Below are 57,671 nucleotides of genomic sequence, written 5' to 3' on the forward strand. Positions count from 1 at the left end.
GCACCGCCCGCGCCCGAACTGCCTGCGCCGTGACCGCCAGCGCCTGCACCCGAACCGCCTGCACCCGCACCGCCTGCACCGGAACCGCCTGCGCCGGAACCACCTGCGCCCGAACCGCCTGCACCCGCACCGCCTGCGCCGGAACCACCTGCGCCGGAACCACCTGCGCCTGAACCACCTGCACCCGCACCGCCTGCGCCTGAACCGCCTGCACCCGCACCGCCTGCGCCCGAACCGCCTGCGCCCGAACCGCCTGCGCCCGAACTGCCCGCGCCGGAACTGCCCGCGCCCGAACCGCCTGCGCCATGACCGCCAGCGCCTGCACCCGAACCGCCTGTGCCCGAACCGCCCGCGCCGGAACCGCCTGCGCCCGAACCGCCTGCACCGGAACCGCCTGCACCCGCACCGCCTGCCCCTGAACCGCCTGCGCCCGAACTGCCAGCGCCTGCACCCGAACCGCCCGCACCGGGACCACCGGCACCCACACCGCCTGCCCCTGAACCGCCTGCGCCCGAACCGCCCGCACCCGAACTGCCCGCACCCGAACTGCCCGCGCCCGAACCGCTTCCGGCGTGACCGCCTGCAAGCTGACCTTCAGCCAGCCGCAGTGGAGCAGAATTCGGAGGAGGTGCACTGCGGTGATCGAACGAAGCGGAAGACATGGGCGGGGCAAGCTGAGTACTGCCAATTGCAGTTCCCCGGGCGGGAGGTGATGATGATTTCGCAACATGACCGGACGAAGGCGCTTGTTGCGTTGCCGATGTGGGTCCGGTGATCCCGGGAGCATGCCGCGCGATTGCTCTCACGTGCGGCGCCGGATGGCGGCGATTCTGTGTGGCGGCATGGTTTGCTTGATCGGCCCCCCGTGTACCCGACTGCGGCGCAACAAAATACGGAGCACGTCCAGCGCGGTTATCGGACTGAGCGGAAGACTCAGGCGGGGCGAGCTCAGCACTGGCAACCGCGGTTCCGCGAGCGGGAGGCGGCGATAGTAGCGCGACATGACCGGACCAGGACGTGACTTGCGTTGACGACGTGGGTCCGATGATTCCCAGCGCCTGGTCATAGTCGAACCGATCGTCATACGCGACGATACCCAAAATCCCGACTGCCAACGCACTTGCAGACGCAACCCAAAGCGCGCGGTGTCTGTCTCTCGCAGGCGGTGCGGCCTTGATGTCTGCATCGGGGCTCCCTGCACCGGAATGCGCAAATTCGGCCTGTCTGAACATCGCAACACGCTTCGGATCATTTCGTCTGATCCTTCCATTCACTGCTTTCATGTGACGTCCCCTTGCGGAGCGCTCATCGAAATGAGCCGCGGGATCCCGAAACAAGTGTGTGAAGCCGCCGGAACCCCCAGGCGAGTGACGCACCGGCCGGCGGACCGTTTCGTTTCACCGTTCTGCGTGTTCGCCCCCGGTTCCCCCACGGCAATGCGAGCGATGTTCCAGGTTTTCTATCCTGAGCCCTTGAGCTATGAAAGCGCTCGTGAGAGACACTGTCCGAACCGATGGACGAGCAGCATTCGCTGTGCCTGTCGGTCGAACGCAATCGGATGTGGGATCGTCCACGTAGTTATGGGGCATACGCTGTCGAACTACCTGCGCCAAGGAGGCGGAGTCGACTTGGGGAAAGTGAAAAAGGAGCGTCTATCTGTGAATCTCGTCAAAGCCTTGACGCGGAAATAAGGCAAATCCGGGAATGGCTTATGACTTACCAGCGCGATAGCGAATAACTTCTTTTCAATATCGACTGACTGATTTGGCGGCGCGTCGTACTCGAACAGCGGACAAGGCCCGACGTCCGAGCCGTAGCAGTATCATGGATGAGTACATCTGCAAATGTTCGTCGGCCGGCAGGCGCTATTCATGGCCGCCGCCAATATGCGGTGACGGATCCAATGGCGTGACCCAAAGGCGCCTTGCGGTCACCGCTCGCAGGGGAGACGTCATGACTACGACAATTAAATCAGCGCTGACGGTTGGCTTGCTGTCCGTGATCTGCCTGGCCGTTACGGGCAGTGCCGAGGCGGACGACCGCCTTTTGAAGCTGCTGCAGCTCCAAACCTTGAACCGCATGGCGTCAGATGCCGCGCCCACGAAAAAGAACCATTCGAGCGACGACGGCACGCGTCAGAACAATGGGGCAGACCGCCGATATTCCCAACCGCAGCCGTCCAGTCGCGGCGCTCCCGGCAGCACACCCGCGCGACAGCCATAACGACTTTGCCGGCGTTCTTGGCACGCCGGGTGCCGGTTGCCCTCGGCGTGCGTCCACGGGTAGCAAGCGTCGCGGGACCGGTGCTCTTGTCGATGCATTCATCTGAGCCATGGACGCCCATGGCGGTGAACGTCCGCCTACCGTATAGTGCCGCCCCCGTTTAACTCTGCCAGTACGGCCGCCGCCATACTTCACAACGACGTGTCCACGCCTAACGCTTCGGCAGCTTTGCGCAGATAACCGCCTGTCGCGAGCAACAGGCTGCGCGAGTACTCGTTCTCGACCTTTTGCGCGCGAACCCTTTCTATGTCGAGCTCTTCAACGATCTCTCCATTGCGCATGATCGCCACGCGTGAGCACAGAAACCCGACCACCGCGAGATTGTGACTGACGAGAATCATCGTCAGATTCCGCTCGCGATGCAGGCGCTTCAGGAGGTTAAGTATTTCGGCTTGCACGGAGACGTCGAGCGCGGACGTGGGTTCATCGAGCAGCAAGACGCGCGGCTCGACGATCAACGCACGCGCGATCGCAACCCGTTGTCGTTGTCCGCCCGAAAGTTGATGCGGATAGCGAAAGCGAAATGACGGATTAAGGCCCACTTCACGCAGCGCATTCACAATGCGTGCTTCATGTTCGCCGATCCCGTTGATACGCAGCGGTTCGCGCAGCGTCTGGTCGACGGTGAAGCGCGGATGCAGCGAACCATACGGGTCCTGAAAGACCATCTGCACATCGCGCCGGCGTGTGTCGCGATCCGATCCGGCGATATGCAGGAACCCTTCGGCAACAGGCGTGAGTCCGCTCAGCGCGCGAAGAATAGTCGACTTGCCGGAGCCCGATTCGCCTACCAGGCCGAATACCTCGCCTGCCGCGACATGAAAGCTCGCGCCGCGTACTGCATCGACGAGTCCCGCGGCCGTCCTGAAGCGCACGGTCAGTGCATCGACGCGGATCATAACGGCGCTCCTTGCTGTTCGCCCAGGTCGTTGAGCCACGCGGAGTCGCGCGAGAGCACAGGCAATTCGGCGGGCGGATCCACAAGCGGCGGATTCGCGGCAAGCAGCCCGCGGGTGTAGGGGTGTTGGGCGTTGACCAGATCGCGCGCCGCGCAGGTTTCGATGACGCGACCGGCGTACATCACCACCACGCGGTCGCAGAACGACATGACGAGCGGCAAGTCGTGACTGATGAAAATGAGGCCTGTCTGATGCTTTTCGATCAGTTCATCGAGCACGGCCAGCACTTGCATGGAGACCAGCACATCGAGCGCGCTCGTCGGTTCGTCTGCGATCAGGAGGCGGGGACCTGTCGAGACCATCATCGCGATCATCACGCGTTGCCCCATGCCGCCTGACAACTCATGCGGATATGAGCGGGCGACGCGTTCAGGGTTGCGAATATGCACGGACTCCAGCGCCGCGACGACCTTTGCCCGCATCGCACGACGGTTAAGCCTCGGCTCATGCAGCGCGAACGCTTCGCGCATCTGCTGCTCGACGGTCATGACCGGGTTGAGCGAATACTTCGGGTCCTGGAGGACCATCCCCATCTGGGAGCCGCAGAAGCGGCGGCGCCTGTCGGCCCGCATGGTCAGCATGTCATGTCCATCGAAGCGCAGCGCTTTGGCCGTGCAATGCGCGGCGGGCGGCAACAAGCCCAGCAGCGCGCGGCCCGTGAGCGATTTGCCCGAGCCCGATTCGCCGACGATGCCGAGTCGCTCGCCCTTCTTCAACGTGAGCGACAGACCGCGTACCGCTTCGTTCAGCGTGCCGTCATGCGCGCGAAAGGCGACGCGCAGATCGTCGATTTCGCACAGAGGATGGTCCGCTTCGTTCGTGCGCATGTCAGTCTCCATGACGAGGATCGAACACATCGCGCAACCCGTCACCGAGCAGGTTGAATGCGAGGCTCACGAGCAGAATCGCGAAGCCCGGCAGCGTGGCCACCCACCATGAATCGAGCAGCACGTTGCGGCCGGAAGCGACCATGAAGCCCCATTCGGGACTCGGCGGTTGCGCACCGAGTCCAAGAAAGCCGAGACCCGCGACGGTCAGAATGATGCCCGCCATGTCGAGCGTGGCTCGCACGATCACGGACGACATGCATAGCGGCATCACATAGCGCAGCAGGATGCGCAGGTTCGACGCGCCTTGCAGACGTGCAACCTGAATGAAATCGGCCTGCACGAGCCTCAACGTTTCGGCGCGCGCGAGACGTGCATACGCCGGCCAAGCCGTGATGGAGATGGCGATTACGGCATTGATCACACCCGGTCCCAGGGCGGCCGCGAAGGCGAGCGCGAGCACGATTTTCGGAAACGCTAGGGCAATATCGGTGACACGCATCAGTACGTTATCGACCCAACCGCCGAAGAAGCCCGCTGTCGTGCCTATCATGAGGCCGATTGGCACCACCACGACGACCACGAGTATCGCTATCGACAAAGTGAGGCGCGAGCCATAGATGATGCGCGAGAGAATATCGCGCCCAAGCTGGTCGGTGCCGAGCCAGTGCGATGCCGAGCCCGGCGGCAGCAGCCGGTCCGACAGCACCTGGCGCAAGGGATCATGCGGCGCGATCCACGGTCCGATGAACGCGACGATCACGAGCACCATCAGGATCGCAAAACCGAATACCGAGAGCGGATTGCCCGCGAAACGCCGCCAGCGCCGATAGGCGAGGCCCAACGCGGCCTGTTTGCGCGACGCCGGCGTGTCGGTAAGCAGCCATTGCTTCCACGTGAGGCGCGCGGCTTTCATCGGCCAGTCCTGCGTCGAATGTTCAAGAGGTTGGCGCACGTGGAAAGTCTCCGTTGCATCAGCGGGCGCGCGGATCGAACACGCGATAGAGCGCGTCGGTGAGCAGATTCAACGCGATGAAAGTGGCGCCTATCACAAGCGTGCTGCCAAGCACGGCGTTCATGTCCGCATTGAGCAGCGCACCCGTCAGATACGATCCGATGCCCGGCCACGCGAATACGATCTCAGTCAGCACCGAACCTTCCAGCAGGAAGCTATACGAAAGCGCGATGACCGTAAGCAACGGCACCGCGATGTTGCCGAAGGCGTGTACCCACACGACGCGCCGCTCGGGCACGCCCTTCGCGCGCGCCGTTGTGATGTACTCCTGGTTTAACTGGTCGAGCATGAACGAGCGCGTCATTCGGCTCAGATACGCAACGGAGTAATAGCCGAGTATCGCGGCAGGCAACGCGACGTGCGAGATGGCATTGAAGAACACATCCCATTCGCCGGCCATCAGCGAATCGACGAGCAGGCTGCCCGTGCGCGGTTCCACCATGCCGTCGAACACGGGGTCCAACCTTCCGGGACCTGAAACCCAATGCAGCTTCGCATAGAACAGCAATAGTCCCATCAGGCCGAGCCAGAACACAGGCACGGAACTGCCGACCAGGCCCACGAAGCGCGCAACGTGGTCGATCCAGCGGTTATGACGCGTCGCGGCCACCACTCCGAGCGGCACGCCGACCAATACGCCGGCGATGGTCGCGAGGGTGGCGAGTTCAAGCGTCGCGGGAAACACACGCCGGATATCGTCGAGTACCGGATTGGCTGTCAGCAGCGACATCCCCAGATTGCCGTGCAAAACCGCATTCACGTAGATCAGGAATTGGTCGGCAAGCGGCTTGTCGAGACCGAGCTGGATGCGCGCCGCCGCATAGGCGCTGGCCGACGCGCGATCGCCAAGTATCGCGAGCACGGGGTCGATCGGCACCTTGCGGCCGATCACGAACGTTACTGCAAGGAGGCCCGTGAATGTGACGGCGAGCGTCAGTGCCCAGCGCAGCACACGCAGCGTCCAGCGCACGCTTGCGCGGCGCGCGGATGCAGCGCGAATGCGGTCGATCGGAGTCAACGTTGTCGACATGATTCGGACGCCGTCGGGCGATTACTGCTTTTTCACATGCAGGTACGAAACCAGGTCGTTGATCGGCCCGACTTCAAGGCCGGATACGCCTGGCCGCATCGCTACCTGCGATACCTGCTGGAACATGATGACGAACGGCGAGCGCGCGAGCATGTCCTTCTGCATCGCCTGGTAAAGCTGTGCGCGCTTTGCGGTGGACGACTCGGCCAGTGCGGCGTTGGTCTCTTTCGTCAGATCGGGAATGTCCCACGAATTACGCCATGCAAGCATCTTGTACGAGGACTTGTCGGAGTTGTCCGGATTCCACGCGAAGCCCTGCGCATTGCTGTGCGGATCGATATAGTCGGCAGACCATTCGCCAATGTAGATGTCATGCTGGCGCGCACGATACTTCGCGAGCGTCTGCTTGTTATCGCCGGGAATTATCTCGACCTTGATTCCACCTTGAGCCAGATTGGCTTGTACCGCCTGTGCAATGTCGTTGTACGGGTAGGCGCTACGGACGTCCATCGTTACATTGAAGCCGTTCGGCAAGCCTGCTTTGGCGAGCAGCGCCTTTGCCTTCGCGACGTCCTGATGATACGGGTTGCTGTTGAGTGCGCCGAGAAAGCCTTCCGGCAGAAACGTCTGGTGAACCTTGTAAGTCGTCTTCACGACGTTCGTCTGTATGCCGTTGTAATCGATCAGCCACTTCATCGCTTCCTGCACTTCGGGCTTCGCGAGATTCGGGTTCTTCACGTTCAGACCGAGATACAGCAATGTGGCTTGCGGCACGGCCATTACGTGCGCTTTGTTCGACTTCGTCAACGCAGCGAGATCGTCGGGGCTCAGATTGCGCGCTACATCCGCGTCGCCATTTTCGAGCAGCAGCCGCTGGCTCGACGCTTCGGGAACGTGACGAAGCACAATGCGCTTCATCGCGAGCGGCATGCGGTAATCGTCGTATCTCTGCAGAATGATGCTGTCGTTCGCCGTCCATTTGACCAGCTTGTACGCGCCCGACCCCGCCTCGTTCGTGCGCAGCCATTCGTTGCCGAAGTCATTACCTTTCTGATGCGACATCAGCAGTTTTTTGTCGAGCACGGATGCAGGCCACGCGCCCAGAACATTCAGCACGAAGGTGGGCGCGTATTTCTGATCGGTTGTGATGCTGACCGTTGAATCGTCGATCTTTTTGACTTTCTGTAGCGCGTTCTCTTTGGTGAGCCCGATGCCTTGCAGCACGGCGGCCGCGCCCTTGTCCAGAAGCACGCAGCGCTGGATCGACCATGCGACGTCATCGGCCGTCAGCGCATTGCCGGAGTGAAACTTGAGACCGGAGCGGACCTTGAAGGTGAACGTGAGTCCGTCGGGGCTCACGCTCCAGGATTGCGCGGCGTCGCCGTTGAATTTCGACGGGTCTTTCAGGTCGACGCGCACGAGCCGGTCATAAGTGTTCGCGACGTACTCTTCCGGCACCAGTTCGTAGACTTCGCCGGGATCGAGCGTCGAGAACTCGTCGAGCGTCGTGGCGATGACAAGCATGTCTTTGGGCGTCGCCGCGAGCGCGTTGCCTGTCATCGTGATGGAAAATGTCAGCGCGGATGCGACCGCGACTGCTGCTAGCGCATTGCGCAAAACCAGATTCATACTCGCTCCGCATGTAAAGGAAGAGAACCTGCAAACGCACAGCCAGGAACCTATCAAGTCACATCAATTTCAACGGACCACTTTCGCTGTTGTCGATCACAGGCAGCGCGCGCGAGCCAGGCAGTTCGTAGTGCCACCATTCGCTCGCAATGTGCGTAAAGCCGGCCGCGTGCATGATGCCGAGCAACAGCAGGCGATTGCGCTGCACATGTTGCGGCAGGCCGTGGTGGAAGTGCTCGGAAGCGTTCACCATCTCGTCAAAACCGGTGCCCATGTCTAGCGGTTCACCGTCGCCGTCTATCAGCGTCAGGTCGACGGCCGTGCCCCGGCTATGGTTCGAGCCGCGGCCCAGTTCGGCTATATAAGTCGGGTCGGGCAGAAAGTCCCACAGCACCTTTTGTGCTTGTGGCGGACGGTAGGCGTCGAAAATGCGCAACGTCATGCCGATACTGTCCGCGAGTTCGACGGCTTTGCGCAAGGCAGCTTCGGCTGGCTGGAGCAGCAGGCAATGCGCTTCGCGGTAGATCGCCTTGCCTGTGAAGTTGTGCGGCGTCGCATACACGAGGTCGATATCCACGCGATGTGTGTCGCGAGTAATGTGTATGAGGTGAGGGGTATCGGTCATAGCGGTCAGAATTCGAATTGATCGAGTTCACGCTGCAGTTCGCGGTTGCGTGCAACGCGCTCGTCGATGGCCGGGCCGAGGCGCTCGACGATCGAGGTCAGCAACAGATTGAACAGACACGTGAGCGGCGCAAGTGAGTCCCAGAACTGGCCGACGTCCGTCTTCGCTTGCAACAGATCACAGTTGAAGTCGCGCGCCCAAGGGCAATAGAGATCGGTGACGAGAGCGAACGCAATATTGCGCTGCGCCGCTGCTTCGCAATAACGGCGTGCGATACGCGAATAGGCGCGCGTGTCCGTCACGATCAGATAGGGCGAAGCAAATTCGGAGTTCAGTGAATCCACATACGAGCCCGACATGCCGTCGGAATAGAACACGCGTGGCCGCAGATATTCGAGGTAGCTGAAGAACGCATTGGAGATGCCGCGTGTCGATTGAATGCCGACTATATAAACGGCCTCTGCATTCGCAATGCGTTCCGCGACCCGTGCAAATGCTTCGCTCTCCGCGAGCTGATAGACATAGCGCACAGCATCGACTTCCAGATCCATAGACCGTGCGAGTGCCGCGCCTTGGCGGCTCATGTCTTGCGAGTCTTGCAGATGGCGCTCGCTGCGATACGCTTCGAGGCGGTCAGTAATGAACCAGGGACGCGTTTGCGCACCGCGTAGTTCGCGCTTCAGATCATCCAGATTGCGATAGCCGACGCTGCGCAGAAAGCGTCCAACGGAAATGCCGCTCGTTCCTGTTTGCTGCGCGATCTGATCGGCCGTTTCAAGACCGAGCCGATCGAGATTCGCCAGCATGTAACTGGCAATGCGCTTGGCCGTCGGCGTGAGCGTCGTAAAGCTCTCTTTGACCGTGTGGGCGAACGCAGTTGGCATCGAATCTTGTTCGTTAGTTATCTGTCATGGAAGCGTGCTCTGGTAGCTATATGACAAGGACAATAAAGTGGGCGCTACCTTAATTTTTCAATCGGAGAGTGCGGGTTGATAGTCGTCGGTTGGCTCTTCTCGTCGCGAGCCGCGAAAGTCGACGCGTGGCCATGGGCAGTCACGCAGCATGCGGACACCGGCATGCCCTGATTCGATAAGAAGTTTGCGCACGTCAAGCAAGGTGGTCGTGCTTAACCCGGCGAAAACCGTTAGTTAGGTTGCCGAAGTGGTGCTATTCGCGGAGGCGGAAATGGCATGTTGGGCGCGGTGCGGAAAATGCCGCCGGTCCACCACGTGGCGGAGGGCACTCATGTTTTTCTGTGGCCGCAGTCGAAGCACGACGCAAGCAGTCAATGCCCGTTCCGGGGCCGATTCCACCAATGCCTGCGTGCCCCGGCGCGACGAAGCCGTTCGCGCAGATCGGCGCGGCGTTCTTGCGTGACCATAAAAAGGACCACCAGCACGAGTATCGAGCCGGCAACTGCTAGCTGCACGAGGAGATCCATCATGACGCGTCTCCAGTACATTACACGGCGCGATTTGCGCGCCGTCTTCGCATGCTCAGGTAAATAGCGGCACGGCTTCGATCAGCGCGAAGCCGACAAGCGCCCCGACAGTGGCGCCGATAAGTCGCGGGTGCAGCCTTTGCAGTTGCAACGTATCGAGCAGGGTACCGATCAGAATGATGCCCAGCAGCGCAAAAGCGAGCAGCAGGAAGCCGATTTCGAAATCGTTGCCAATGATCATTTGATCCTCCCGTACGAAGCGCGACCGCAGCAAAGGGCTTGTTCTAACCATCGCTCATGTGGACAGTATATATCACATTGTGACGTATATAGGCGTTGCCTGGTGCATGGGATGCAGCGGTCGCCGCCGGGCTCCTCGGGTGTGTCGCGTCACGCACGCTTTCAATGCATGAAACATCCGCTTAAGAAGACCCGGCGAAACGGCACACAAAGCCAGATCAGCTCCCACCCACGCGCCGTCTCCAGGCAGCGAATATTATGGTATTCCATAATATTGAAACGCTTGATTTCGACCACCGTGTGGAATACCGTAATACCACGCGCCGCTCATCGGCGGTCGACATCGCGCGGCGGCATAGTAAAACGCCCCCGCAGCAGGACCGACTCACCGCTTTCCGCACATAGGTCGATCATGAAATTCTCGCTGTTTGTTCATATGGAACGCTACGACGGTGGCACATCCCACCGTCAACTGTTCGACGAGCTGACCGAACTCGTCCAGCTCGCCGAGAACGGCGGTTTCGAAACCGCCTGGATCGGCGAGCATCATGCGATGGAATTCACGATCGCACCGAACCCGTTCGTCAACCTGTCCTATCTGGCGGCACGCACCGAGCGTATCCGCCTCGGCACCGGCACCGTCATCGCGCCGTTCTGGCATCCGATCCGGCTGGCGGGCGAAGCCGGCATGGTCGATGTCGCCAGCAACGGGCGGCTTGATCTGGGCATCGCACGCGGCGCCTATTCGTTCGAATACGAGCGCCTGCTGCCGGGACTCGACGCCTTCGGCGCGGGCGCCCGCATGCGCGAACTCGTGCCGGCGCTTCGCGAACTGTTCAAGGGTGACTACGCGCATCAGGGCGAGTTCTGGTCGTGGCCATCCACGACGCCGGTTCCGCGTCCCGTCCAACAACCGCATCCGCCGATGTGGCTCGCCGCGCGCGATCCGAACTCTCACGAATTCGCGGTGCGCAACGGCTGCAACGTCCAGGTAACGTCGCTCGCCGCAGGAGACTCTGAAGTCGTCAGCCTGATGGAGCGCTTCAACGCCGCGTGCAAGGCGAATCCGGATATTCCGCGTCCGCAGATCATGATGCTGATGCACACCTTTGTCGGTGCGGATGCCGCTGAGGTCGACACCGCGGTCCAGGACCTGTCGCGTTTCTATTGCTACTTCAGCAAGTGGTTCAAGAACGAGCGTCCGGTGAAGCAGGGTTTCATCGAGCCGCTGACGGATGCCGACATTGCTTCGTTCCCGCAATACGCACCCGAGCAGATTCGCAAGAACCTCGTGATCGGGGAACCGGGCGCGGTGATCGACCGCCTGCGTCAGTATGAAGAACTCGGCTTCGACCAGTACAGCTTCTGGCTCGACAGCAATATGAGCTATGAGCGCAAGCGCCGTTCGCTCGAACTGTTCATTTCGAACGTGATGCCCGCTTTCGCCGAGCGCGCCTGAGCCGCCATTGAACCGACGTTCTGCACGCCAGGAGCAGAAGCAATGTTGAAGTCGTTCCAGCTTTACATCGACGGTGAGTTCTGCAACGCGGAGAACACCTTCGACAGCGTCAACCCCGCGACCGGCAAGGCCTGGGCGACGATGCCCGCAGCGGGCGCCGGCGACGTCGATCGCGCGGTCAAGGCCGCCGACCGCGCGTTGTTCGCGCCGCAATGGGCGGATCTCACCGCGAGCCAGCGCGGCAAGTTGCTCTACAGGCTCGCCGAGCTCGTCGCCGCCAACGCGCAGGAACTCGCGGAACTCGAAACGGCGGACACGGGAAAGATCATTCGCGAGACGCGTGCGCAGATCGGCTACGTTGCCGAGTACTACCGTTATTACGCGGGCGTCGCGGACAAGATTCAGGGCGCGTGCCTGTCCGTCGACAAGCCCGACATGGATGTGTTTCTGCGACGCGAGCCGGTTGGCGTCGTGGCGGGCGTCGTGCCGTGGAATTCACAACTGTTTCTGTCGGCGGTGAAGGTTGGGCCGGCGCTCGCGGCGGGCTGCACGATCGTGCTGAAGGCATCGGAAGAGGGTCCTGCGCCGCTGCTCGCTTTCGCCAGGCTCGTGCATGAAGCGGGTTTTCCGGCGGGGGTCGTCAATATCGTCACGGGTTTTGGCGCGGACTGCGGGCGCGCGCTGACGAGCCATCCGCTGGTGTCGAAGATCGCCTTCACAGGCGGGCCCGAAACCGCGCGCCACATCGTGCGCAACTCGGCGGAGAACCTCGCGGCGACGTCACTAGAACTCGGCGGCAAATCGCCGGTGCTGGTTTTTGACGACGCCAATGTGGACAGCGTCAGCAATGCGGTGATCGCCGGCATTTTCGCGGCCACGGGGCAGAGTTGCGTCGCGGGTTCGCGGCTGCTGGTGCAGCGCGGCATCCGCGACCGGCTGCTCGCGCGGCTCATCGAAAAGGCGGAAGCGATCAACATCGGCGATCCGCAAGACGTCGCGACCGAAATGGGTCCACTCGCCACAAGCCGGCAGCGCGATCACATCGAAGCGGTACTTGCCGCGAGTCTCAAGGCGGGCGCCACGTTGCTGACGGGCGGCGGCCGTCCAGAAGGGCACGGCGAAGGCTTCTTTTTCGAACCGACTATCGTCGATTGTCCCGCGTCGACGGTGCCGAGCGTCGCGCAGGAGTTGTTCGGTCCGGTGCTCAGCGTGATGACATTCGATTCGGAAGCCGAAGCAATTGCGCTCGCCAACGACACGAAATACGGCCTTGCATCAGGCGTATTCACGCGCGACCTGACGCGCGCGCATCGGCTCACGCGGCGTCTGCGGGCCGGCATTGTATGGGTCAACACGTATCGCGCCGTGTCGCCTATCGTGCCGTTCGGCGGCTACGGATTGAGCGGCCTCGGTCGCGAAGGCGGACTCGACGCCGTGCTCGATTACACCCGCACGAAGTCGGTCTGGATCCGCACGTCGGACGAACCGATTGCCGATCCGTTCGTCATGCGTTGATCGTTAAAGAGGTCACATGTACTACGAAATCCGCACCTACCAGATAAGAACGGGCGCTGTGCCCGCCTATCTGAAGCTGGTCGAAGAAGAAGGCATCGAGCTGCAGAAGCGCTATCTGGGCGAGCTGGTCGGCTACTTCTTCTCGGAGATCGGGCCGCTGAATCAGATCGTCCACATGTGGGCGTATCCGAGTCTCGACGAACGCGAATCGCGCCGTCAGCGTCTCGCGCAAGACCCGCAATGGCAGGCGTTTATACCTAAGATTCAGGCGCTGATGGAAACCATGGAAAGCAAGATCATGAAACCCGCTGCGTTTTCGCCGTTGAAGTAAGTATCGCTGACATCCGAAATACACCTATACAAGACCTCTCAAAGCAAGTCGTATCCTTTCCAAGGAGCAGTCGTCATGAAGCAAGCGCTACGTTTGCCCGCTCGGGCTCGGGCAGTGGCCATCGCGGTGGTCACCACGGTCGCGGCCGCGTCCGCGGTGTTGATCCATACGCCGGCGTCGGCGGCAGCCGCGCCTATCGTATTTGCCAGTTGGGGCGGCACGACGCAGTCCGCGCAGCAAAAAGACTGGGCGCAGCCGTTCACGCAGACGTCGGGCATTCAGGTGCTGATGGACGGCCCGACCGATTACGGCAAGCTGAAGGCGATGGTCGAAAGCGGCAACGTGCAGTGGGACGTAGTCGATGTCGAAGGGGATTTCGCCTATGCGGCACTGCGCGACGGTCTGGTCGAGCCGATCGATTACACGGTCGTGAACAAGGCGGACCTCGACCCGCGCTTCTCGTCGCCGGGTGCGGTCGGCAGCTTCTATTACTCGTTCGTGCTCGGCTACAACAAGGCGTCGTACAAGAACGGCGCTCCGGCGAACTACGCCGATCTGTTCGACACCAAGCGTTTTCCGGGCAAGCGCACGTTCTATAAATGGTCCGCGCCAGGCGTGCTGGAAGTCGCGCTGCTCGCCGACGGCGTAGCGCCGAACAAGCTCTATCCGCTCGATCTCGATCGCGCGTTCAAGAAGCTCGACACCATCAAGAGCGAGATTGTCTGGTGGAGCGGCGGCGCCCAATCGCAGCAGTTGATGGCGTCGGGCGAAGCACCTATCGGCGTGTTCTGGAACGGCCGCTTGCATGCATTGCAGCAGACCGGCGTGGACGTCGGCGTGTCGTGGAATCAGAACCTCACCGCCGCCGACATGCTGGTCGTGCCGAAGGGCTCGAAGCACAAGGCCGAAGCGATGAAGTTCCTCGCGGCCGCGACCGGGCCGCAAGCCCAGGCGAATTTCGCCGCCGAAACCGGCTATGCGCCAGTCAACCTCAAGTCCGCCGCGCTGCTGCCGCCGAACGTCGCGAAGACCCAGCCGGATCAGTACAAGGCCACGCAGATCAATCTGGATATGAAGTACTGGGCCGATCATCGCGACGAAATCGCGAAGCGCTGGTACGCATGGCAGTCGAAGTAACGTGGCAGCCGGACCAAGCCGGCGAAGGAGTCATCATGTCGAATGCAGTCAGTACCATCACGGAGCCGCCGGTCGTGGCGCCGAAGATGGCCGCGGCTTTCCGCAAAGGACGCCTGATCGCGCCGGCGCTGTTGCTGCTGGTCGTGTTCTTCGTGTTGCCGGTCTTGTCGCTGCTGTTGCGCAGCGTTCTCGAACCCACGCCGGGCATTCAGAACTATGCGCAGTTATTCGGGTCGAGCACCTATCTGCGGGTGTTCGGCAATACGTTCTTCGTCGCGGGCGTGGTAACGGCGGTGACGGTCGTGATCGGTTTTCCGACCGCGTGGCTGCTCGCTATCGCGCCGCGCTGGATCAGCAAACTGGTATTCGCGATCCTGATCCTGTCGATGTGGACCAACCTGCTCGCACGCACATTCGCATGGATGGTGCTGCTGCAACAGACGGGGCCGATCAATCGTCTGCTGATGTGGCTGGGCGTGATCCATGAACCGCTGACGCTGGTGAACAACCTGACCGGCGTGACCATCGGCATGACCTACATCATGTTGCCGTTTCTCGTGATGCCGTTGCACGCCACGTTGCGTGCAATCGATCCGACCACGCTGCGCGCGGCCGCGATCTGCGGCGCGAGCCGCTGGCAGGCATTCTGGCGCGTGCTGGTGCCGCTCGCCATGCCCGGCATCGCAAGCGGCGCATTGATGGTGTTCGTGATGGCGCTGGGTTACTTCGTCACGCCGGCATTGCTCGGCGGCCCGAACTACATGATGCTCGCGGAACTCATCGCTCAACTCGTCCAGCAATTGCTGAACTGGGGACTTGCCGGCGCCGCCGCATTCGTGCTGCTGCTCGTCACGCTCTCGCTTTACGCGGTGCAGCTGCGCTTCTCGGGCCGCGCCGCTACCGCTACAGGAGCTCACTGACATGCTGCTCGACTTCGATCGTCTTGGCCCATTGCGCTGGCTGCTGGTTGGCGTCGGCGGCGCGGTGTCGCTGTTCCTGCTGCTGCCGGTGCTGTTCATCGTCGCGTTGTCGTTCGGCAATTCGCAATGGCTGATGTTTCCGCCGCCTGGCTGGACCTTGCAGTGGTATCGCATGCTGTTCTCCGACCCGGGCTGGTTCGACTCGCTGATGACGAGCATCGAGCTCGGCATCGTCGTGATGGTGTTGTCCGTTGTTCTCGGGCTGTTCGCTTCGCTTGCGCTCACACGCGGCAACTTTCGCGGACGCGCGTTGCTCAAGGCGTTCTTTCTCACGCCAATGGTGCTGCCCGTCGTCGTGCTGGCCGTCGCGTTGTATGGCTTCTTCCTGCGTATCGGTTTGACGGGCACGCTGGTCGGCTTCGTAATCGGGCATCTGATCATCGCGCTGCCGTTTTCCATCATCGCGATCTCGAATTCGCTCGAGAGCTTCGACACGTCGCTCGAAGACGCCGCGCTGATCTGCGGTGCGGGTCCGTTCGAAGTGAAATGGCGCGTCACGTTGCCGGGCATCCGTCTCGGCCTGTTCGCGGCGGCGATCTTTTCGTTCCTCGCTTCGTGGGACGAGGTGGTCGTGTCGATCTTCATGGCCAGCCCGACCTTGCAGACGCTGCCCGTGCGCGTATGGAGCACGTTGCGGCAAGACCTGACGCCGGTAATTGCCGCGGCATCGTCGCTGCTGGTTGGGCTGACCGTTGTCCTGATGTTGCTCGGCCTTGTACTCAAGAGAGGTAAATCGTGAGCTCCCCGTTTCTGCAGATTCAGCGTCTTCGCAAGACCTACGATCAGGTCGTCGCCATCGATCAGGTGTCGCTCGACATCAGGAAGGGCGAGTTCATGACGTTCCTGGGCCCGTCAGGCTCGGGCAAGAGCACGACGCTTTATATCGTCGCCGGTTTTCAGTCGCCTACCGAAGGCCGCGTGCTGCTCGACGGCAAGTCGTTGCTGTCGGTCGCGCCTAACCGGCGCAACATCGGCATGGTGTTCCAGCGCTACACGCTGTTTCCGCATCTGACGGTCGGCGAAAACGTTGCCTTCCCGTTGCGCGTTCGGCGCTGGTCCGACGCCAAGGTGCGGGCCAAGGTCGATGAAATGCTCAAGCTGGTGCATCTCGGCGATTGCCGCGACCGCATGCCGGAGCAGTTGTCGGGCGGGATGCAGCAGCGTGTCGCGATTGCGCGCGCGCTCGCCTACGATCCGCCGGTCCTGCTAATGGACGAGCCGCTGTCCGCGCTCGACAAGAAGCTGCGCGAGGAACTGCAAACGGAATTGCGCCGTATTCATCAACAAACCGGCGTGACGATTCTGTATGTGACGCACGATCAGGAAGAGGCGCTGCGCCTGTCCGATCGCATCGCGGTGTTCAACAAGGGCCGCATCGAGCAGGTCGGCACCGGCGAGGATCTGTATCGCAAGCCGGCGTCGCGCTTCGTCGCGAGCTTTATCGGCAATTCGAATTTCCTGCCCGTCACGCTGACGGGAGGCGGGGCCGATTCGCACGCGGTGTTTCCGAACGGCAAGCCCGTGCCGATTGCCGGCTACGATCACGCGCTCAATAGCGGCGATGGCGGTGCGCTGATGCTGCGGCCCGAACAGATCCGCATTCGCGCCCAGGCGCCGCAGAGCGCGCACGACGGCCTGTCTGTCGTCGTGCGCGACATCACGTATCTGGGCGACACGATGCACTACTCGGTGGCGACGCCGTGGCAGCAGGAAATCGCGGTGCGCAGTGCAGCGGGCGCGCACGAAGCGGCGCTCGCGATCGGCGCACAGGCGTGGCTCGACTGGGATCGCGGGCACGCGCAGGTGTTTCCCGCATGAGGTGCGTGATATGTATGGGTTGACTTGCATGAGGCGGCGCGTGGCGGTCGACCGCCCGTGCCTATGCGATACTATGGGATTCCAAAAACCAGTCTGCCCAGTTCCTTACTTGGGGACCTCGCCATGATCGAACAGATGCGCGTTGACCGTAGTGCACCGACGTTGCGCGAACTCACGCTGGAGAAGTTGCGCGACGCCATATCGCAGGGCTTTTATCGTCCCGGCGACCGGTTGATCGAACGCACGTTGTGCGATCAGCTCGGTGTGAGCCGCACGGTAGTTCGCGAAGTGCTGCGTCATCTGGAGACCGAAGGGCTCGTCGAAACAGTTGCGCATTCCGGACCGATCGTCGCGCGCCTCGACCCCGAACAGGTGCAGGAAATCTATGAGATCCGCGCGCTGCTCGAATCGGAAGCGGCCCGCGCGTGCGCACAACTCGCCACGCCCGCACTCATGAAGCAGTTGCGCGAGATCCGCAAGGAAATCGAAGACGCGTTCGATGAATCCGACTTTCGCCGCGTGCTCGCCTATACGGAGCGCTTTTACGAAGCGATGTTCGCGGGCGGCCATAAGCTGATGATGCATCAGGTGGTGAAATCGCTGAACGGGCGCATCAATCAGCTTCGCTCCGTGACGATCTCCTCGCCAGGACGCGGCGCCGAGTCGAATCGCGAGATGAACCGGCTGCTAAGCGCAATCGCGAAGAAAGACGGCGATGCCGCCGCGGCTGCGTCGCTCGAGCACGTGCGCCGTGCGGCCAGCATTGCGATGGCCGCGCTCGCTGAGCAGGAGTCGGATCAGAGCGCGTGACTGGCTGGGCGTTACTTATGGGCGTTACTTAGGCTCCATTAGAAACCGTCGCGTGCGACGGTTTTTTTTCGTCCGATGGAGTGTCGTAAACCCGCCATTCGGCCCAAAGCACTTGCATACGCTAATATGGAATACCATAATATTCCAACGCGTCACGCATTCGGCGGAGGCGCATCTGTCTCCGGAGAAAGTCATATGAAGCTCGAAATTCGCAAGCTGGTCACGTATGTTGAAGACACCTTCATTGAAGGCGGCAAGGTCGCGGAGCGGCCACTGAAGCTTTTTGCAGCCGCAGCGGTGCTGCGCAATCCGTGGGCAGGGCGCGGTTTCGTCGAGGATCTGAAGCCCGAGATTCACGAACTCGCGCCGCCACTCGGTGAAGTGTTGACCGCTGAGATCCTGCGCGTGGCGGGCTCGGGCGAGGCAGTCGAGGGTTATGGCAAAGCGGCGATTGTCGGCACGTCTGGCGAAGTGGAACACGCGTCCGCGTTGATCCATACGCTGCGCTTTGGCAACAAGTTCCGCACGGCGGTGGGCGCAAAGAGCTATCTGAGCTTCACGAATCTGCGCGGCGGGCCGAATTGCCCCGTGACGATTCCGCTCATGCACAAGGCCGATGAAGGCATGCGCTCGCACTACCTGACCATCCAGTTCTCGATCATCGACGCGCCCGCGCCGGACGAACTCGTGATCGCGCTCGGCGCGTCGATTGGCGGCCGTCCGCATCATCGGATCGGCGACCGCTATCAGGATCTGAAGGAGCTTGGGTCCAATGAAGCATGAAACGCAAACCGGGCAGGCAACGACCCACTCGACGACCCACTCGACGATCGACGGCACGTTCGACGGCACCGCTTATAGCGTGGCAGGCGAGGGCGAAGCGCTCATACTGATTCACGGTGTCGGAATGAACCGCCGCGTGTGGGAACCGCAGGTCGAAGCGTTGCAGGGGCAGTTTCGCGTCGTCAGTTACGACATGCTGGGACACGGCGCGAGCCGGCTTCCGGCTGCATCGCCGCAACTCGAGGAATACGCGGCGCAGTTGCTGGCGCTGGTCGATCACCTCGACATTGAAACGGCGCATGTGGTCGGGCATTCGATGGGTTCGCTGGTCGCGCTGGAGTTCGCATTACGTTACCCGTCGCGTGTGGCGAGCGTGGCTGCGCTCAATGCAGTGTATGACCGCACGCCGGCGCAACGCTCCGCGGTGATGCAGCGCGCGGCGTCGCTGAATGGCGGGCTCGATCAGCCGAGTATCGACGCCACGATTGCGCGCTGGTTCGACGATCCGGTGCCGGGTCATCTGGCGAAGGCCGCTCAGATGGTGCGCTCGCTGCTCGAAAGCGTCGACCTTGAAGGCTACGCGCGCACGTATCGTCTGTTCGCGAGTTCGGATCAGGCGCATGTTGGCCGCTTGACGCAACTCGCGATGCCCGCGCTTTTCATGACCGGCGAATGCGATCCGAATTCGAGTCCGGCGATGTCGGAGTCGATGGCGGCGGCGGCGCCGTTGGGCCGCGCCGAGATTATCGCGAGCGAGCGGCATATGATGAACGTCACTGCGCCGTCGATTGTCAACCAGCGGCTCCTGCGCTTTATTCGCAATGTGAACCGCGTGTCCCGAGGAGCAGCATCATGACCGATTCATCTTTCGACGCCGTCGACTTTCGCCGTGCGCTCGGTGCATTCGTGACCGGCGTGACCGTGGTGACGACGATTCAGGAGGACGGCACACCGCGCGGCTTCACGGCGAATTCGTTCACGTCGGTGTCGCTCGATCCCGCGCTGATTCTCGTATGCATCGCGAAGACGGCGTCGAGTCATCCCGTGTTCTCGCAGACCCAGCGTTTCGCGGTCAGCGTGCTCGCGGAAGATCAGCGGCCGGTGTCGGGCGTGTTCGCGTCGAAGAGCGCGGACAAGTTCGCGCAGGTCGCATGGCACGCGCGACGCACCGGCAGCCCGGTGATGGACGGTGCGGCCGCGAGTTTCGATTGCGAGACGCACCAGGTGGTGGACGCGGGCGACCACATCATTCTGATTGGACGTGTCGTGGATTTCACGCATTCGAGCGCGACGCCGCTGGGCTATTGCCGTGGCGCATATGTGGACTTCAGGCTCTCGCAGGAAGCGCTCGCCGCAACGGGACAGCGTGCGCAGGTCGGCGCGATTCTCGAACACAGAGACGGGCTCGTGTTGATTCAGACCGCGAGCGGCTTGCAGTTGCCGACGGGCACACGGCTCGAACCGCAGTCCGATACGGCGAGCTTGCGCGGTGTACTCGCCGGATTGCAACTCGGCGTGAATCTGGACTTCCTCTTCGCGGTGTTCGAGGAGAAGGGCGTCACGCACATTTACTACCGGGGCCGGGTAATCGACGATGCGCCCGCGTCGCCCAACGTGCGCTGCGTGCCGCTCGATGCAATTCCGTGGGACGAGATTCGCGATCCTGCCGTGCAGTCGATGTTGCGGCGTTACGTGAAGGAGCGCACTGAAGATGCATTCGGCATTTATGTGGGCGATGTCGAGAAAGGGACGGTGCAATCGCTGGCGAATGCCTGAATGGATCAACGCGTGGATGCATAGCAAAAGCGGCTTCAATTCGAAGCCGCTTTTTTTTTACGCAACTACCTGAAGATGCTCAACGTGGAACTGGACGGCCATTGATTCTGTTTTACCTGAGGCGGCTCCGCGCCTCAGGCGTTGCCTTCCTTCCGTTGCCCGGGTACGCGGCGACGGCTGAACTCTCAGCCTCGACGCCTCCCCGAATTCTGAACTCTCGGAATGCGTCGATGCCGACGCCGGTCGGCATGAGATTAATCTCCATAAAATCAATGGCTTGGTGGAATTGCCGCGTAGCCCCGCCATTGGCACAGGCCTTGCCTTATAGCTATCCACGAGCGCCCACCGCGCAATCCAAAAGACCCTCACGGAGACATTCATGACCCTGCTCACGCCCCGCTGGCTTGCGCGACGCTAATCCCGGCGCCTTCCGCTTTCAGCTTTTCCCTGGTTTTTCCCAGTGCTGGCTCGACGAGCCGCAGTCGGCCCACGCGCCGGCATCTGTATCGAATCTCGACGCCGCTATGCAATGCCGGCGCGCCAAAGCAAGGAGACATGTTTTGTCCACACCCTCACATACTCAGGAACATTCGCGGCCGACGCCCACGCAAGAGCCCGCGCCGTTGTCCAACGAGGCAACCCGATTCTGGCCTGAAGGCTGGTGGAAGCTAATGGAATACCGGATCGGCATCATCCCGCTGCCGGTCTATTTCATTCTTCTCGCGCTGATCGTCGGGTTTGCAGTGACGGGCAAGATGCCGGGCGAGATATCGATGGCGATTGCCGTGCTCGCTTTCTTTGGTTTCACCTGCGCCGAGCTTGGCAAGCGCCTGCCGCTTCTGCGCAATATTGGGGCCGCTGCGATCTTCGCGACGTTCGTGCCGTCGGCGCTCACGTACTACCACGTGTTGCCCAAGCCGATCCTGCACCTCACGACCGAGTTCACCAAGTCGACCAATTTCCTGTACCTGTTCATTGCGTCGATTATTGTCGGCAGCATTCTCAGCATGGACCGGCGGTTGCTGATCAAAGGCTTCCTGAAGATCTTCGTGCCGCTTGCGGCCGGGTCGGTGGCGGCGGCCATCGTCGGGATTGCGGTGGGCTCGGCATTCGGCCTCGGCGCGCGCCATACGCTGCTGTACATCGTCGTGCCGATCATGGCGGGCGGTGTCGGTGAAGGCGCCATTCCGCTGTCGGTGGGCTATTCGGAAATCATGCACCTGCCGCAGGGCGATTTGTTCGCGCAGGTACTGCCGCCGGTGATGCTCGGCAGCCTCACCGCAATCATTCTCTCGGGCGCGCTCGACATGCTTGGCAAGCGCTTTCCTCATCTCACGGGCGACGGGCGTCTGCAAGTCGGCGAGGCCGACGAAATGAATCCCGTCGACGAAGAAATTCGCGGCCATATCGACGTCACGCATATCGCGGCGGCGGGCATCACGGCTATCACGCTGTATCTGCTCGGCCTGATGTGCCGGAACCTGTTCGGCGTGCCGGCGCCGGTCGCCATGCTGTTTCTCGCGGTGCTCGTCAAACTCGCGCGCGCGGTTTCGCCGCCGCTGCAGGAAGGCGCGTTCGTCGTCTACAAGTTCTTCTCGACTGCGGTGACCTACCCGCTGCTGTTCGCGATCGGCGTCGCAATGACTCCGTGGGACAAGTTGACCGCTGCATTCACGGTCGGCAATATCGTGACGATCGTCGCAACCGTGGCGACGCTGATGGGCACCGGTTTTCTGGTTGCCCGCAAGCTTAAGATGTACCCTATCGACACAGCGATCGTGAATGCATGTCATAGCGGGCAGGGCGGCACGGGCGACGTCGCGATTCTCACGGCGGCGAATCGCATGCAACTGATGCCCTTCGCGCAGATCGCCACGCGCATCGGCGGCGCTATCGTCGTCACGCTGACGCTGATCGTGCTTGCGCATGGCGGATGACGTGTCGCGCTCGGGTGCCGCGCGCGCGTGGCATCGTCGGGCACCGGGTATTCACGAGGTTGAACATCAAGTGAAAATAAGAGGCATACCGCTGTGGGCATGGGCGGTTGCGGCTCTGCTGTATGTCGGCATGGCCGCGGCAGCGGTCGAGCTCGCATGGAACCGGGCGATCGATGCGCTCACCGAGGCAGGCGCGCATCAGCTCGACCTGTACGGCGCGAGCCTGAAAAGCGAACTGGGGCGCTTCGAGATGATGCCCGCCATCGTCGCCCGGCAGGACAGCGTGCGCGCCTTGCTGAATGCGGGGCCGCGCGCATCGCCGCAGCTCCTGCACAGTGTCAATACGTATCTTGAAGCGGTGAACCAGGAGGCCGGCAGCGTCGCGGTGGACGTGATCGACGCGCAAGGCTCGGTGATCGCTGCGAGCAACTGGAATCAGCCGGTCAGCTTTGTCGGCACCAACGTGTCGTACCGGCCTTACTTCAAGGACGCGCTCGCGCGCGGCGCGGGGCGTTTCTTCGGCATCGGCACCAACACCGGCGTTCCGGGACTTTACTTCGCAAGCGCCGTGCGCGATGGCGGTACGCCGATCGGCGCCGCGGCAGTCAAGATCAGCGTCGACGAACTCGAGTCGGCGTGGCGTCGGCCCAACGAGGCCGCGATGGTGGTGGACCGCAACGGCGTAATCGTCATCTCGACGGTGTCCGCGTGGAAGTTCACGGCGCTGCGGCCCATCACCTCGCAGCAGCAGCGCGAGATTCAGGCCTCGCGACAATACGCGGGCCGTGATGTCGAGGCGCTGCCCTACCGGCGCTTGGGTGAGTGGGGAGCGAGCGCCTGGCTCGGCCGCTTTCCGGACCCGCGTCGCCCCGGTCACACAACGCGTTATCTCGTGATGTCGCGGCCCGCCCCGCAGGCGGGCGACTCGATCATGGTGCTGCTCGATGTCGCCGGCGCACGCCGTCAACAGGAGCTGGCGCTGGGCTTCGTGACCGGAGGTTTCCTGATCGCCGGGCTCTACGCGCTTTACGCGATGCAGCGCCGCCGGACGATCGCCGAAAAGCTGAGAGCGCAGGACGCGTTGCGCCGCGCAAACGACGAACTGGAGGCGACCGTCGCGCAGCGTACCGCGGCGCTCACGCAAACGAACGAACGGATGCAGCAGGAGATTGCGGAGCGCAAACGAACCGAGCAGCGCTTGCGCGAATCCCAACAGGAGGTCGTCCATGCGGGCAAGCTCGCCGTGCTCGGCCAGATGGCCGCCGGTCTTACTCACGAGTTGAGCCAGCCGCTCGTCGCGATACGAACGCTGTGCGACAACGCGCGTACGTTTTTCGAACGGGACCAACCTGCACATGCCATCGCCAATCTCGAGCGCGTTTCGCGTCTCGTCGACGGCATGGCCACGCTCACCGGCGAACTGAAGGCGTTCGCACGCAAGCCGGTTGTCGAGCGTGTTGCGGTGTCGCTCAACGAAGCGGTCGCACATGCGCGGCTCATTTACGACGCGAGGATCCGCGACGAAGCCGTGCAACTCGACATGAAGATTCCGCCCGGCACGTTCGTGTGCGCGGAGGCGAGTCAGTTGCAGCAGGTCATCGTCAATCTGCTCGGCAATGCGCTCGATGCGGTTCGCAACGAAGACAAGCGGGTCATTACGCTGGAGGCAGTCGAGTCGGAGGCGAATGGCCGCGTGCTATTTTCGATCGCGGACAGCGGCACGGGCATCGCGCAGGAGGTGCTCGACCACCTGTTCGAACCGTTCGTCACGACGAAGCCGCGAGGCCATGGCCTCGGCCTCGGGCTGGCGATCACCTCGCGCATTGTCGAAGCGTTCGGCGCGAAGATATCCGCCGTCAATCGCGAAGAAGGCGGCGCGCGATTCAACATTGACTTTGCGTCAGCGAAGGGAGTAGTCGATGGGAGATGAAATTCGGGTTCTCGTCGTCGAGGACGACGAGAACGTGCGCTTCGGTGTCCAGCAGGCCGTCGAGCTCGCGGGGTTGCCTGTATCCGCTTACGGCGCTGCGGCGGACGCGCTTGCCGAAGTTGCGCCCGGCGCGCCACTCGTGATCGTATCGGACGTGAGGATGCCGGGTATCGACGGCTTGCAGCTGCTCGAAAAAGTGATGGCAATCGACTCGCAGATTCCCGTCGTTCTCATCAGCGGACATGCGGACATTTCGACGGCAGTTGGCGCCATGCAGGTCGGCGCATACGATTTCATCGAAAAGCCGTTTTCGTCGGACCATATCGCACGCAGAGTGGCGCGCGCGGTCGAGAAGCGGCGCCTGACGCTCGAAGTGCAGGGCTTGCGCGCCGCGCTCGACAACTGGCAGGGCATCGAGGCGCTCATTCTCGGCAAATCGCCAGCGATGGCCGAGGTGCGCAAGAAGATCCTGCGTCTCGCCGATACGTCGGTATCGGTTCTGATCACCGGCGAGACCGGCACGGGCAAGGAGTTGATCGCGCGCAGCCTGCACGAGTTCGGCGGAAGGCGCGACAAGCATTTTGTTGCGCTGAACTGCGGCGGCTTGCCTGAACAGATCTTCGAAAGCGAGCTGTTCGGTCACGAAGCGGGCGCGTTCACCGGCGCGATCAAAAAGCGCATCGGCAAGATCGAATGGGCCCATGGCGGGACGCTCTTTCTCGACGAAATCGAAACCATGCCGGTGTCGTTGCAGATCAAGATGCTGCGCGTGCTACAGGAACGCACCGTCGAACGCCTTGGCGCGAACGAGTCGATCGCGGTCGATTGCAGGATCGTTGCGGCCTCCAAGGCCGACCTCCTGCAGCTTTCCACGGACGGTCTTTTTCGCGCCGACCTGCTGTATCGGCTGAACGTCGCGCAGATCGAACTGCCGCCCTTGCGCGAGCGTCGCGAAGATGTGCCCTTGCTCTTCGAGCATTTCGTGCTCGCGGCGGCGCGCCGTTTCGGACAGCCCGCGCCCATCGTGTCCGCATCGCAGCTCTCCGAACTGATGACGCATTCGTGGCGCGGCAACGTGCGGGAATTGCAGAACGTCGCTGACCGGTTCGTGCTGGGACTGACAGGCGACAGCTTGCTGAGTCCGGGCGGCAACACGAGCAAGGGCGGCACGCTTGCCGGGCAGCTCGCGTACTTCGAGCGCATGTTGATCGAAGACATGCTGCGGCGTCATAACGGCAACGTCGCGGAAGCCAGCGTCGAATTGGGCATGCCGAAAAAAACGCTGTATCACAAGCTTCGCCAACTCAAGATTTCCTCTCGCGACGTCCCAAGCGAGGAGAGCGAAGTAGACAGGCCATCACCAGGAGGCGAGTAGCGCGAGCATGGACCGGATACCTCTGACAACGCAGGACCCTATCGAAGGCTCTATCCAGGGCTATCTGATCAAGGGCATCACGCACTCGCAGAAGACGTTCCGGCCAGGCGACTGGCCCGAACGTCTGACCGGCGTCATCACGCTTTTCGTCGGCGAGCGGCGGCCCGGTATTCATATCGCCTGCACTCGCCTCGCCATGCCTATCGTCGATTCGGGAATCAAATGCCTGTTCGTTTCGGACGAGCTGCGCTCCATCTGTGCGGATGCGTTCGACTTCGTCATGCGGTTCGCGGAAGACAACGATTTGCCCGTCGAGGTTCGGCGCGCGCGCAAACTCGCGTCCGGGGACGTGTTCGGGCCGGACGCGTCCGCAGCCCGCGGCAGCGACGCCCCGTTGCTGTGAACCCGCACCATCGCTGTGCTTCTACGCGTCAAAATACGTCGCCTCGGCAGACCTCTGTCCCGGCGCTTTTTCCCCAGAAGGCCGTAGGCTCAACGATCGTCCCGCATGGCATAGCCTTTGCATAGTGCTTACGCAAAGGATCAAAGGCGATCCCTCCCGATTGCATTCGTAGCAGCAACCTGACAAGCAGCTTTGGACAACGGCGTCCCCCGGAACCAGGTCATCCGACCGGTTCCGCGGGACGCTTTTTTGTTTCTGGAACGACGATGGCAGATAAAGCAACCCGCATAGACCTTTTCAGCCTGCGCACGCCCTCAATGCGCGCTTTCCATCTGACGTGGATGGCATTCTTCGTCTGCTTCTTCGCGTGGTTCGCATGCGCGCCGCTGATGCCGCTCATCAAGCGCGAATTCGGCCTGTCCGCCGATCAGATCGCCAACATCAACATCGCGGCGGTCGCCGTCACGATTCTCGTGCGCCTCGTGATCGGTCCGATGTGCGATCGCTACGGGCCGCGCAAGGTCTACTCCGGCCTGCTGCTGGCAGGCGCATTTCCCGTGCTCGGCGCCGCGCTATCCACGGGGTACGAGAGCTTCCTGGTGTGCCGTCTGTTGATCGGCGCAGTCGGCGCAAGCTTTGTCATTACGCAGTACCACACGTCGATGATGTTCGCGCCGAACGTGGTCGGCACAGCCAATGCGACGACCGCGGGTTGGGGCAACACGGGAGCCGGCGCTGCCCAGGCGCTCGTACCGTTGCTGCTGGCCGCGATCATCGTGTCAGGTGTCGGCGAGTCGTCGGCATGGCGCGTGGCGCTCGTGGTTCCAGCACTTGCGATGCCTGTCATGGCCGCGTTTTACTGGCGCTTCACGCAGGATTGCCCGCAAGGAAACTTCGCGGAACTGCGCGCGCGGGGCATTGCCATCGACGGCGGCAAGAAAGGCGGCTGGGCGAGTTTCCGCGCGGCTTGCGCGAACTACCGCGTGTGGATGCTGTTCACCACCTACGCGGCGTGTTTCGGTGTCGAGGTGTTCATTCACAACATCGCGGCGATCTATTACGTCGATCACTTTCATCTGTCGCTGAAGGAGGCCGGCATGGCCGCGGGCAGCTTCGGACTGCTCGCGCTGTTTGCTCGCGCGTTGGGCGGCTGGGTGTCGGACAAGGCCGCTGCACGCCGCGGCCTCGATGTTCGCGCGACGCTGCTGTGCGCGCTGATCGTCGGCGAAGGTCTGGGACTCATGTGCTTTGCACACGCCAATAGCATTGCGCTGGCTCTCGTCGCGATGCTGGTTTTCGGCCTGTTCACGCACATGGCGTGCGGGGCGACTTATGCGCTCGTGCCGTTCATCGACCGCAAGGCGCTCGGCGGCGTGGCGGGCATCATCGGCGCCGGAGGCAATGTCGGCGCGGTGGCTGCGGGTTTTCTGATGAAAGGCGTCGGCAGCATCCAGCAGACGCTCGCGACGCTCGGCGTGCTCGTCACGCTGTCGGCGCTGTGTGCGTTGGCCGTGCGCTTTAGCGGCGAACACAAGGCGCGCGAAGCAGCGTTGAGGGAGCGCGCGCTCGCCGCCGCCAGTAGCCAGAGCGTGGCCAGTTAACGTACTTGCCGTCGCGGCCGGTTCTTTCTCTTCGACGGCGACACGCTGCACGCGGAAGGTGCTGCGTCGCACCATCATCGCGCTTTCATGCATCGGAATGCGTCAGCTTTAGTCGAGTGGATTCGCGCCGCAATAAGCGCCCCAAGCTTACTGGGCGGGCGCTCGGCGCGGTTCCCGTCTAATGGCATGGGCTTTGCATTAACGAGGCTGCGGATCAATGACGATCCGGCCTGCACGCAGCAACAAGTCTCTCTTTAGACCACTGGTTTTGGACAACGGCGTCCCACGAATACAGTCGCACTGGCGATTGCATCCGCGGGACGCTTTTTTATTTGCCGGATAAATCATGTCGCGAACCGCATCGCAAATGAACGAAGCCTCTGTCATGAACGTTGTCGTGATTGGCCACGGAATGGTGGGTCACAAGCTCCTCGAGTGTCTCGTGGACGATACCAGGTCCGCGCTGCATGTCACGGTGCTGTGTGAAGAGCCGCGTCCTGCATACGATCGCGTGCACCTGTCCGAGTTCTTTTCCGGCAAGTCCGCGGATGACCTCTCGCTTGTGAAGCCAGGCTTCTTCGAGCGCGAGAATGTGCTGCTCAAGCTCAATGCAAAGGCCGTCTCGATCGACCGGAACGCCCGCACGGTGAGCCTTTCGAGCGGCGAGACGCTTTCCTACGACAAGCTGGTGCTCGCGACCGGTTCGTCGCCGTTCGTGCCGCCTGTGGAAGGCCGCGACCGGCGCGATTGCTTCGTCTACCGAACGATTGAAGATCTCGAAGCGATGCAGGAGTGCGGCGCGCGCTCGAAGACCGGCACGGTGGTCGGCGGCGGCCTGCTGGGTCTCGAATGCGCGAAGGCGCTTCGCGACATGGGCCTGCAAACGCATGTGGTCGAATTCGCACCGCGCCTGATGGCGGTTCAGGTCGATGAGGGCGGTGGCCGCGTGCTGCGCGCGAAGATCGAAGAACTCGGCGTGACCGCGCATACGCAAAAGAACACCACCGCGATCGTCGATGGCGAAGCGGGTACGCACCGCATGCAGTTCGCGGACGGCACGCATCTCGACACCGACATGATCGTGTTCTCCGCGGGCATTCGTCCGCGCGACGAAATCGCGCGCGCCTGCGGCCTCGAACTGGGTCCGCGCGGCGGCATCGCGATCGATGCGAACTGCCGCACGAGCGACCCCGATATCTATGCGATCGGCGAATGCGCGGCATGGAACGGCATGGTCTACGGCCTCGTTGCGCCTGGCTATGACATGGCGCGAGTCGCCGCCAAGCATCTGCTCGGCGACGACGCAGGCTTCGCCGGCGCCGATATGAGCACCAAGCTCAAGCTGATGGGCGTGGACGTGGCGAGCATCGGCGATGCGCACGGCAAGACGCCGGGCAGCCGCACCTATCAGTTCAGCGACGAGCGCAAGCAGGTCTACAAGAAGCTCGTGGTCTCCGAGTGCGGCAAGCAGCTTCTCGGCGCCGTGATGATCGGCGACGCAGCCGAATACGGCACGCTGCTGCAGATGATGCTGAACGGCATCGAACTGCCCGAAGCACCCGAATTCCTGATCCTGCCGCAAGCGGACGGCAACGCGAAGCCGGGGCTCGGCGTCGACGCGCTGCCCGAGGCCGCGCAGATCTGCTCGTGCAACAACGTCTCCAAAGGCGCGATCTGCGCGGCGGTGTCCGCGGGCGCGACCGACATCGGCGCACTCAAATGCGCGACGACCGCGGGCACGTCGTGTGGCGGCTGCGTGCCGCTCGTCACGCAGGTGATGAAGGCCGAGATGAAGAAGCAGGGCCTCGCGGTCAATAACCACCTGTGCGAGCACTTCCCGTATTCGCGGCAGGAGCTGTACCACATTGTCCGCGTCGAGCGCGTGAAGACCTTCGGCGAACTGCTCGGGAAGCATGGCCGCGGCCTCGGCTGCGATATCTGCAAGCCGGCCGTCGCCGGCATCCTCGCGTCGTGCTGGAACGAGTTCGTGCTGAAGAAGGAACATGCGAGCCTGCAGGACTCGAACGACTACTACCTCGCCAACATCCAGCGCGACGGCACGTATTCGGTGGTGCCGCGTATGCCGGGCGGCGAAGTCACGCCCGACGGCCTGATCGCCGTCGGCCAGGTCGCGAAGAAATACGGCCTCTACACCAAGATCACCGGCGGCCAGCGTGTCGATCTGTTCGGCGCGCGCGTCGATCAACTGCCGCTCATCTGGGAAGAGCTGATCGCAGCCGGCTTCGAATCCGGCCATGCCTACGGCAAGTCGCTGCGCACGGTGAAGTCGTGCGTCGGCTCGACGTGGTGCCGCTATGGCGTCGGCGATTCGGTGGGCCTCGCCGTTGCGATGGAAAACCGCTACAAGGGCCTGCGTTCGCCGCATAAGCTCAAGTTCGGCGTCTCGGGCTGTACCCGTGAATGCGCGGAAGCGCAGGGCAAGGATATCGGCATCATCGCGACCGAGAAGGGCTGGAACCTCTACGTGTGCGGCAACGGCGGCATGAAGCCGCGCCATGCCGAACTGCTCGCGTCAGATCTGGACCGCGACACGCTGGTGCGCTACATCGACCGCTTCCTGATGTTCTATGTGCGCACCGCCGACCGTCTGCAACGCACCAGCGTATGGCGCGAGAACCTCGAAGGCGGGCTGCAATATCTGATCGACGTGGTCGTCCACGACAAGCTCGGGCTCGCCGCGGAACTCGAAGCGGACATGCAGCATGTGATCGACACCTACGAGTGCGAGTGGAAGATGGCCGTCACCGATCCCGAGACGCGCAAGCGTTTCCGCCATTTCGTCAACAGCGACAAGCTCGACGAGAACGTGACGTTCGTCGAGGAGCGCGGCCAGATTCGTCCCGCAACGCCGGCAGAGCGGCAGGCGAAGCAGTTCCCGATACCAGTTGTCGCCGAAACCGCCTGACCATTCACCTACCTGACGTAAGGAACCCAGCATGAGCAACGATCAGACTTCAGCATCCTGGATGCCCGTGTGCGCGCTCGATGACATCGTTCCGAATACGGGCGTCTGTGCGCTCGTCAACGGCGAGCAGGTAGCGGTATTTCACGTCGCAGATGGCGACGGCGGCGTGTTCGCGATCGACAATTTCGATCCGGGCTCGCGCGCGGCGGTACTCTCGCGCGGACTGATCGGCAGTCTCGGCGAGCGCATCGTGGTGGCTTCGCCGATCTACAAGCATCATTTCGATCTGCGCACCGGCGAGTGCCTGGAAGCGCCGGAGAATTCCGTCAGCGCCTACCCGGTACGCGTGGAGAGCGGCAAGGTGTGGGTCGCGGCATGAGACACGAAATCGACGCGCAGTCACCAGGAGGCACCCCGTTCGCGGCGCCTTCGCGCCCGCGCCTCGTCGTGATCGGCAACGGCATGGCCGGCATGCGCACCGTCGAGGAACTGCTGAAGCTCGCGCCAGACCTCTACGACATCACCGTGTTCGGTGCCGAGCCGTACGGCAACTACAACCGTATTCTGCTTTCGCCGGTGCTCGCCGGCGAGAAGACCGTCGACGACATCATCCTCAATACGCGCGACTGGTACGAGGAGAACGGCATTCGTCTGTATGCGGGCGATCCGGTGGTCGCGATCGACCGCAGGCGCCGCATCGTGCGCTCGCAAGGCGGCGTCGAAGTGGGCTATGACCGGCTGCTGATCGCAACAGGCTCCAAGCCTTTTCTGATTCCGGTGCCGGGCCACGAACTGCCAGGCGTGATCGCGTTCCGCGACATTCAGGATGTCGAAACGATGCGCGCCGCGGCGCGCAGTCATCGTCACGCGGTGGTGATCGGTGGAGGTTTGCTCGGGCTGGAAGCGGCGAACGGGCTTATGCGCCAGGGCATGTCGGTGACGGTCGTACACGTCATGGACAGTCTGATGGAGCGCCAGCTCGACAGAAGCGCGTCGGCCTTGCTGCAGCAGGCGCTGGAGCGCAAGGGCCTGCGTTTCCTGCTGAAGGCGAATACCGCGGCAATCGTCGGGCCAGATCGCGTCACCGCAGTGCGTTTTGACGACGGCACGGAGATTCCCGCAGATCTCGTCGTGATGACGGCCGGCGTGCGCCCGAACATCGACCTCGCGAAACACGCGGGGCTGCATTGCGAGCGCGCGATCGTCGTCGACGACACGCTGCAGACCTACGATCCGCGCGTCTACGCCGTCGGCGAATGCGTGCAGCATCGCACGGCGACCTTCGGACTTGTGGCGCCGATCTGGGACCAGGCGCGCGTGTGCGGCGCACATCTCGCCGGCGCGGGGCATCGCCGATACGTGCAGCGCGCGACGGCGACGAAGCTGAAGGTCACCGGCGTCGAACTGTATTCAGCCGGCGACTTCATCGGCGGTCCGGACAGCGAAGACCTCGTGCTGCGCGATCCACGACGCGGCGTCTATAAGCGCCTCGTGATCGAAGATAACCGCGTGGTCGGCGCGGTGCTCTATGGCGACGTCAAAGAGGGCGCGTGGTATTTCGAACTGATCCAGAACCGGACCGACATTTCTTCGCTGCGCAGCCAGTTGCTGTTCGGCAAAGCCCTCTGCGAAACGCAGGCTGCCTGACCTGGAAGATATCGTGAGTTTCCCCATCGCTATTTCGAGCGCGGCTGCTGGCAGCCGCGACGCTGTCAAGACCACCTGTCCGTACTGTGGCGTCGGTTGCGGCGTGCGCGCGAGCGCGCGCCCGGACGGTGGACATGACATCGCCGGCGACGAACTGCATCCCGCGAACTTCGGCCGCTTGTGCGTGAAAGGCTCGGCGCTCGGCGAAACGATCGGACTCGACGGACGGCTCCTTCATCCGAAGATGCGTGAGCCCGCAGGCGGCGCCTTGCGCGACGTGTCGTGGGACGATGCACTCGATGCGGTAGCCGGCGGCTTTCGCCGGATCGTCGATGAGCATGGGCCGGATGCTGTCGCGCTCTACGTCTCGGGACAGTTGCTGACCGAGGACTACTACGTTGCGAACAAGCTGATGAAGGGCTATGTGGGCAGCGCGAACATCGATACGAATTCGCGGCTGTGCATGTCGTCTTCCGTTGCTGGACATAAGCGGGCTTTCGGCGAGGACGTGGTGCCGGTCTGCTACGAAGATCTCGAACTGGCGGATCTCGTCGTGCTGGTCGGTTCGAACACGGCGTGGTGCCATCCGATCCTGTTCCAGCGGATCATCAAGATCAAGGAAGCGCGGCCCGACATGAAGGTGGTCGTGGTCGACCCGCGTTACACCGCGACGTGCGAGATGGCCGATCTGCATCTGCCGCTGAGCGCGGGTACCGACGTGCGGCTCTTCAACGGCTTGCTCAGGTTTCTCGCGGAACACGGTGCGACGGATGCCGAGTTTGTCGATGCCCATACGAACGGTTTTGCCGAGGCGCTAGCCGCCGCTTCGGCCGGTGATTCAAACGGCGCGGCAATCGGCTTCGACCTCGCGCAATGCGCAAAGGCGTGCAAGGTCGATCCGCACGATCTGCTCGAGTTCTACCGCCTGTTTGCGCGGACCGAGCGCGTGGTGACCGTGTATTCGCAAGGGGTGAACCAGTCGAGCGCCGGCACCGACAAGGTCAACAGCATCATCAATTGCCATCTGCTGACGGGGCGCATCGGCAAGCCGGGAATGGGGCCGTTTTCGTTCACCGGACAGCCGAATGCGATGGGCGGGCGCGAGGTGGGCGGTCTCGCGAACACGCTCGCCGCGCATCTTGAACTCGACGACGCCAAGCATCGCGAGATCGTTCAGCAATTCTGGGGCGCGCCCGCGATCGCGTCGCGGCCAGGACTCAAAGCGGTCGAGCTTTTCGAGGCGATCGAACAAGGCCGCATCAAGGCGGTGTGGATCATGGGCACCAACCCGGTTGTGAGCCTGCCCGACAGCGACCAGGCAAAACGTGCGCTCGCGCGCTGCGAGCTCGTGGTCTGCTCAGATATTGTCGAGAGCACGGACACCAATGCGTTTGCTCATATCCTGCTGCCCGCGCTCGGCTGGGGAGAAAAGGACGGCACTGTCACCAATTCCGAGCGCAGAATCTCGCGCCAGCGTGCGTTTCTGCCCGCGCCGGGAGAAGCCCGCGCGGACTGGAAGATCATCTGCGATGTGGCGGGGCGCATGGGCTATGCAGGCTTCGAATTCGCGAGCCAACAGGAGATTTTCGATGAGCATGCGCGGCTGAGCGCATGGCGTAACGACAATAACGACGGCGTGGAGAACGCAGGCGTTAAAGACGACGCCGTGCGTCGCGCGTTCAATCTCGCCGGGCTCGTGGGTCTCGGTAGCGAAGGCTACGCCGCCTTGCAGCCTGTCCAGTGGCCTGTTCGAGTGGACAACGGCGCCGCCGCGCCGGGCACCATGCGTCTTTTCGACGATCGCCGCTTCAGCCACGCGGACGGCAAGGCGCGCTTCATCGCCACGGCCCCGCGCGCGCCTGTGAATGCGCCGGACGACGACTATCCGCTGACCCTGAACACGGGTCGGGTGCGCGACCAGTGGCACACGATGACCCGCACGGGCAAGTCGGAGAAACTCGCGGGCCATGTCACGGAGGCATTCGTCGACATGCATCCGCAGGATGCGCTGCTGTGCGGCGTGCGCGAAGGCGACCTCGCACGTGTATCGAGCCGTTGGGGCGCGATGGTCGCGCGTGTGCAATATGGCGGCGGCATGCCGCGCGGCAGTGTGTTCGTGCCGATCCACTGGAACGATCAGGTGGCTTCCGACGCCCGTGTGGGCGCAGTGGTGAATCCATCGGTCGATCCGCTGTCCGGCGAACCCGAGTTCAAGCACACGCCGGTGCGCGTCGACAAATTTCACGTCGCGTGGCACGGCTTCTCGCTAAGCCGGCGCGCTCCGGCGCTCGACAGTGTCACGTACTGGACCCGCATTCACGGCGCGCAGTTCGTGCGTTATGAACTCGCGGGCCGCAACCCGCTCTCGGAGCATGGCGATCGCGGCGCGTGGGCGCGCGCGCTGTTCGGCGTCGACGATGCGCATGCCGATTGGCTCGAATACGAGGACCGCACGGCGGGCATTTATCGCGCGGTTCATCTCGTCGACGACCGCATCGAGAACTGTGTTTTCCTGTCGGCGCGTCCCGAGTTGCCGGCGCGCGAATGGCTCGCGAGCCTGTTTGCGAAAGACAAGCTGGACGAAGCAGACCGCATCGGCGTGCTCTCGGGCCAGTCGATAGGCAAGGGCGCCGATACCGGGCCGACGGTTTGCTCGTGCTTCGGCGTGGGGCGCAACACGATCTGTACGGCGATCCGCGAGCAGGGCCTCAAGACCGCCGCACAGATCACCGCGTGCCTGAAGGCCGGCGGCAACTGCGGGTCGTGCGTGCCGGAGTTGAAGAAGCTGCTCGTCGATACGGAACTGGCGCGCTTGAGTGCGGCTTGAGTTGCCCCTTGAGTTGCCGCTTGAGTTGCCACAAGCGTCGCACAAGATTGGCCACAATGCTTCATGATGATCTTGCCGCGATGCTGATGCCTGATGAGGAATCTCTGCTGTGATGATGAAAAAACTTCAAACGATGCTTCGTGCAATCGACGTGGGCGGCGGCTTCAAGGACGAGCCTAACGCCGGCTCCGTCGCGTCTGCCGGGTCGACTGGTGAAATTGGCACACAGCAGCGGCATGCGGCGAATCCGCGCCCGGCGCGCTTGCGCGGTCCATGGCGCCCCGAACGTTCGCGACGACGCAGGCTCGGGCAAGCGACAACACGTGCCGCCACGGTCTTCAGGTAATCACGCCCAGTTGCCACGGTACGAACTCGCTTTGTCCGTAGCCGTTCACTTCGCTCTTCGATAGCACACCCGACGCGCATTCGAGCATACGCGTGAAGATGACTTCTCCGAGTTCGTCAATCGACGCTGAACCATCTATCACGCCGCCGCAATTGATGTCCATGTCGTCTTCCTGCCGTTCCCATAGCGCTGTATTCGTCGCGAGTTTCAGCGAAGGCGAGGGCGCGCAGCCATAGGCCGAACCGCGTCCCGTCGTGAAGCAGATCAGGTTCGCACCTGCCGCGACCTGGCCCGTCGCGGACACCGGGTCGTAACCGGGTGAGTCCATGAAAACGAACCCCTTCGCGTCGATGCGCTCGGCGTACCGATAAACGTCGACGAGATTCGTGGTGCCGCCCTTGGCAACCGCGCCGAGCGACTTCTCGAGTATCGTGGTCAAGCCGCCGACCTTGTTTCCCGCGGAGGGATTGTTGTCGAGCGCTGCGCCGTTTCTCGCGCAGTACTCTTCCCACCAGGCAATGCGCGCCAGCAGCTTCTCGCCTACCGCGCGGCTGACGGCGCGACGCGTGAGCAGATGTTCCGCGCCATACACTTCCGGCGTCTCCGAAAGAATCGCCGTGCCGCCGTGACGCACGAGGCGATCGACCGCTGCACCCAGCGCGGGATTGGCTGAGATGCCCGAATATCCGTCAGATCCGCCGCACTGCAGACCGACGATCAGGTGCGATGCAGGCAACGGTTCGCGCGTCACACGGTTCGCATCGGCGAGCATCTCCTTCACCATCGCGATGCCGCGCTCGATCGTCTTCTTCGTCCCGCCGGAATCCTGGATCGTAAAGCTGCGTAACTGCTCGGTGTCCTTCAACCCGGCGGACTCGAGCACACCGGCAATCTGGTTCGTCTCGCAGCCGAGTCCCACAAACAGCACCGAATGGAAGTTCGGATGAACCGCGTACCCGGCAAGCGTGCGCCGCAAAACCGCTAGACCTTCACCGAGCGTATCGATGCCGCAGCCTAGTCCGTGCGTCAATGCGATAACGCCGTCGACATTCGGGTAGTCGGCGAGCGGGTGCGGATTCACGTCGCGTCTGAAGTGATCGGCGATAGCTCGCGCGACGGTGGCCGAGCAGTTCACGCTCGTCAATACGCCGATGTAGTTACGCGTCGCGACTCGTTCGTCGGCGCGACGGATACCCATAAAGGTCGCGGGCACGGCGGCGTATTCCGTCGGACGAACATCGGCGCCGAAGTCGTGAGCCCGTGCGAACTCTGCCATGCCGAGGTTGTGAACGTGGACGTGTTGCCCACGCTGGATCGGCTCTGTCGCTATTCCGATGATCTGGTTGTAGCGTTTGACCGGCTCGCCGGCAGCGATAGCCCGCGTCGCGATTTTGTGGCCCGGCGGGATGAGCCCGGCGACCACGAGATCCTCGGACGCGATGCGCGCGCCCGACATCAACTGCCGCGTTGCGATAACGACGTCGTCGTTTGCGTGCAGGCGAATGACAGCAGGATTGAATTGCGTTGATTGACTCGACATGGCGCTTATACCGGTGAATGGGCGGGGCTGCGCGCGGGGGCGTTCGCATCGTCGTCGACGGGCAGCGGCTCGATCTTTTTCACGATCACCAGATAGCTGAACGCGCCGAGCACGCAGAAGCCTCCCGCCACGCACAGCGGAATCGTGAACGAGCCGTGCGTCAGCGAAACCATCAGGCCGGTGAATGTAGTGATGACAATGCCGGCGCAATTCGACGCAAAGTTCTGGATGCCGCCGATAGAGGCGACGTGATCGGGCGTCGGAGCGACATCAGCGGGCAGCGACCAGATGCTCGCGCCGGCAAATGAGAGGCTGCCATAAGCGATGCCGAACAAAGCGAGCATCAGGTAGATGTTCGTCGTGAATGCGCACAGCGTAATAACCGATGAAAGCAGCATGCCGCCAACCATGCAGGTTTTGCGAGCCTTGGTGAGACTCCAGCCGCGGCGATACAGTGCATCGGATACGAGGCCGCCGAGCCAGCCGCTCGGAATCGCCATCAACGCCGGAATCATGCCGAGTGTGCCGAGCGACTTCAGCGAGAAGCCGCGCGTCTGAACCAGATAGCTGGGAAACCAGGTAATGAAGAAATAGATGACGAAGTTCAGGCAGAAGAAGCCGAGCATCATGCCCCACAGCGTGCGGTGCCTGAAGAGCGAAAGCCACGGAATTTTTCGCGCGGCGACGGGGCGTTGCGGGGCAGCCGTATCGGACTCGCCGGTCAGATCGCCGCGCGAGGAATTCCGGTAGATGAGAAACCATCCGAGAACCCAAACAAAGCCGACCACGCCCGTGATGATGAACGACGCTTCCCAGCCGAGTGCATTGATGATGAGCGCGACGAGAGGAATGGAAAGCGCCGAGCCCACGCGCGATCCGCTGTCGAAGATGCTCGTGGCAAGCGCGCGTTGCGCAGGCTTGAACCATTGGCTCACGAGCTTCGCGCACGAAGGATAAGCTCCGGCTTCGCCAATGCCTAGCAGCAGACGGCAGCCGAACATGGCGCTGACGCTGGTGGCTGCCGCTGTTAGCGCCGTGAAAAGAGACCACCAGCCGACCGCGAGCGGCAGCGCAATGCGTGCGCCGATGCGATCGACGAACCAGCCGAACGGCATCTGCATCAACGCGTAAGTCCAGAAGAAGCCGCTCAGGATAAGGCCCATTTGAGCGGGACCGATATCCAGCGCCTTCTGGATTGCTGGCGCCGCGACGGCCATATTCGCGCGATCGATATAGTTGATGGCGATCGCGAGAAAGCACAGCAGTATCACTACCCAACGCATGTTGCGCATCTTTGTCTCCTTTACTTCTGGATGACGACCACTCGCTTCGAGCGGGGCCGCCTGTTTTGATCAAGAGCAGCAAGGAACCCGTTACAGCTCACTACGTGCCGGCTAGCGCGGCCTCGAGGCGCTTCTGATCGACCCGCACGCCCAGTTCGCGAGCGAGTTCGACGACGGGCTTGAACCGGCGCTGTTTCTTTTGCTGATGGTTGCCGGCAATATCGGCAAGGCGGTGCGCCAGGAAAGGATTGTTGAAGCGGTCTCGCACATCGTCGAGATACCTCGTGGCAATTTCGCACTGGCCCTGCGCTTCGAATACGGGAAGCACTTCGTCCTTCCATGTCGATTCAAGCGTTGCGCGCCACGATTCATTGCGCATGCCGTCGAGCACGGTGGCGGCCGGATCGCCTCGCGAATCGAGCCAGCATTGCGCGAGCATCGTGTGACCGAGGTTCAACAGGAAGAGCTTCAGCCGTTCATAGTGGGCCAGATCGTCGGTTATGACGATGCTTTCGTGACGGCAGGGCAATACCATGCCTTCCTGACGCTCGATCGCCCACAACGCATAGGGCTCGGCCACCGCGCCTATCGGCTCGATGGCTTCGGAGACGATCCGGTCGACCAGCGAATTGACCCAGATGCAGTCGTTCGCCAGATAGCGCAGAAAGCCCGGCTCCATTTGCCAGCCGCGCGCGACAGAGAGCACCAGGTCGCGCAACACGTCGCCGTTGCGCGACACCAGTTCGCACGGCAGCAGCGTGATTGCCTTGCCTCCCGCGCGATAGCGTTCATGCAACAGAACGGCCAGTTTCGCCGCGAAGCTGCGCGGCGCGAGGCGGCCGTCAAGCATCGAAACGGTATCGTCGGGAAAGAGCGCGTAACCGTTGTCCGCGGTGTTGGAAACGATCACTCGCACTTCGTCGCAGATGCGTTCGAGCAATGCTGGCCAGTCGTCGTGTGCATGCAGCGCTTCTGCGACGCTGTCGCATTCGATGGTCAGGTCAACGGTTTGGTTGCGATGCAAGCCGCGGATGCGAACCGGATATTGCGCGTTGCTACGGATTGCATCGATACGTGCGCGACTTTGTGCGCTCGCGGTGGTCTGCACCATCGCGATTTTTCCAAGCGCGTCGTCCGGATTACGGCGCGCGGCTTCGCAAACGAACAGGTCGACATGCGCCTGCAAGAATCGGCTGGTCCCGAACTGAAGAATCGGAGAGGGCGTGTTTGTCATGCTCGGATCCCGTTCTTCAGCATTCGACGATAGCTTTCACGACGCCTGCGGCGGGATCGAGCAGTTTCGAGAAATCGGCGGGAAGGGACGACAACTGCAAGCGATGCGTGTTCAAAGCCGCGTCGGGAATTTTGCCCGCACGCATGGCATCGAGAACGGTATCGAAGTCTTCGAGCGTCGCATTGCGGCTTCCCAGCAGCGTTGCTTCGCGCTTATGGAACTCCGGATCCGAAAACGATATGACGTCCTTCACGACGGAGATCAGCACATACTTTCCGCCGTGCGCGATGAACTCGAAGCCGCGCCGCATGGCGTCCGGGTTGCCGGTTGCATCGAATACGACATCGAAGAATTCGCCGCCTGTGAGCTCGCTGAGCGCCTGTACGTCTTCGTTGCCTACAGTGACGGACGCGGTCACACCTATCTTCCCGGAACAGAAGCTCAAGCGATCGGCTCTGGAGTCCAGCGCAGTGACCGTTGCGCCGCGAAGCCCCGCGAAGATCATTGCAGCCATGCCGATGGGGCCCGCGCCGACGACCAGCACGCGCTGCCCGGCGCTGACGTCCGCGCGTCGGACAGCGTGCGCGCCAATGGCGAGAAATTCGACCATTGCGGCCTGATCGAGCGTAACGCCATCCGCTTTGCGCACGAATTGAGCGGGTACGCTCAGATATTCGGTCATCGCACCGTCACGATGAACCCCGAGTACTTTGATATTTACGCAGCAGTTGGTCTTGCCATTGCGGCAGGCAATACACTTGCCGCACGACAGATAAGGCATGACGTAGACGACATCGCCGGCACTCAGGCCGGAATCCGCATCCGCTGACTCGACGGTGGCCGACAGTTCATGTCCCATCACACGCGGGTATTCGAGATACGGCTGATTCCCCGTGAAAATGTGCATGTCGGTTCCGCATACCCCGACGCGCCTGACTCTGAGCAAGACCTCGCCTGTCCCGCGTTCGGGAATCGAGCGCGTTTCGGATCGAAGAGTACCGGGCTTCTCGCAGACAACTGTCAGCATAACTAAGTGACCTATGTGGGCTTTTTATCGGAAGTTGAGGCCGTAGCGCCGGTCACGTGCAAGACGAGAACTGCGGTCACACTGGCGCCTTTCAGTGAGCGTAGAATAGATTTCCCTGTCAGAATTGGTCAAGCCACTTTGACGATTCGAGGGTAAATACGGAGTTGTTGCTGCGAATTGCGAGGGACTTTATTGGGGTAATCCCCTAAGATTTTGGAACGTTGCCGACCATTTCGGTCAGGCCAGTCGCGTATGGATGGATCCGGACCATGGAACTCAAATCGGTACAGCCGCGTCGGCTTTATCACCTGATCGGGGATCAGATCCGCGCCTATATCGCGGTCAATCACCTGTCGACGGGCGACCGGCTTCCGCCAGAACGCGACCTGGCGCAGCAACTGAATGTGTCGCGGCCTTCGGTGCGTGAGGCGCTAATCGCGCTTGAGATTCAAGGCGTGGTGGAGATCCGAATGGGCGCAGGCGTTTTCGTCCGCTCCATTGCGCCGGTCCCGGAGGCGCTTCGCGACAAAATTGGTGATAGCCCGAGCGACATCATGCAGGCGCGCGCGTCAATCGAAGGTTGCGTCGCATCGTTGGCATGCGCGCGTCTCACCGAGGAAGGCATAGCGCGTTTGCATGGCCTCGTTGCGGACATGCGCCGCTCGATTGCGGAGGGCAGCTCGCCTGTGGAAGCGGACCGGCAGTTCCATATCTGCATTGCCGAGATCGCGCAAAACGCGGTGTTCACGCGTCTCGTCAGCGAGTTATTCGACGAGCGTCATGCGCCGATTGCTGAAAAGCTGCGAATGCAAACGGAGAACGCTTCGACGTGGAGCGCGGCGCTCATCGAGCATGAAATGATCGTCGCGGCCCTGGTTGCGCGTGATCCGCTGGAGGCGCAAGCGGCGATGCGCTCGCATTTGAAAGCCTCCGAGGCTCGCTGGATCGGCGCGCTGAATCCGGGCAGCTAACGAGCCTTTTGGCAGCGGCCGTCGAGGCGGCCACTGCCGCCGCTGTTAATCCGGGATTTATGAACCGCCAGATATTCGCGCCAGGCGAATTATTGCAATCTTTTAACCGGTTCGAACAAACGGCTATATTCGGTGGGTGAGTTACAGAACTGGCATTATGTGGTGTTTCGTTTCTTGGAAACCGATAGCGTCCGGGAACTGAAAACGATCGGTTCTGAGTAGACCGGCATCGACCGTTGCACGTGACAGCTATGGCCCTGGCCTTCCGCAATGCGCATAGATAACGGCGGGCCATCTCCCAGGCTGCATATCATATGTTTAAACCGCTACTATCGACGCCGGACCGTCGATGGATTTATTCATTCGCCAAAATCGGCACCTTTCAGTTTAGAATTAGCACCCCGAGGCGTCGCTGCCGATCACAAATAGAGCGGGAATCAATGCCTGACTTTACCGGTCCTCCGGAATTGAACGGTAATTAGTTCTTGCATCTACATTAATAGAAAATTTGAGAGACAACCATGCTGAGTCCCAAGGAGTTCGCCACGCTGATGCTGGTCAAGGCCGCGCCCGATCAGATCGACATGTGCCGGCAAGAACTGGACACCCTGCTTGAACGCCAACTCGTTGCACTCGAGGAACTCGCCTGCGGGCACCAGCGCCTGCATGTCACCGGCGCGGGCAATTCAATGCTCAACGCCGTCGCGCGCAAACGCTGAGCCGCGGGAGCGGCTATCGAAGGATCGAGATACTCACGGAAGGGCAGTAATGAACGAAGAATTCGTAGTCGTTGTGATGGGTTTGGCGGTCCTCGTGATCGGAGTCATCTTCGCAGTGGGCCACTATCGGAGAGAACATCGCCGGTCGGAACTGCTGCGGCAACTCGATCCGGCGCCCGGCTGGTATTGGCAGCGGCATCAGCAACGCAACTGATGCCTCGCGCGCTCCCGCCGGCTGCCTCGCCCAAAGGGGCGTGAGGATTAACGCTGTTTGCCCGAAGCGCTCGTGGGTCGACTCGACTGCTTCCCTCATAGGGCATGGCACACACGCAGCGTCGCTCGAGCAGGAACGATGTCGTTCAGGCAATCTCAATCGCCAGCGCCGTGGCCTCGCCGCCTCCGATACACAGGCTCGCCACGCCACGTCTGACACCGCGCTGGCGGAGTGCGCCCAGCAGCGTCACGATAAGGCGCGCGCCTGTCGCGCCGATCGGATGACCTAGCGCGCACGCACCGCCATGCACATTCACTCGCTCGTGCGGCAGCGACAGCTCGCGCATCGCGGCCATGACCACCACGGCGAAAGCCTCATTGATCTCCCACAGATCGACATCGTCAACCTGCCATCCGACTTTAGCGAGCAGCTTCTGGATCGCACCTACGGGCGCAGTGGTGAACCAGGCGGGCTCCTGTGAGTGTGTGGCGTGTCCATGGATAACGGCCAGCGGCGATAAACCACGTTCGCGTGCGGCGGACTGGCGCATCAGCACCAGCGCCGCTGCACCGTCGGAGATCGAACTGGAATTCGCTGCCGTGACTGTGCCGTCCTTGGCGAAGGCGGGTTTGAGCGTGGAGACCTTGTCCAGTCGCGCCTTCGCTGGCGCCTCGTCGGCGTCGACGAATCGGTCGCCGCTGCGGCCCGGCAACGTCACCGGCGCGATCTCCCACCGGAACAGACCATCGCGCTGCGCCTGTTGCGCGCGCAGTGTGGAGGTGGAAGCATAGGCATCCTGTTCATCACGCGTGAAACAGAAGTGGCGCGCGCAGTCCTCGGCGAAGGCGCCCATCAGGCGGCCGTCGGAGGCGGCGCCGTAGTGGTCCTCCAGCCCGTCGAAGAACATGTGGTCCAGCACCTGGCCGTGCCCCAGGCGCTGGCCCGAGCGCGCCTTGGGCAACAGATACGGCGCGTTGCTCATGGATTCCATGCCGCCGGCCACGATCGCCCGTTGACTCCCGGCCAGCAGCAGGTCGTGCGCCAGCATAGTCGCCTTCATGCCCGAGCCGCAGACCTTGTTGATCGTCGTGCAGCCCGCCGAGAGCGGCAGCCCGGCTCCCAGCGCCGCTTGACGTGCGGGTGCCTGGCCGAGGCCCGCGGGCAGCACGCAGCCCATGAGTATCTCTTCTACAGCCTGCGGCTGCAGCCCGGCGCGATCCACTGCGGCACGCATTGCGTGGGCCCCAAGTTGCGGCGCTGTCAGCGAGGCGAGGTCGCCCTGGAAGCCGCCCAGCGGCGTGCGGACGGCACCGACGATCACGACGGGATCATTGGAAGTCGAAGAGGTACGCATGCGAGTCTCCATCCGCCGCTCGATGGCGGCGTTGCAAGTGGTTAAGAAAATGTCGGCTCCATGAATCAGCGGACCACGTTGGAGCCAGGCGACTCAGGTCAACTGCAGCAGCACGTCAGTAGCAATCATGAGGACTGCTCCAGACACTGCGTCACCTGGCCGCCATGCGGATGGCGCCATCAAGGCGAATCACCTCGCCGTTGAGATAGGTGTTTTCGAGGATGTGCAGCACAAGGCCCGCGAACTCATCGGGCCTTCCGAGGCGCGCGGGAAAGGGGACCATCTTCCCGAGCGCGTCCTGGACCTCCGTGGGCATGCCTTTGAGCATGGGCGTTTCCATGATTCCAGGCGCGATGGCGACCACGCGAATGCCATGGCGCGCCAACTCACGCGCGATGGGCAGCGTCATCGCCACCACGCCGCCCTTCGAAGCCGCGTAGCCCGCTTGCCCGATCTGGCCGTCGAAGGCCGCGATTGAAGCGGTGTTGATAATGACGCCGCGCTCGCCATCGGTCCCCGGCATGTTCCCGGCCATGCAGGCCGCGGCCAGCCGCGCCATGTTGAAGGCGCCGATCAGATTGATCTGAACGGTGCGCGCGAAACTCTCCAGCCGGTGCGGGCCTTCGCGGCCGAGCACTTTCTCGGCGGGTGCGACGCCGGCGCAATTGATCAGGCCATGCAGCGTGCCGAAGGTATCGTGGAACGCGGCTAACGCGCCCTGCCCGCTGGCTGCGTCAGACACGTCAGCCTTCGCGAAGTGGGCATTGCGGCCCAGTTCCGCCGCCAGCGCAGTACCGGCGTCCTGGTTCAGGTCTACCAGCAGCACGCGCGCGCCGCCCGCCACCAGGCGGCGTGCCGTGGCTGCGCCGAGCCCTGAGCCGCCGCCTGTCACTACGAAACCTTTATGTTGAATCTGCATTTCTGTCTCCTGAAAGCGATCACCCTGACGCGCAACGCGCCGGGGCCGTACTCTGCTGCGAGCACGGATTCCCGAGCCATGGATGTCACCTGGACGGTTATGTGACATGACCGCACGCCGCTGCACAGCCTCGGCCGACAAAGCTACGTCCACGACGATCTACTGGCTGCTGATGGTAAGCGGCACGCGAGAGTTCGCCCATGCCCATAGACCTCTTCATGCATGAGCCTTTCGGACATATCGTGCGGGGATTCAGTTGCTCAGTAGCTTTCGTCGGCCGATGACTAACGACTAACGGCGGCCAGTCGTAACAGGTTTCACTTGCGCCCGGCAGCGATTAACATCAGTGCACTTCTGTGGGTGGAACCTGACCATGAATGACGCTCAAGACAAGGGCACAACCTCTATCGGCTTGGTGCGTGAAGCGATTCTTGTCGCGACGCAACGCAATCTGGATGTGCCGGCGGTACTGCAGCATGCTGGCATCGCGGCAGAGTTGTTGAATGCCCCGAAAGCCCGCGTGTCCGCGTTAGCTTTTTCGCGCCTATGGGCAGCTCTGGCCGATTTAATGGACGACGAGTTTTTCGGTCTGGATAGCCACCCACTGCGCCGGGGCAGCTACGCTCTGATGTGCCACGCGGTGCTGCATGCTGACAACCTGGAACACGCGCTGTGTCGCATGTTGAAGTTTCTGCGTGCGGTTCTCGACGACATTCATGGAGAGCTACGCTGTGAGGGCGAACATGCACTGATCGTCCTGCATGATGATGGGCGCACGCGCCGCCTCTTTGCCTACGGGACGTGGTTCATCCTCGTGCATGGCCTTGCCTGCTGGCTCGCACGCAGACGGATTCCGCTGATCGAGATGAGGTTTCGTGCTTCCGCACCAGTCGATGACAGCGACTACCGCATGCGCTTCTGCGAGGACGTGACCTTCTCCGCCGACGAGACCCTGATCCGGTTCGATCGCAGTTTCCTCGACCTCAAACTGGCCGAGACGGAAACGAGCCTGCACGCGTTCCTGCACAACGCACCAGCGAACATCCTGGTGAAATATCGCAATGAATCCAGCACGACTGCGCTGATAAGGCGCCGCCTGCGAAACCAGGTCCCCGACGACTGGCCTGACCTCGATGCGTTGTCGCAGTTACTGCATCTGTCTTCGGCCACGCTGCAACGCCGCCTGCTGGCCGAAGGCATGAACTATCGGCAACTGAAAGACGAATTGCGCCGTGATATCGCCATCGAGTTGTTTTCCAATAGTTCTCTCACGGTCGCTGAAGTCGCTGCACGGACCGGATTTCAGGAAACCAGTGCATTTCACAGGGCCTTCAGGAAGTGGACGGGGGCCAGCCCCGGAATGTACCGCCATGGCCGGACGACTTCCTCAGAGACGACCTGATAGTGTCGCCGAGGGCGCACACGAGGAGCGAGAGCAGTGTGTCCAGAGACTCATTCAAGCTGAAGCAAGCCGGTCCGACAACTGATTTCTTAAAGCCGGTAAGCCATTTCTTCCAGTAACCCGCTGAGAGCTGCCGCCCATGGCACAGCGCCTCGAACGCCGGTGTTCGGCGACCTCATCCCGGTTGAAGTCGATGGACATGGACTGCCAGCCCCGTCCGGTCGACACTGATCACAGCACGGTACCAACAGCCAATCCGAGCCGCGACAAGGCCGCCCCATTGAGGGCGCTGTTGGAACTCGCGTGGACTTCACCCACGACATTAAATCAAAGGAGACAAGATGAACCAGATAGACGTGCACTCACTCGCGGGTGAGGCCAGATTCAACGGCTTTCACACCCTGGTGCTGTTCTGGTGTGTGTTGATGCTGATAGTCGACGGCTACGATCTTGCCGTTGTGGGTGCAGCGCTGCCATCGATCATGAAGGACATGGGCATTGACGCGACCAGGGCCGGCGTCATGGCCGGATCGGCACTGTTTGGCGTGATGGTCGGGGCGATTTTCCTTGGCACGCTGGCTGACCGTTTCGGCCGACCCATGATGATCTGTGTATGCGTGGCGCTGTTCAGTCTTTTCACCGCAGCGGCCGGGTTGACCCACGATCCCATCACTTTCAGCATGACGCGATTTATCGCCGGCCTGGGGATTGGCGGGGTCTTGCCGATTGTCACCGCGCAGATGGCGGAGTTTTCGCCGAACGCGTTGCGCACACGATTGGTGACGCTGGTGTTCGCGGGCTATTCCATTGGCGGAATTCTGGTGGCGCTGACTGCAAAGCAGCTTATCGGCAGCTACGGCTGGCAATCCGTCTTCTTTGCCGCAGGCCTGCCTGTCCTGCTGATTCCGTTCATTATCAAAACAATGCCGCATTCGATGGCCTTCCTGGTCAAACGCGGCCGGCATGACGAACTACGCAGCGTGATGAAGCGGTTGTTGCCCGACTATCCGTTGAGCGGTCATGAGCAGTTTGCCGGGTTTTCATCGGACACTAACAAGGACACTTCGGTGCGGCGCCTCTTCGAGGACGGGCGCGGCTTCAGTACCACGATGATCTGGGTCGCGTTCATGACTGGCCTCTTCATGGTCTACGCACTCAGTTCGTGGTTGACCAAGTTGATGGCAATGGCTGGATACAGCCTGGGTTCAGCTTTGAACTTCGTGATCGTCTTCAACGTCGGCGCCATCGGCGGCGCGGTCTTCGGCGGCTGGCTCAGTGACAAGGTCGACATCAAGCGGGTGCTGATTGCGTTTTACGCCGTCGGGGCGGTGGCGCTGTCCTTGATGGGCTACACCAGATCGACGGAGTCATTGTTTGTCGTTGTATTCCTTGTCGGCGCATCGACGCTCGGTACACAACTGCTTGCCTATGCTTATGCGGGTGACTTCTACCCTCATGCAATCCGGTCTACCGGTGTTGGCTTCGCTTCTGGCATGGGCCGTATCGGCGCAATCGTGGCCCCCGTGCTCATCGGTTGGCTCGTCTCCTTGAAGCTGCCGCTCGAGCAGAACTTCATGGCAATTGGACTGGCGGGGCTCATCGGTGCGGCGGCGGTGACGCTGATCAATCAGACACGTGCTGACTCGTACCGCTCGAGCAGCGCGCCCGTCGCCGTAGTTCAGGGCAGCGCAGGGCGGTGATGTCTCGGCCTTATGGGTTTCATGGCCGAGGTTGGCGCGGCGAGCGCGGCTCGGACTGGCTCTCCACTCAAAATGCACCGAATGACTCAGTGCACATCAATTTTCAATGCCGGCAACAAAATGGACCGTCTATCTCCTCCTCCTTTCAGCTCGTTTGCCGACGTCAGTCGAGCCGTCGACTGGGCACTCGTCACCCGGCGCAGCGTGCGTGCTTTCCTGCCCATACCGGTTCCCCGCGAGGAAATCGAGTCGATTCTCAACGTTGCCCGCTTTTGCGCAACGGGCGTCAACATCCAGCCCTGGCATGTGCATGTCGTGACAGGCCCGACGAAGTCACGCCTGTCTGCTGCCATCAACGAGATCGATGATGATCCTGCGCGCAGTTCAGACCTCGAAGAACCGTACGATTACTACCCGCGCGAATGGATCGCGCCATATCTGGACCGTAGGCGCGAGGTCGGCTGGAACCTGTACGGCCTGCTCGGCATCGAGAAGGGTGACAAGGAGCGGATGCACGCTCAGCACGGCCGTAACTACAGCTTCTTCGATGCGCCCGTAGGTCTGTTCTTCACGGTTGACCGGGTCATGCGTGAAGGAAGTCTGCTGGACACGGGCATGTTCCTGCAAAGCGTCATGCTCGCTGCCCGGGCGCGAGGCCTCGACACTTGCCCGCAGGCGGCTTTCAACAAGTTCCACCGTGTGATCGCCAACGAACTGTCCATCCCCGACAATCAGATGTTGGTCTGCGGAATGAGCCTGGGTTATGCGGATCACGGTTGCATCGAGAACTCGCTCGTAACGGAGCGCAGCCCGGTCGGCGATTTCACTACTTTCTACAAAGAATGAACGGAGACAGAGTCATGAGTGCAAAGGCTTATTCTCACGGACTTGAGAAGAACGCGGCAAACCACGTTCCATTGACGCCGTTGACTTTCCTTGATCGAACCGCCGACGTCTATCCGGATCGGACCGCGATCATTCATGGCGACTTCCGGCAGACGTGGGCCGAAACCCGCGAGCGTTGCTATCGCCTCGCGTCGGCGCTCGTTCAGTTAGGGATCGAACCGGGCGATACGGTGTCGATCATCGCGCCGAACACTCCGGCCATGCTTGAGGCTCACTTTGGCGTGCCGCTGTCCGGTGCCGTGCTCAATGCCGTCAATTGCCGCCTCGATGCAGACGGTGTCGCATTTATTCTGCGCCACGGCGAATGCAAGCTCCTGCTTGTCGATCGCGAGTTTGCTCCGCTGGTCGAGAAAGCATTGCAGTCGGTACCCAATTCGCCGCGCGTGATCGACATCAACGATCACGAGGCGCCTGACGGCACCGCCATCGGGGAAACGGATTATGAGTCGCTGCTGGCGAGCGGCGATCCGGCATTTGCCGGTTGCCACCCGGTCGATGAGTGGACGCCGATTGCGTTGAACTACACGTCGGGTACAACCGGGGATCCGAAAGGCGTCGTTCCGAGCCACCGCGGAACGTATCTGATGAGCCTGGTGCAGATGACGAACTGGCCGCTCCCGCGTGCGCCGATTTACCTGTGGACGCTTCCCATGTTCCACGCGAACGGCTGGTGCTTCACATGGGCAATTACTGCCGCGGCTGGAACCCATGTATGCCTGCGCAAGGTGAATGCTGCCAATGTTCTCTCTGCGATTGCCAAACATGGTGTCGATCATTTTTGTGCCGCGCCGATTGTTCTGTCGGGCATCGCAAGCATGCATCAATCGGAATGGCAGCCGCTGCCGCGCCGGGTGCGGGTTCTTACCGCGGGGTCGCCGGCGCCGGCCGCTGTTCTCGAGGCCGTTGGCGCAATGGGTTTCGATGTCGACCACGTGTTTGGCATTACTGAAATTTCCGGCACGCCGATCAGTTGTGCATGGCATGACGAGTGGGATGCGTTGCCGGCGGAGCAGCAAGGAAAATTGAAAGCGCGGCAAGGTGTGCGTGCAGCAGCGTTCGAAAAAATGTCGGTCGCCGATCTTGCGACGCTTGAGCCAGTGCCCGCCGATAGCAAATCTTCCGGCGAGGTTCTGGTCCAGGGGAATACGGTGATGATGGGATACCTCAAGAACCCCGAAGCAACGGCAAAAGCTTTTGACGGCGGTTGGTTCCATACCGGAGATATTGCCGTTGTTCATCCTGATGGCTATATCCAGATCACAGACCGCTCCAAGGATGTGATCATCTCGGGTGGAGAGAACATTTCGTCTGTCGAAGTGGAGGAGGTCATCTATCGCATGTCGGGCGTTCTGAATGCGGCCGTGGTCGCGCAGCCTGACGACAAATGGGGCGAGACGCCTTGCGCGTTTATCGAGTTGAAGGCCGATGCCCCGAGCATCACGGAGGAGGATGTAATCTCGTTTTGCCGGCAGCGACTGGCGCATTTCAAATGCCCGCGTCGGGTGGTTTTCGGCGAATTGCCCAAGACCGCTACCGGGAAGATTCAGAAGTTCCGCCTGCGGGAGCAGGCGGGTAGCCGGGTGGCGATCACGAGACTGGCGCAATGAGGCTGCTGGTCTACTGAACGCGCCACATGCTATGAAGTGCAAGTACAGTCAAGTGCGATGTAGTCAAGCGTATTCGCGAGCGGGCTGGTCCTGGTACTCGATATGGAGGTAAAGCATGCGAAGCTTCTTGGGTTCGGCGTTCGATCTCGACTCCTATGCATTGGTTGACGAGCCCTTGCCAGAGCCGGCTAACGGGCAACTGCGAATTCGCATCGAAGCAACGGCTCTCGGTTTCGTTGATGGGCTGATGATGCAAGGCCGCTATCAGATCAAGCCACGCTTGCCTTACGTCCCCGGTGGAGAAATTGCTGGCGTGGTTGACGCCGTGGGTTCGGGCGTGACGGCACAACTTGTCGGCGAGCGTGTCGTCACGTGGCAGCTTGGCGGAGGCCTGGCGGAATATGCGGTGGTCGATGCCGCTGACGTCGACATTGTCCCAGGCGGGCTACCCATGCCCATTGCCGCAGCCATGCTGGTCGACTACCAGACGGCACACTATGCGTTGTTCGATCAGGGACGGTTAACGGCCGCCGATACGTTGCTGGTGCTTGGAGCGGGCGGTGCGGTGTCGTCCGCCGCCATTCAGCTTGCAGTGCACGCTGGGGCTCGTGTGATTGCCGCGGCTTCGAGCGAGTTCAAGCGAAAAGCCGCATGCGAGCTAGGCGCAGTGCATGCGATCGACTACAGCCTTCCGGATTGGCGTGATGCGCTCAGGAAGGTGGCGCCAGAAGGCGTTGACGTCGTGCTCGACCCTGTCGGCGCCAACATGTTCGAGCCGGCATTCCGCTCGCTGTCCAAAGGCGGCCGTTATCTCGTGGTTGGATTTGCGGGCGGAGCCATTCCGTCGCTACCTGTCAACCTGGCACTTCTCAAGAACGCCACCCTGCATGGGGTCGATATACGGTATTTCCTGGCCAACCGTCCGGAGCATGCGCGGCGTGTACGCGCGGCGCTGTTTTCGATGGTTGCCCGTGGCCACCTTCAACCGCCTGCGACCATCACGTTTCCTCTCGCAAACGCAAGCGACGCCGTGCTGGCAACCTTTGATCGTGACAGGCGGGGGAAGATTGTTGTGCTGCCCGGCGCGGGCGCTCTTTGAGCCGGTGGATAAACCGCTGTGCCGCTCCTTTCTGCCTAGCATGAAAACATTATGGAAACCTTAAAGCGCGCATAAGTCGCGCTAATTGTGGCGGTCTTTTTCGAACTATCACGACGTCAGAAAACCGAAAGCACCAGTTCATCCGGAGGACTTAAATTCATTGCACATTCACGTCCGTACTACCGAATCTTTCACGACCATGCCAAAAGGAAAGGACATGAAGACGATCAGGAGATGGATGTGGATGCCCCGTGCCATTGGCGCTGGCGTTGTGCTTGTTGGCCTGCATTCGCAGGGTGTTGCCGCGCGCGACGGGCATGATCGCGAGCACCAGCATGACGCGGTGAAGCACGTGCTGCTGATAAGCTTTGACGGCTTGCACGAGCAGGACGTGGCGCGTTGCATCAATTCAAATGCTTGCCCTAACCTTGCGTTGCTGGCCAAGGCCGGAACGACCTACACGAATGCACACACGCCCGGTCTTTCGGACTCTTTTCCGGGCCTGGCGGCGTTGGTGACGGGTGGCTCGCCCAAATCCGCGGGTCTCTTCTACGACGTGTCGTATGACCGCACGCTCTACGCTCCTTCCGATACCAACTGCACGGGCAAGCAGGGTTGGAACGTTGTGCTCGACGAGACCGCCGGTATCGACGCAGAGAACGGTGGCGCGCTGACGCATCTGAACGGCGGGGGTGCATTCAATCCGCAGGCGATTCCGCATGCGCTGATCAACGGCGTCTGCCAGTCTGTTTATCCCCACAATTACGTGCAGACCAACACGATTTTCGAAGTGGTCAAGCAGAGTGTGACCGGCGCTCGCACTGCGTGGGCGGATAAACACGCCTGGGGCTACGACTGGCTGAATGGGCCATCGGGCGCGGGTGTCGACGACCTGTCGCGCACGGAAATCAACTCGATCGATCCGGCGACGAACACCGCCTACACCGACCGCTACAGTCACACGGAAGCCTTCGACAACTTCCATGTGCAGTCGCTGATCGACGAGATCGACGGAAAGGATTCGACAGGCCAGTCCACTGCGAGCGTACCCACGGTGTTCGGCGCCAACTTCCAGACGCTGAGCGTAGCGCAAAAGGCACCGGTCGCGACGGGTGGCGGCTATCTGGATGCGAGCTTTACGCCGGGGCCGCAGGTAAGCGCCGCGATTGCCTATCTGGATGGCGCATTGGGCCGGATCGTGTCCGAACTCAAGCAGCAGAATCTTTATTCGTCGACGGCGATCATCGTGACGGCTAAGCATGGCCAGTCGCCGACCGATCACTCGAAGCTGGTGAAGAACGGCGACACGCTCACCAAGCTGCTCGAAACGAACAACTACCTCGATCCGAACGGCAATTTCGGGCAGGCCAATACAAAGAGCGGCAACCTGAACGACGGTACAGGTCTGGTCGGCACCGGTTTCGTGCAAACCGACGATGTCGGCCTGATATGGTTGCACGATCCGCGCCAGTTATCTGCGGTAGTGAAAACGCTGAAGGACAACCTGGGCTGCAATGCGCCGGGGATTTGTGCTGACGGCCGGGAAGCGTACATCCTCTATGGACCGCAGTTGGCCGCAAAGTTCGGCGACCCGGCTCGCGGACGCACGCCCGACATCGTGGTGCAGCCGAATCCGGGCGTCATCTATACGTCGAGCACGTCGAAGGACGAAGAGCACGGCGGCAACGCGCCGGACGATAGCCACCTCGGTCTTGTCGTCTATACGCCTCGCGCGCATCGCGCCGGACAGCTCGTCGACGAACGGGTGCTGACCACCCAGGTCGCGCCGACGATCCTGCGCATGCTCGGTCTCGCCCCTGAGTTGCTGCACTCTGTGGCGCTTGAAGGAACGCGTACGCTGCCTGGCTTCGAACGCGAGCACTTCTAGACGCGGCATGGTCTCTGCGGCTCCGGTTTCGATGCCGTTCAGCCGCGGAGGCCGTGATAGCCAGGTTTAATCTGGCGATCGATAGCAAACTGCGCGCTTGCGATCTGACGAAAGCGTCTGCGCCTTGACGCCGTGTGCAGACGCTATGGCGGTGAACTTTTCGCTGGCGCGGGCAGACAGCAATAGCGTGTCCAATAAATTTCCGATATTTTTGCTCCAGCGTTTGTGCCTGTTCCCGTGGCGCAAAAAAGGAGTGCTTCATGCTGACGCTCTATTCCTATCCTGACCTCTTCGGCGTTGCCGATAACAATCCGTTTGGTCTGAAGGTATTTGCGTTCATGCGGCTGTGCGGGCTCGATTTCAACCATCGTCACGTCCTCGATACAAGCCTCGCGCCGCGCGGGCAGCTGCCGTATCTCGTGGATGGCGACCATACGATCGGCGACAGCGACAGCATCATCGCTCATTTGACGCGTCGGTACGATCTGCGCATCGACAGCGCGCTTTCGCGGGAACAACTGAATCTCGACTTCATGGTCCGTCGAACGCTCGACGACCTGTACTGGACGATGAGCTTTTCACGCTGGCGCGACGAGCGCTTCTGGCCGTCGTTTCGCGACGCCGTTCTCGCCGCGCACCCGGACGTGCGCGAGAGCGATCTTGAAGCCGCGCGCGAATATAACCGCTTGCGGTATCACTATCAGGGCATCGGCCGCTATGAGCCGGAGCAGATCTACGCAAGAGGTATTGACGATCTTCGCGTTGTGGCGGACCTGCTCAGCGACACCGGTTATGTTTTTGGCCCCGATCCAGCCACCGTTGATGCAGCGATCTATGGCTTCGTCGCCAATATCTACTTCTACGAAATCGACACGCCGTTGAAGCAGTACGTGCTCTCGCGCCCAGCGCTCGTGCGCCATTGCGAGGCCATTCATCAGCGGATTGGCGCGCCCATGAGGTCATCTCCCTGAGGTGCTGAACTGGCTGCCTGGCCAGCGCGGGCAGCGCGGTCCGCCAAGGTGGATGTCCAACGGCCGCACTGCGTCATTCCTCAGGGCGCGGATTGTGCGGTCCCAATCATGGAACTCACTTCCTTTCCAGATATCGCTCGACAAAGCGGAGGATTGCCTTGGACCGGTAATCCTTCGCTAGCTGGCACAGGTGGTCGGCGAAAGGGCGATACCGCTCGTCGAGCTCAATCAGGTGCGTGGCGTGTTGCGCGATGGCGCGCATGTCGCCTAGTCGCGCCAGGTGGTGCAGCGCTTCGATTTCCCCCGGCGGCGGCACGATCACGATGCCCGTGGACGCATCGGCGGCGTGGACAGCCGTTCCGTCCGCTCCGGTGGCTTGCGTCTGTGGAACTTCGTCGCTCCACTCGATATTCAGGAGAGCCGAGATCTGTGACAACAGCCCACTGAAATCAACCGGTTTTGACAGAAAGGCGTTTGCACCGGCCGCCAGGCTTCTCGCTGCATCGCTCCCCGACGCGCCAGCGGAGACCGCAACGATCGGCAGATCCCTGAACTCCGGCATTTCGCGCAGGCGTCGCGTCGCTTCGAGCCCGTCCATCCCGGGCATGACGACATCCATCAGGACGAGCGCTGGCCGCAGCGCTTTGGCTTTCTCCAGGGCTTCCAGTCCGTTGCTGGCCTCCACCATGTCGAATCCGAGCTGGCCGAGCATGTCGACCGCCACGGCACGGTTTGCCGCGACGTCATCCACAACGAGGACGGTCTTGCGCGGCCCCTTGTAGCCGATCACTGTCCGCTCTGTCGGGACGACAACTGCCTGAGGCGTCACGACGGGTACATTCAGCTCGAATGAGAAAGCGCTTCCCGCACCGCGGCGGCTCTCGACGTGTATCTCGCCACCCATCAGGCGCACGAACTGCCGGCTAATGGCGAGGCCCAACCCCGTGCCGCCGACCCGGTGCTGGGCATCGCTCACCTGCTCGAAAGGCCGGAAGATCGCCTCAAGACGCGCTTCGTCTATGCCGATGCCGGTATCCTGTACCTCAAAACGCAGCCGCGTGGGCGGCAGCCAACCGACGTGCAGGCTCACACTCCCTTCGTCGGTAAATTTGATTGCGTTGGAGAGCAGATTGAGCAGCACCTGGCGCAGCCGTTTTTCATCCACCCGCACGCCCGTGGGGAGATCTGCTGCCATCTCGCAAGCGAACGCCAAGCCCTTTTCCGCTGCCTTCACCTGAATCGTCTCGGCGATGAAATAGATGAACCGGTCAAGCGGAATGTCCGACAGGTTGAGCTCCGCCCGGCCGGCCTCGATTTTGGCCATATCCAGAATGTCTTTGATGATCGCAAGCAGGTGTTCGCCGCTGCGCTGGATCACCGTTATCCCGTCGGCCTGGCGTTGATCGAGGCTCTTATCGCGCTTAAGGATCTGCGCATAGCCCAGAATCCCGTTCAACGGCGTGCGCAGTTCGTGGCTCATGTGGGCAAGAAAGTCGCTCTTGGCCTGGTTGGCCGCGTCGGCGTATTCCTTGGCGACGGCCAGTTCAGCGGTTCGCTCGCGGATCATGTCTTCGAGGTGCTCGCGATAGCGCCGCAGTTCCTCTTCCGCACGCCTCTGCTCCGTGATGTCCCGGGAGATGCCGAGCAAGAATTGCGGCTCGCCGCGCACGTCGAGAATCGGTATCTTCATCGTGTGCACGAGGCGCGGCCCGTAACGCGTGTGAACCGACTCAGCCGGCACGTCGACCAGCTGCTGCGACTCCAGCACGTCACGATCCTTCAGCACGAAGAAGTCGGCCTCCTGCGCTGGAAACAGGTCATGGGCGGACTTTCCGATGAGTTCCTCGCGCCGGTAGCCGAGCAGTTGCTCTCCCGCCTTGTTAAATCGCACGAAGCGCAGCGTCGCCGCATCCTTGACGAAGATCGTGTCGGGGATGTTCTCGATAATGCTGTCCAGGAAGTGCTCGCTCGCTCGCGCCGCCTCTTCGGCGTGCTGTCGTTCGACAATCTCAGCCGTCTGGCCCGCAAGCGCCGTGCTGAGTTCGGCCGTGCGCTGGGCGACGCGTGCCTCGAGTTCAGCGTTGAGTTGCATCAGCGCGTTCTCGGCTTGCCTGCGCTGGCGCCGGTCTTCGAGGAACTGCTCGACTGCGCGCGCCATATCGGCAATCTCGTCGCCACCGTGAACGGGGACGCCGGCTTGCACGCTGTCGGCATCGCCGTGCCGCAGGAAGTGGCTGACCCGGCGCAGCCGTGCCACCACGTGGCGACCGAGGAATGCGCGGGCAATCAGCCAGGCAAGCAGCAGGCTCACCGCAACTTCGCCGCCCACCCACCTGCGCGTGCGGTTCATGTCATCGGCCAGATCCTGGGCCGCTTTGCGGTAGTCGCGCGTGAAATGCTCCGACTGCTGGCGCGCCGCGGCGGTCAGGGCGTCGGCCTGGCGGCGCAGATCGCCGTCGAGACTAGCCAATGACACGCCAGGTCGCGCCGCGGCCGCCGGCGCGACCCCGGCGGCCAGCGCGCTCTCGCGCACCTGAGCCTCGATGTTGACCGTGTTGCGGAAGCGCTGGCTCGACCGGTGCAGCGCCAGCGCGTCGATACCGACGTTGTCGCTCGTGGTCGCGGAGGCGAGGCGGTCCACCAGGCGGTCGAAAGATGCCAGCTGTTCGATGACATGCCGATGCGTCTCGCGCACAGCGTCCACCGTGTCGTCACTGGACAACTGCAACGCCAGGCGTTCGATCATCAGAGTGCGCTGCGCGAGGCCCTGTGCGTCTTCCTGGCGCGCCAGCCGCTCTTCGGCCAACTGGCTGATCGCGTGGGCGGAATCAGCCAACGAGTAAATGGTCGTGGCACCGACCGCGACCACGAGCGCCGCGAGGCAAGAAACCACGAGCGTGAACTGTGCGGTGAGCGAGCGCGGGAGTCGAAGTTTCACTGTCGCTGCCAGATGCGGCGGTAGATGTCGCGATAGCCGTTGGCCGGGTCGTAGAGCAGACGATCGCCGCCGTCCGTGGCGATGTTGTCCGCCGTCACGAGATGCACTGGAAACACGTAACCCGTGACGCCTCCGCCGGCGAAGAGCCGGTTCATCTCGTCGACCAGTTGCCAGCCGTGCAGATTCAGGGGCTCCGCGACGGTGCCTGTCTGGAACGTGCCCGTGCGGATACGCAGAAAGGCGGACTCA

48 protein-coding genes (1 of these 48 running past the window's edge) are annotated in these 57,671 nt (G+C 61.9%); 30 read left to right on the forward strand and 18 right to left on the reverse strand.

Going from position 1 to position 57,671, the window contains the following annotated elements:
- The 10 genes from C0Z16_RS37880 to C0Z16_RS29855 form a co-directional block, all read right to left on the reverse strand.
- Positions 1-634: hypothetical protein (locus C0Z16_RS37880; protein ID WP_208638649.1), on the reverse strand; the 634-nt coding region annotated here is incomplete at its 3' end.
- 1,780 nt (positions 635-2,414) lie between these two features.
- Complete coding sequence (locus tag C0Z16_RS29820) at positions 2,415-3,182, reverse strand: ABC transporter ATP-binding protein (RefSeq protein WP_102635643.1); 768 nt, start codon at positions 3,180-3,182, stop codon at positions 2,415-2,417.
- Complete coding sequence (locus C0Z16_RS29825; RefSeq protein ID WP_102635644.1) at positions 3,179-4,069, reverse strand: ABC transporter ATP-binding protein; 891 nt, start codon at positions 4,067-4,069, stop codon at positions 3,179-3,181. The genes C0Z16_RS29820 and C0Z16_RS29825 overlap by 4 nt, the downstream gene beginning before the upstream one ends.
- 1 nt (position 4,070) lies before the next feature.
- Positions 4,071-4,985, reverse strand: coding sequence for a nickel transporter permease (gene nikC / locus C0Z16_RS29830; protein ID WP_102635696.1), 915 nt, complete (start codon positions 4,983-4,985; stop codon positions 4,071-4,073).
- Positions 4,986-5,043: 58 nt separating this feature from the next.
- Positions 5,044-6,114 carry an ABC transporter permease gene (locus C0Z16_RS29835; RefSeq protein ID WP_102635645.1) on the reverse strand — a complete coding sequence of 357 codons (1,071 nt, stop codon included), beginning with the start codon at positions 6,112-6,114 and terminating at the stop codon, positions 5,044-5,046.
- A 21-nt stretch (positions 6,115-6,135) separates the two neighbouring features.
- The gene (locus tag C0Z16_RS29840; RefSeq protein WP_102635646.1) at positions 6,136-7,743 is read right to left on the reverse strand and encodes an ABC transporter substrate-binding protein; all 1,608 of its coding nucleotides are present in this window, start codon (positions 7,741-7,743) and stop codon (positions 6,136-6,138) included.
- A 58-nt stretch (positions 7,744-7,801) separates the two neighbouring features.
- Positions 7,802-8,368 (reverse strand): D-alanyl-D-alanine dipeptidase, encoded by a 567-nt coding sequence (ddpX, locus tag C0Z16_RS29845; RefSeq protein ID WP_102635647.1) that lies wholly within the window; start codon positions 8,366-8,368, stop codon positions 7,802-7,804.
- A 5-nt stretch (positions 8,369-8,373) separates the two neighbouring features.
- A complete protein-coding gene (sapR, locus tag C0Z16_RS29850) occupies positions 8,374-9,252 on the reverse strand; it encodes a sap1 transcriptional regulator SapR (RefSeq protein WP_102635648.1) in 879 nt (292 codons plus the stop codon).
- Between the two features lie 401 nt (positions 9,253-9,653).
- Entirely contained in the window at positions 9,654-9,812 is a 159-nt protein-coding gene (locus tag C0Z16_RS37885) for a hypothetical protein (RefSeq protein ID WP_158244536.1), read from the reverse strand.
- Positions 9,813-9,864: 52 nt separating this feature from the next.
- Positions 9,865-10,050 carry a hypothetical protein gene (locus tag C0Z16_RS29855; RefSeq protein WP_102635649.1) on the reverse strand — a complete coding sequence of 62 codons (186 nt, stop codon included), beginning with the start codon at positions 10,048-10,050 and terminating at the stop codon, positions 9,865-9,867.
- 411 nt (positions 10,051-10,461) lie between these two features.
- Between C0Z16_RS29855 and C0Z16_RS29860 the strand changes: the two genes are divergently transcribed.
- The 20 genes from C0Z16_RS29860 to C0Z16_RS29955 all read left to right on the forward strand — a co-directional run bounded on the left by C0Z16_RS29860 (position 10,462) and on the right by C0Z16_RS29955 (position 35,304).
- Complete coding sequence (locus tag C0Z16_RS29860; RefSeq protein WP_102635650.1) at positions 10,462-11,508, forward strand: LLM class flavin-dependent oxidoreductase; 1,047 nt, start codon at positions 10,462-10,464, stop codon at positions 11,506-11,508.
- A gap of 42 nt (positions 11,509-11,550) precedes the next feature.
- On the forward strand, positions 11,551-13,023 hold the full coding sequence (locus tag C0Z16_RS29865) for an aldehyde dehydrogenase (protein ID WP_102635651.1): 1,473 nt from the start codon (positions 11,551-11,553) through the stop codon (positions 13,021-13,023).
- A 16-nt stretch (positions 13,024-13,039) separates the two neighbouring features.
- Positions 13,040-13,354, forward strand: a complete 315-nt coding sequence (locus C0Z16_RS29870) for an NIPSNAP family protein (protein ID WP_102635652.1) — start codon at positions 13,040-13,042, stop codon at positions 13,352-13,354.
- Between the two features lie 75 nt (positions 13,355-13,429).
- The gene (locus C0Z16_RS29875) at positions 13,430-14,491 is read left to right on the forward strand and encodes an ABC transporter substrate-binding protein (RefSeq protein WP_102635653.1); all 1,062 of its coding nucleotides are present in this window, start codon (positions 13,430-13,432) and stop codon (positions 14,489-14,491) included.
- Positions 14,492-14,577: 86 nt separating this feature from the next.
- Positions 14,578-15,411 carry an ABC transporter permease gene (locus C0Z16_RS29880; RefSeq protein WP_244201405.1) on the forward strand — a complete coding sequence of 278 codons (834 nt, stop codon included), beginning with the start codon at positions 14,578-14,580 and terminating at the stop codon, positions 15,409-15,411.
- Position 15,412: 1 nt separating this feature from the next.
- Positions 15,413-16,210: an ABC transporter permease gene (locus tag C0Z16_RS29885; protein WP_102635654.1), complete on the forward strand. Its 798-nt coding sequence runs from the start codon at positions 15,413-15,415 to the stop codon at positions 16,208-16,210.
- Positions 16,207-17,289, forward strand: a complete 1,083-nt coding sequence (locus C0Z16_RS29890; RefSeq protein ID WP_102635655.1) for an ABC transporter ATP-binding protein — start codon at positions 16,207-16,209, stop codon at positions 17,287-17,289. The genes C0Z16_RS29885 and C0Z16_RS29890 overlap by 4 nt, the downstream gene beginning before the upstream one ends.
- Positions 17,290-17,412: 123 nt before the next feature.
- Positions 17,413-18,099: a GntR family transcriptional regulator gene (locus C0Z16_RS29895; RefSeq protein ID WP_208638650.1), complete on the forward strand. Its 687-nt coding sequence runs from the start codon at positions 17,413-17,415 to the stop codon at positions 18,097-18,099.
- A gap of 195 nt (positions 18,100-18,294) precedes the next feature.
- Entirely contained in the window at positions 18,295-18,882 is a 588-nt protein-coding gene (locus C0Z16_RS29900) for an amino acid synthesis family protein (protein ID WP_102635657.1), read from the forward strand.
- A complete protein-coding gene (locus C0Z16_RS29905; RefSeq protein WP_102635658.1) occupies positions 18,872-19,738 on the forward strand; it encodes an alpha/beta fold hydrolase in 867 nt (288 codons plus the stop codon). The genes C0Z16_RS29900 and C0Z16_RS29905 overlap by 11 nt, the downstream gene beginning before the upstream one ends.
- Complete coding sequence (locus C0Z16_RS29910; protein ID WP_102635659.1) at positions 19,735-20,658, forward strand: flavin reductase; 924 nt, start codon at positions 19,735-19,737, stop codon at positions 20,656-20,658. Before C0Z16_RS29905 ends, C0Z16_RS29910 begins: the two co-directional genes overlap by 4 nt.
- A 560-nt stretch (positions 20,659-21,218) precedes the next feature.
- The gene (locus C0Z16_RS29915) at positions 21,219-22,595 is read left to right on the forward strand and encodes a 2-hydroxycarboxylate transporter family protein (RefSeq protein ID WP_102635660.1); all 1,377 of its coding nucleotides are present in this window, start codon (positions 21,219-21,221) and stop codon (positions 22,593-22,595) included.
- Positions 22,585-24,525, forward strand: a complete 1,941-nt coding sequence (locus tag C0Z16_RS29920; protein ID WP_407070709.1) for a sensor histidine kinase — start codon at positions 22,585-22,587, stop codon at positions 24,523-24,525. The genes C0Z16_RS29915 and C0Z16_RS29920 overlap by 11 nt, the downstream gene beginning before the upstream one ends.
- A complete protein-coding gene (locus C0Z16_RS29925; RefSeq protein ID WP_102635661.1) occupies positions 24,515-25,900 on the forward strand; it encodes a sigma-54-dependent transcriptional regulator in 1,386 nt (461 codons plus the stop codon). The genes C0Z16_RS29920 and C0Z16_RS29925 overlap by 11 nt, the downstream gene beginning before the upstream one ends.
- 7 nt (positions 25,901-25,907) lie before the next feature.
- Positions 25,908-26,303 (forward strand): DUF3579 domain-containing protein, encoded by a 396-nt coding sequence (locus tag C0Z16_RS29930; RefSeq protein WP_102635662.1) that lies wholly within the window; start codon positions 25,908-25,910, stop codon positions 26,301-26,303.
- Positions 26,304-26,569: 266 nt separating this feature from the next.
- Positions 26,570-27,904 carry an MFS transporter gene (locus C0Z16_RS29935; RefSeq protein WP_102635663.1) on the forward strand — a complete coding sequence of 445 codons (1,335 nt, stop codon included), beginning with the start codon at positions 26,570-26,572 and terminating at the stop codon, positions 27,902-27,904.
- 385 nt (positions 27,905-28,289) lie between these two features.
- Positions 28,290-30,830, forward strand: a complete 2,541-nt coding sequence (gene nirB / locus C0Z16_RS29940) for a nitrite reductase large subunit NirB (RefSeq protein WP_102635664.1) — start codon at positions 28,290-28,292, stop codon at positions 30,828-30,830.
- A 31-nt stretch (positions 30,831-30,861) separates the two neighbouring features.
- Positions 30,862-31,209 (forward strand): nitrite reductase small subunit NirD, encoded by a 348-nt coding sequence (nirD, locus tag C0Z16_RS29945; RefSeq protein ID WP_102635665.1) that lies wholly within the window; start codon positions 30,862-30,864, stop codon positions 31,207-31,209.
- Positions 31,206-32,477 (forward strand): NAD(P)/FAD-dependent oxidoreductase, encoded by a 1,272-nt coding sequence (locus tag C0Z16_RS29950; RefSeq protein ID WP_102635666.1) that lies wholly within the window; start codon positions 31,206-31,208, stop codon positions 32,475-32,477. Before nirD ends, C0Z16_RS29950 begins: the two co-directional genes overlap by 4 nt.
- 13 nt (positions 32,478-32,490) lie before the next feature.
- The gene (locus tag C0Z16_RS29955; protein WP_102635667.1) at positions 32,491-35,304 is read left to right on the forward strand and encodes a nitrate reductase; all 2,814 of its coding nucleotides are present in this window, start codon (positions 32,491-32,493) and stop codon (positions 35,302-35,304) included.
- Positions 35,305-35,642: 338 nt separating this feature from the next.
- Here C0Z16_RS29955 and C0Z16_RS29965 read toward each other — a convergent pair whose 3' ends face one another.
- The 4 genes from C0Z16_RS29965 to C0Z16_RS29980 form a co-directional block, all read right to left on the reverse strand.
- Positions 35,643-37,190, reverse strand: a complete 1,548-nt coding sequence (locus C0Z16_RS29965) for a UxaA family hydrolase (protein WP_102635669.1) — start codon at positions 37,188-37,190, stop codon at positions 35,643-35,645.
- 5 nt (positions 37,191-37,195) lie between these two features.
- Positions 37,196-38,482 carry an MFS transporter gene (locus tag C0Z16_RS29970; protein ID WP_102635670.1) on the reverse strand — a complete coding sequence of 429 codons (1,287 nt, stop codon included), beginning with the start codon at positions 38,480-38,482 and terminating at the stop codon, positions 37,196-37,198.
- A 91-nt stretch (positions 38,483-38,573) separates the two neighbouring features.
- Complete coding sequence (locus C0Z16_RS29975; protein WP_102635671.1) at positions 38,574-39,707, reverse strand: mannitol dehydrogenase family protein; 1,134 nt, start codon at positions 39,705-39,707, stop codon at positions 38,574-38,576.
- A 16-nt stretch (positions 39,708-39,723) separates the two neighbouring features.
- Positions 39,724-40,734 carry a zinc-binding alcohol dehydrogenase family protein gene (locus C0Z16_RS29980; protein ID WP_102635672.1) on the reverse strand — a complete coding sequence of 337 codons (1,011 nt, stop codon included), beginning with the start codon at positions 40,732-40,734 and terminating at the stop codon, positions 39,724-39,726.
- Between the two features lie 269 nt (positions 40,735-41,003).
- Here C0Z16_RS29980 and C0Z16_RS29985 point away from each other — a divergent pair, with 269 nt between their 5' ends.
- The 3 genes from C0Z16_RS29985 (at position 41,004) to C0Z16_RS38275 (ending at position 42,638) form a co-directional block, all read left to right on the forward strand.
- Positions 41,004-41,705 carry a FadR/GntR family transcriptional regulator gene (locus C0Z16_RS29985; RefSeq protein WP_102635673.1) on the forward strand — a complete coding sequence of 234 codons (702 nt, stop codon included), beginning with the start codon at positions 41,004-41,006 and terminating at the stop codon, positions 41,703-41,705.
- A 521-nt stretch (positions 41,706-42,226) separates the two neighbouring features.
- Positions 42,227-42,424: a hypothetical protein gene (locus tag C0Z16_RS29990; protein WP_102635674.1), complete on the forward strand. Its 198-nt coding sequence runs from the start codon at positions 42,227-42,229 to the stop codon at positions 42,422-42,424.
- A 49-nt stretch (positions 42,425-42,473) separates the two neighbouring features.
- A complete protein-coding gene (locus C0Z16_RS38275) occupies positions 42,474-42,638 on the forward strand; it encodes a hypothetical protein (protein ID WP_167403571.1) in 165 nt (54 codons plus the stop codon).
- A gap of 145 nt (positions 42,639-42,783) precedes the next feature.
- Here the strand turns inward: C0Z16_RS38275 and C0Z16_RS29995 are convergent, their stop codons facing one another.
- Positions 42,784-43,992 carry an acetyl-CoA C-acyltransferase gene (locus tag C0Z16_RS29995; protein WP_102635675.1) on the reverse strand — a complete coding sequence of 403 codons (1,209 nt, stop codon included), beginning with the start codon at positions 43,990-43,992 and terminating at the stop codon, positions 42,784-42,786.
- A 151-nt stretch (positions 43,993-44,143) separates the two neighbouring features.
- The gene (locus tag C0Z16_RS30000) at positions 44,144-44,911 is read right to left on the reverse strand and encodes a 3-hydroxyacyl-CoA dehydrogenase (protein WP_102635676.1); all 768 of its coding nucleotides are present in this window, start codon (positions 44,909-44,911) and stop codon (positions 44,144-44,146) included.
- Between the two features lie 373 nt (positions 44,912-45,284).
- Here C0Z16_RS30000 and C0Z16_RS30005 point away from each other — a divergent pair, with 373 nt between their 5' ends.
- The 7 genes from C0Z16_RS30005 (at position 45,285) to C0Z16_RS30035 (ending at position 54,484) form a co-directional block, all read left to right on the forward strand.
- Positions 45,285-46,313 (forward strand): AraC family transcriptional regulator, encoded by a 1,029-nt coding sequence (locus C0Z16_RS30005; protein WP_102635677.1) that lies wholly within the window; start codon positions 45,285-45,287, stop codon positions 46,311-46,313.
- Positions 46,314-46,654: 341 nt separating this feature from the next.
- A complete protein-coding gene (locus C0Z16_RS30010; protein WP_102635678.1) occupies positions 46,655-48,013 on the forward strand; it encodes an MFS transporter in 1,359 nt (452 codons plus the stop codon).
- 120 nt (positions 48,014-48,133) lie between these two features.
- Positions 48,134-48,859, forward strand: coding sequence for a nitroreductase (locus C0Z16_RS30015; protein WP_102635699.1), 726 nt, complete (start codon positions 48,134-48,136; stop codon positions 48,857-48,859).
- A gap of 14 nt (positions 48,860-48,873) precedes the next feature.
- Positions 48,874-50,526 (forward strand): AMP-binding protein, encoded by a 1,653-nt coding sequence (locus C0Z16_RS30020; protein WP_102635679.1) that lies wholly within the window; start codon positions 48,874-48,876, stop codon positions 50,524-50,526.
- 115 nt (positions 50,527-50,641) lie between these two features.
- On the forward strand, positions 50,642-51,625 hold the full coding sequence (locus C0Z16_RS30025) for an NADPH:quinone oxidoreductase family protein (protein ID WP_102635680.1): 984 nt from the start codon (positions 50,642-50,644) through the stop codon (positions 51,623-51,625).
- Between the two features lie 217 nt (positions 51,626-51,842).
- A complete protein-coding gene (locus C0Z16_RS30030) occupies positions 51,843-53,513 on the forward strand; it encodes an alkaline phosphatase family protein (RefSeq protein ID WP_102635681.1) in 1,671 nt (556 codons plus the stop codon).
- A gap of 260 nt (positions 53,514-53,773) precedes the next feature.
- Entirely contained in the window at positions 53,774-54,484 is a 711-nt protein-coding gene (locus tag C0Z16_RS30035) for a glutathione S-transferase family protein (RefSeq protein WP_102635682.1), read from the forward strand.
- Between the two features lie 115 nt (positions 54,485-54,599).
- On the opposite strand, the gene C0Z16_RS30040 is transcribed toward C0Z16_RS30035, so the two are convergent.
- Entirely contained in the window at positions 54,600-57,422 is a 2,823-nt protein-coding gene (locus C0Z16_RS30040) for an ATP-binding protein (RefSeq protein WP_102635683.1), read from the reverse strand.
- On the reverse strand, positions 57,419-57,671 hold the 3' end of the coding sequence (locus tag C0Z16_RS30045) for a substrate-binding domain-containing protein (RefSeq protein WP_102635684.1). Its footprint extends 878 nt past the window's final position; the window shows 253 of its 1,131 coding nt (coding positions 879-1,131); its start codon lies beyond the right edge, outside the window; the stop codon is at positions 57,419-57,421. The genes C0Z16_RS30040 and C0Z16_RS30045 overlap by 4 nt, the downstream gene beginning before the upstream one ends.

The organism is Paraburkholderia rhynchosiae, assembly GCF_002879865.1.
GTDB lineage: Bacteria > Pseudomonadota > Gammaproteobacteria > Burkholderiales > Burkholderiaceae > Paraburkholderia > Paraburkholderia rhynchosiae.

Coding starts and splice junctions, on each gene's coding strand:
- C0Z16_RS30025 (WP_102635680.1), top strand. CDS start 50,642: ATGCGAAGCTTCTTGGGTTCGGCGTTCGATCTCGACTCCTATGCATTG.
- C0Z16_RS30020 (WP_102635679.1), top strand. CDS start 48,874: ATGAGTGCAAAGGCTTATTCTCACGGACTTGAGAAGAACGCGGCAAAC.
- C0Z16_RS29980 (WP_102635672.1), bottom strand. CDS start 40,734: ATGCTGACAGTTGTCTGCGAGAAGCCCGGTACTCTTCGATCCGAAACG.
- C0Z16_RS30005 (WP_102635677.1), top strand. CDS start 45,285: ATGAATGACGCTCAAGACAAGGGCACAACCTCTATCGGCTTGGTGCGT.
- C0Z16_RS29860 (WP_102635650.1), top strand. CDS start 10,462: ATGAAATTCTCGCTGTTTGTTCATATGGAACGCTACGACGGTGGCACA.
- C0Z16_RS29855 (WP_102635649.1), bottom strand. CDS start 10,050: ATGATCATTGGCAACGATTTCGAAATCGGCTTCCTGCTGCTCGCTTTT.
- C0Z16_RS29930 (WP_102635662.1), top strand. CDS start 25,908: ATGGACCGGATACCTCTGACAACGCAGGACCCTATCGAAGGCTCTATC.
- C0Z16_RS38275 (WP_167403571.1), top strand. CDS start 42,474: ATGAACGAAGAATTCGTAGTCGTTGTGATGGGTTTGGCGGTCCTCGTG.
- C0Z16_RS29970 (WP_102635670.1), bottom strand. CDS start 38,482: ATGCGCAACATGCGTTGGGTAGTGATACTGCTGTGCTTTCTCGCGATC.
- C0Z16_RS30000 (WP_102635676.1), bottom strand. CDS start 44,911: ATGCAGATTCAACATAAAGGTTTCGTAGTGACAGGCGGCGGCTCAGGG.
- C0Z16_RS29880 (WP_244201405.1), top strand. CDS start 14,578: ATGGCCGCGGCTTTCCGCAAAGGACGCCTGATCGCGCCGGCGCTGTTG.
- nikC (WP_102635696.1), bottom strand. CDS start 4,985: ATGAAAGCCGCGCGCCTCACGTGGAAGCAATGGCTGCTTACCGACACG.
- C0Z16_RS29920 (WP_407070709.1), top strand. CDS start 22,585: ATGGCGGATGACGTGTCGCGCTCGGGTGCCGCGCGCGCGTGGCATCGT.
- C0Z16_RS29885 (WP_102635654.1), top strand. CDS start 15,413: ATGCTGCTCGACTTCGATCGTCTTGGCCCATTGCGCTGGCTGCTGGTT.
- C0Z16_RS29905 (WP_102635658.1), top strand. CDS start 18,872: ATGAAGCATGAAACGCAAACCGGGCAGGCAACGACCCACTCGACGACC.
- C0Z16_RS29875 (WP_102635653.1), top strand. CDS start 13,430: ATGAAGCAAGCGCTACGTTTGCCCGCTCGGGCTCGGGCAGTGGCCATC.
- nirB (WP_102635664.1), top strand. CDS start 28,290: ATGAACGTTGTCGTGATTGGCCACGGAATGGTGGGTCACAAGCTCCTC.
- C0Z16_RS29840 (WP_102635646.1), bottom strand. CDS start 7,743: ATGAATCTGGTTTTGCGCAATGCGCTAGCAGCAGTCGCGGTCGCATCC.
- C0Z16_RS29995 (WP_102635675.1), bottom strand. CDS start 43,992: ATGCGTACCTCTTCGACTTCCAATGATCCCGTCGTGATCGTCGGTGCC.
- C0Z16_RS29835 (WP_102635645.1), bottom strand. CDS start 6,114: ATGTCGACAACGTTGACTCCGATCGACCGCATTCGCGCTGCATCCGCG.
- C0Z16_RS29925 (WP_102635661.1), top strand. CDS start 24,515: ATGGGAGATGAAATTCGGGTTCTCGTCGTCGAGGACGACGAGAACGTG.
- ddpX (WP_102635647.1), bottom strand. CDS start 8,368: ATGACCGATACCCCTCACCTCATACACATTACTCGCGACACACATCGC.
- C0Z16_RS29975 (WP_102635671.1), bottom strand. CDS start 39,707: ATGACAAACACGCCCTCTCCGATTCTTCAGTTCGGGACCAGCCGATTC.
- sapR (WP_102635648.1), bottom strand. CDS start 9,252: ATGCCAACTGCGTTCGCCCACACGGTCAAAGAGAGCTTTACGACGCTC.
- C0Z16_RS30035 (WP_102635682.1), top strand. CDS start 53,774: ATGCTGACGCTCTATTCCTATCCTGACCTCTTCGGCGTTGCCGATAAC.
- C0Z16_RS29985 (WP_102635673.1), top strand. CDS start 41,004: ATGGAACTCAAATCGGTACAGCCGCGTCGGCTTTATCACCTGATCGGG.
- C0Z16_RS29870 (WP_102635652.1), top strand. CDS start 13,040: ATGTACTACGAAATCCGCACCTACCAGATAAGAACGGGCGCTGTGCCC.
- C0Z16_RS30015 (WP_102635699.1), top strand. CDS start 48,134: ATGGACCGTCTATCTCCTCCTCCTTTCAGCTCGTTTGCCGACGTCAGT.
- C0Z16_RS29950 (WP_102635666.1), top strand. CDS start 31,206: ATGAGACACGAAATCGACGCGCAGTCACCAGGAGGCACCCCGTTCGCG.
- C0Z16_RS29820 (WP_102635643.1), bottom strand. CDS start 3,182: ATGATCCGCGTCGATGCACTGACCGTGCGCTTCAGGACGGCCGCGGGA.
- C0Z16_RS29900 (WP_102635657.1), top strand. CDS start 18,295: ATGAAGCTCGAAATTCGCAAGCTGGTCACGTATGTTGAAGACACCTTC.
- C0Z16_RS37885 (WP_158244536.1), bottom strand. CDS start 9,812: ATGATGGATCTCCTCGTGCAGCTAGCAGTTGCCGGCTCGATACTCGTG.
- nirD (WP_102635665.1), top strand. CDS start 30,862: ATGAGCAACGATCAGACTTCAGCATCCTGGATGCCCGTGTGCGCGCTC.
- C0Z16_RS29935 (WP_102635663.1), top strand. CDS start 26,570: ATGGCAGATAAAGCAACCCGCATAGACCTTTTCAGCCTGCGCACGCCC.
- C0Z16_RS30010 (WP_102635678.1), top strand. CDS start 46,655: ATGAACCAGATAGACGTGCACTCACTCGCGGGTGAGGCCAGATTCAAC.
- C0Z16_RS29910 (WP_102635659.1), top strand. CDS start 19,735: ATGACCGATTCATCTTTCGACGCCGTCGACTTTCGCCGTGCGCTCGGT.
- C0Z16_RS30030 (WP_102635681.1), top strand. CDS start 51,843: ATGAAGACGATCAGGAGATGGATGTGGATGCCCCGTGCCATTGGCGCT.
- C0Z16_RS29990 (WP_102635674.1), top strand. CDS start 42,227: ATGCTGAGTCCCAAGGAGTTCGCCACGCTGATGCTGGTCAAGGCCGCG.
- C0Z16_RS29865 (WP_102635651.1), top strand. CDS start 11,551: ATGTTGAAGTCGTTCCAGCTTTACATCGACGGTGAGTTCTGCAACGCG.
- C0Z16_RS29895 (WP_208638650.1), top strand. CDS start 17,413: ATGATCGAACAGATGCGCGTTGACCGTAGTGCACCGACGTTGCGCGAA.
- C0Z16_RS29965 (WP_102635669.1), bottom strand. CDS start 37,190: ATGTCGAGTCAATCAACGCAATTCAATCCTGCTGTCATTCGCCTGCAC.
- C0Z16_RS29825 (WP_102635644.1), bottom strand. CDS start 4,069: ATGCGCACGAACGAAGCGGACCATCCTCTGTGCGAAATCGACGATCTG.